Below are 53,681 nucleotides of genomic sequence, written 5' to 3'. Positions count from 1 at the left end.
GCAGGTCGGGGTGCTGTGGGGCGTCTTCCGGTGGTTCGGCACCCTGCTGCCCCATTACTTCGGCGGCAGCGTTGCGGTATCGGTCTTCATGGTGGTCTACATCCTCAACAGCCGGATGGACAACAGCGCCAAGATCACATGGATGGTCACCATCGCCATCCTGCCCGTGGTGGGCGTGCCCCTGTTTTTCTACGTCAAGAGCAACTTTGGCCACAACGCCCTTCAGAAGCGGGCGGCCAGCCTCACCGAGGAGGCCCGGGGCTTGCAGCCCCAGCCCCTCGCCGCAGCAGAGGCGCTGGAAGAGGCCGACCCCGGCGCGGCCTCGCTGGCACGGTATCTCCACGGCAGGGGCGGCGGCTTCCCGGTCTACCAGAACACGGAGGTGACCTACTTCCCCGGCGGCGAAGCCAAGTTCGCAGAGCTGCTGCGCCAGCTGGAAAAGGCAGAGCGATACATCTTTCTCGAGTACTTCATCATCGACGAGGGCCTTATGTGGGGCAGGATCCTCGAGGTGCTGGCCCGGAAAGCCGCCGAGGGCGTGGACGTCCGGGTCATGTACGACGGCACCTGTGAGTTTTCGACCCTGCCCCGGGACTATCCCCGCCGCCTTGAGAAGCTGGGCATCCAGTGCCGGGTGTTTGCGCCCGTCCAGCCCTTCGTCTCCACCCATTACAACTACCGCGACCACCGGAAGATCCTCGTCATCGACGGGAAGGTAGGCTTCACCGGCGGCGTGAACCTCGCCGATGAGTACATCAACCACATCGAGAAGTATGGCTGCTGGAAGGACGCCGCCGTCATGCTGGAGGGGGAGGGCGTCCGGACGCTGACCATCCTCTTCCTTGAGATGTGGAGCATCCGCCGGGAGTCGGAGTTCGATAAATTCCTCTCCGCGCCGCCCTATTCCGTCCCGGCAAAGGGCTTCGCCGCCCCCTACGGCGACTGTCCGCTGGACGGGGAGCGAGTGGGCGAGATGGTCTACATCGACCTGCTCAACCGCGCCAAGCGCTACATCCATATCATGACGCCCTACCTCATCCTCGACGGCGAGCTGGAAACGGCCCTCAAGTTCGCGGCAGAGCGGGGCGTAGACGTCCACCTCATCCTGCCCCATGTGCCGGATAAAAAATTCGCCTACGCGCTGGCAAAGACCCATTATGCCTCCCTGCTGGACTCGGGGGTCAGGATCAGCGAGTGGCTGCCCGGCTTTGTCCATGCGAAGGTCTTTGTAGTGGACGACTGCGAGGCCGTGGTGGGTACCATCAACCTCGACTACCGCAGCCTCTACCATCATTTTGAGGATGCAGTCTGGATGAAGGACACCGCCTGCATCCCCGCCATCGAGAAGGATTTCCAGAAAACGCTGGAATTCTGCCGCGATGTCGAGCCGACCCGGGAGAGCATCTGGGAGGGCAAGACCCTGCTCCATCTGGCGGGTGTGCTGCTCAAAGTCATCGCGCCGCTGCTATAAAGAAACCTCTCAGGCAAAGCCGAAGGCTTTGACTGAGAGGTTTCTCTTATGACAAATAATCCTTATCCAGCGAGAAGCCCCGGCCGCTGACCTCGGTGACATGGCTCACGATGAGGAAGCAGGTGGGGTCGATGCTGTGGGCCAGCTTTTCCAGCCGGGGCAGTTCCCGGTTGGACACGATGCTCAGCAGCACCGCGCTGGGTTCGCGGGTGTAGCCGCCCTCGCCGTGGAGGATGGTCACGCCGCGGTCCAGCTGGGCGAGGATGGCCGCACAAATGGCGTCGGACTGGCTGCTGACGATCTTCACTTCGGTGCGGCTGGCACCCAGCATCAGCATCTTGTCCATGACGATGGTGTGGATGAGCACCATCACGACGCCGTAGAGCACCTGCTGCACCGGGCTGAACACGGCCTGCATCAGCAGCACCGCGATGTCGAAGGTCAGCATGGTGGCCGACACCGGCAGCTTGAACCACTTGTTGAGCACCAGCGGTGGGATGTCAAGGCCGCCGGTGGATGCGCCGGAGCGGATGACAAGGCCCAGCGCCACACCGATGCCGAGGCCCGAAAAAACGGTGCAGAGGAAGATGTCCTCCGTCAGCACCCGGCCTGCCAGCAGCCCTTCAAAGAGGCCGAGAAAGGCCGGGCTGAGGACGCTGCTGGCCAGCGTGTTGAGGGCAAAGGCCCGGCCAAGGACCGCCCAGCCCCAGACCAGCATAGCAAGGTTGATGAAGAGCAGCAGCCCCGAGACGGGCAGCCCCGTCAGCCGCCCGATGGCCAGCGCGATGCCGGTGGCACCGCCGGTGATGAGGCCCGAAGGCTCGAGGAAGAGGGCCACCGCCAGCGAGTAGAGCGCATTGCCTAAGAGGATGGAGGCCCAGTTCCGGGCCAGCTGTTTCCAGTGCGTATTCTGAATCATATCATTTACCTCCCGTATCATCCCTTCTATCATACCGGAAACCGGCAAAAAAATCCACGCCCGGCGGCCTGCCGCGGCGTGGATTTTTGTTCATCCGACAGATGAAAGCCCCATCGGCTCAGTCTTCGTCCAGCAGACGCAGACCGGCGGTGTCGGTGACGGGCAGGGAGAAGACGATGGCACCGGCCTTCTTGTCTGCCCCGTCCATGATGGACTTCATGATCTGGTTCTTTTCGCTGGTGCGGGCGACGATGAGCACCAGCTCCTTCTCGTTCACGAGGTCGATGCCCATGAACTTGGCTGCACCCTCCATGCCGGTGCCCTTGGCGTGGATGACGGTGCCGCCGCCGGCCCCTGCGGCGCGGGCTGCGTCCATGATGGAGCCGGTGTAGCCCTGATTGGCGATGACGAGAAGCAGGTCGTAACGGGTATCTTTCAAGGTGCTTTCCTCCTTCAGCTCAAGGGTCTGGTGCTCGGTAAGGAACAGCAGGGCGCGCTTGCCGCCGATGCTGCTCACCGGGACGATGAATGCGATGCCGGTGCCCGGCACATCGATGCGCATCTGACGGCGCAGGGCTTTCTGGATGCGGGGCCAGCTGTCCGCCGTAATGACGGCAAAAAGGACGGCCTTTTCGCTCTTTTCCAGCCCGAGGGTGGAAAGCGTCTCCTGAATGGCGGTGCCTGCGCCCACGGTGCGCAGGCTGACATTGACGCCAAAGCTCTGATAAAGCTTTAAAAAGGCGTCTGTCGTGGGGCGGTCGGTGATGGTGACCAGCCAGTAGAGCGTATTCACGGCAAGACCTCCTTACAGCTCGATGATGGCGTCGTCCGGCAGGTCAGCCAGCAGGGCGGCAGTGTCCAGCAGGGGCTGGGCGCTGCGGGCCTTGCGGGTCTTGAGCTGGGCCACAAGGCCCATGAGCTGGACGGTGATGAGGGGGGTCATGGCGACCATGGCCACCACGCCGAACGCGTCGGTGACGATGTTGCCGCCCACGGCGATGCAGGCCCCCTGCGCCAGCGGCAGCAGGAAGGTGGCCGTCATGGGGCCGGAGGCCACGCCGCCGGCGTCGAAGGCGATGGCAGTGTAGAGCTTCGGCACCACAAAAGAGATGCTGATGGCGAAGAGGTAGCCCGGGATGAGGAACCAGAGGATGGAGATGCCGGTCAGCACCCGCACCATCGCAAGGCCCACCGAGAGGGAGACGCCTGCCGAGAGGGCCGCGCCCATGGTCCCGGCGGAGATGGCTCCGTCGGTGACTTCCTCCACCTGCTTGTTGAGGACATAGACCGCAGGCTCGGCCCGGACGATGAAGTAGCCGATGAGCATCCCGATGGGGATGAGGAGCCAGCGGCTGCTCTGGCCGCCCAGCACCTGACCGAGGTAGTTGCCGGCGGGCATGAAACCGATGTTCGCGCCGGTGAGGAAGAGCACGAGGCCGATGTAAGTGTAGACGAGGCCCACCCCGATGCGGCCCAGCGTCCGCCGGTCGATGCGGAGCGCCACCAGCTGGAAGATGCCGAACATCACGATGATGGGCAGCAGGGAGAGGGCGATCTCGTGCAGATAGGTGGGCAGTCCCTCGCCGAACAGCTGCCACAGCTCCACCGAGTCGCCCACTTCGGGGATGACGGGCGGGATGTAGCTGCTCTCGCTGGCGTTGAAGACGATGCCGAGAATGAGGACGGCGAGGATGGGGCCGACGGAGCAGAGGGCCACAAGGCCGAAGCTGTCGTCCGCTGCGTGGCGGTCAGAACGGATGGCCGAGACACCGACGCCCAGAGCCATGATGAAGGGAACGGTCATGGGACCCGTGGTGACGCCGCCGGAGTCAAAGGCTACGGCGAGGAACTCCTTCGGCACGAAGGCGGCCAGAAGGAAGATGGCTGCATAGAAGATCACCAGCAGCCGGGGGAGCGGGATGCTCAGCAGCATACGCAGGAAGGCCATGACGAGGAAGAGGCCCACGCCCACGGCCACCGAGAGGATGAGGGTCATGTTGGGGATGGAGGGCACTTGGTTTGCAAGCACCTGCAGGTCCGGCTCCGAGATGGTGATGAGGAAGCCCAGCAGGAAGCCTGCCCCGATGATGAGGAAGATGTTCTGGCTGCGGGTGAGCATGGCGCCGACCCGTTCGCCCATCGGCGTCATGCTCATCTCCGCGCCCAGCGTGAAGAACATGATGCCGACGACGATCATGGCCGCACCCAGCAGAAAGCAGAGCAGGATGCTCGGGGAAACGGGGGCAATGCTGAAACAGAGGATCAGCACGATGGCCGCGATGGGCAGAACGGCCTGAAGCGCCTCCAGCAGCTTTTCCCGGAGCTTGGGGAGGGATGATCTGATAATGGTGTCCACCAGCCTTTCTCACCCGGCAGCAGGGCCGCCGGGCGTTCAAAATGAGAAATGTATCCTTTATAAGTATACAAAAACAGACAAAAGTTCGTCAACGGGAGAACGGCTAAGATTGGCAAAGACATATAAATGTTACAAAAAGAAAAGGCTGCTTGACAGGCAATCTCTCCGTTACGCCTGCGGCGTGCCGAAGCCCGGCCTTGCTGAGCGAAGCGGGACGGAGAGGTTTATGACAAACAGCCTTTTCAATATACAATGTTAGATGCCCTGCTTCGTCAGAACGTCGGAAGTCGGGGTGGAGAACACCGGGATGTCGGCGTAGGGGTCGGGGGCGGTGTCGGCGGGCAGGGACTTCATGTAAGCGTCCATCGACTCGGCCACCTTCTTGGCGATGGCTACGGCTTCGACGACGGTGCGCGCGCCCATGACGGCGTCACCGCCGGCGAACACGCCCTCACGGGTGGTGCTGCCATCTTCGTTGACGGTGAGCAGACCGCGCTGGTTGGTCTCGATGCCGGTGGTGGTCTTGACGAGGGTGCTTTCGGAACCCTGACTGACCGAGACGATCACGCCGGTATGGGGGTAGAAGGTCTCGCTGCCCTCCACCTGCGTGAATCTGCCGTCCTCGCCCTTTACGGTGTCGCGGCAGATGATGCCGTTCTTCCGGATCTCGACGGGGGCCTTGCAGAAGCGGAAGCCCACGCCCTCGAGCTTTGCGTACCGCACCTCATGCTCGGAGGCGCTGATGCACTCCTCGTCGCGGCGGGCGTAGCAGGTGACGTGGCGTGCGCCGTTGCGGATGGCGGTGCGGGCACAGTCCATGGCGGAGTTGCCCACGCCGATGACGGCGATGTCATCGCCCAGCTGGAAGGCCTTGGAGTTGGCGAGGTAGTCGATGCCGAAGGCCACGTTGCCCAGCGTCTCGCCCTTGATGTGCATGGCGTTGGCCTTCCAGAGGCCCGCGCCGATGAAGACGCTCTTGTAGCCGTCCCGGAACAGGTCGTCAATGGTGATGGTCTTGCCGATGGCGGTGTTGGGGCGGACATGGATGCCCTTCAGCTCGAGGTGACGGTACTGGAAATCGTCCAGCACGCTGTCGGGCAGGCGGTAGTTGGGGATGCCGTACCGCATGACGCCGCCGATCTTGTCCCGGGCGTCGAAGATGGTGATGTCATAGCCCCAGCGCGCCAGCAGGACGGCGACGGTCAGGCCCGCAGGCCCCGAGCCGACCACAGCGGCCTTCATCCCGTTCTTGGGGGCGGGGCCGGAGGTCATCTTGTTGGCGTAGGTGGTGGAGATGTAGTCCTCGATGATGGAGAAGTGGACGGGGTCGTGGCTGGGCATCCGGTTGCGGACGCAGTGGCCCTCGCACTGGTTCTCATGGTTGCACACGAGGCTGCACACAGTGGTCAGGGGGTTGTTTTCGAAGAGCATCCTGCCGGCGTCGTCCAGATGATTGTCCTTGAGCAGACGGATGACCTCGGGGATGTTGGTGTGGATGGGGCAGCCCTGCTGGCACAGCGGCTTTTTGCAGCCGAGGCAGCGGTTGGCTTCGTCCAGAACGTGAAGTGCCATGGTTCCTCCTTGTGCCTGTTGTGCAGGCGGCGTGTTGTATCCAAGTTTCTTTACTATAATACACCGAAACCGCCTCGGCATACAAGTGCCGAAATGACAAATTTTGCAGAAAATTTTCTGTCATTACGTCAAAAAGATATTTTTTTGACGAAGTAAGCTGCCCATCGCCTCGGGCGAGACACGGCAGAGCGCGCCGAAATCGGCGGCGGCAAGCTGAGCTTCGGCCATCCGGGCGCAGGCCTCGCCGGACTCCCGCAGGCGGGCCAGCGAGTGGGAGACGGGGAGGGAGCAGCCCTTTAAAAAAGGAAGTGCGTCCTTCCGCCCGCCCAGCAGGTGGAGATAGGGCGGAAGAGAAGGGAAGCTGTCGGCGGCGTAGCCCAGCGCGGCGTCCATAGCGAGGCGGCGCATCCGCGCCCGGGGATAGCGGACGGTGGTGAGGGCGTCCAGAAGGCCGTCGTAGGTGGTGCTGGCCCGGACGGCGGCTTCCAAGCGGTGCTCCAACCCCTCGGAGATGCCGCGCACCTGCCCGAAGGGCGTCTCGCCCCGGCAGGCAGACCGGAGAAGGGCCAGCTCGCACCGCCCGGCGGCGGAAAAGTCGGTGTACTGCCCGGCGGCGTGAGCCTCCCGGTAGAGGGGGAAGACCGCCTCGGGCACATAGGGTGCGATGGCCTCCGCTCCCTCCTCAGCCCAGAGGTGGCGGAGGGCGCTGGCACTGGCGAAGGAGCCGTGGGCGGCGTGGATGGCCTCGCCATGGTCCGCGCCCTGCCGGGGCAGGGGATGGACCTCCATCTGAGGCGCAAGACAGCGGATGGCCCGGCAGTACTCGACGGCGAGGTTGTTGTTGGGCTTGTCGAGGAGGGCGGCCACCCGTCCGTCGGGAGCAAGCTGAGCCGCTGCGGCCTGCCGCGCGGCGGCGAAGCTTTTCGCCCCGCCAGAGAGCTGGGCTTTGAGGGCGGCGCGGTAGGCGTCGCTGTCCAGAAGGGCGGCGGCTTCCATCAGGAGGGCAGCGTCGGGGGTCTCGGCCCCGAAAATCAGCCCATCGCACCCGGCAGCGGACAGCAGGGCTACACCCGCCCGGGCGAAGGCCTCCGCCCCCGCGCAGGCGCAGGGGGCAGGCAGGGCGAACACAAGGTCGGCTCCGCAGGTGAGCGCGGCCCGGGTGCGGACGGCCTCGGGCAGGAGGGGCAGTGCGCCCCGCTGCACAAGAGAGCAACTCATGGCGACGGCGATGTGCTCTGCGCCCAGCAGCTTTGCCTGAGCCAGCTGCCACGCGTGGCCGTTGTGGAAGGGGTCGTATTCGGCGATGATACCGGCAAATTTCATGGCGTGACCTCAAAAGTTTGTGAAATATCTGTCATACTGCATGGAGAAACGGGCCTGAAGAACGGGATTCTGGGCAGGATGTACAAAAAGCCCGGAGACATTGTAGCAGGCTTTGCCGCCATTGCGGCTTGAAAACCGGCTGACCCTATTATATAATAATTCTAGGAATCTGTAAAATTCTGCTCTTTCGGGGGCGGACAAAAACATATCTGGAGGAAACAAGAAGATGAAAATTCTGGTTATCAACTGTGGCTCTTCTTCCCTGAAATATCAGCTCATCGATATGGACGGTGAGAAAGTGCTGTGCAAGGGCCTGTGCGAGCGCATCGGCATGGAGAGCAGCATGATCACCCATGAGGCCAACGGCCACAAGGCTACCACGCCCGCCATCTTCCCCACCCACACCGAGGCTTTTGCTGAGGTCGTGAAGAAGATGACCACCGGCGAGGGCAAGTGCATCGACGATGTCAGCGAGATCAGCGCCATCGGCCACCGCGTCGTCCATGGCGGCGAGAAGTTCAAGGCAAGCTGCCTGATCACCGACGAGGTCGTCAACACCATCCGCGAGCTCAGCCCTCTGGCTCCTCTGCACAACCCCGCAGGCATCCTCGGCATCGAGGCAGCCCGCAAGGTGTTCGGCAACGTCCCGATGGTCGCTGTCTTCGACACCGCTTTCCACAGCACCATGCCCCCGAAGGCTTATATGTACGCCATCCCCTACGAGTACTATGAGAAGTACGGCGTCCGCCGCTACGGCTTCCACGGCACCAGCCACAAGTACGTCGCGCACAAGGCTGCTGAGTATCTGGAGGAGCCGATCGAGCGTCTGAAGCTCATCACCTGCCATCTGGGCAACGGCTCTTCCATCGCCGCTGTCGATCAGGGCAAGGTCGTGGATACCTCCATGGGCATGACCCCGCTGGCCGGCCTGATGATGGGCACCCGCTGCGGCGACCTCGACCCCTCTGTGGTCAACTACCTGAAGTACACCCTGAACATCACCGGCCACGAGCTGGACGAGATCCTGAACAAGAAGTCCGGCCTGCTGGGTATCTCCGGTGTTTCCAGTGACAAGCGCGACGTCGAGGAGGCTGCTCTCCACGGCAACAAGCGCGCTCAGCTGGCTTCTGATATGCTGAACTACCAGATCAAGAAGATCGTCGGCAGCTACATCGCCGCTATGGGCGGTGTGGACGCGATCGTCTTCACCGGTGGTATCGGCGAGCACGACGAGATCGCCCGTGCAAAGGTCTGCCACCACATGGATTGGCTGGGCATCCGCATCGATACCGAAAAGAACGAGCATCCCGTGGGCGATGTCTGCGACATCACCGCATGGGGCGCCAAGGTCCGCACTCTGGTCATCGCCACCGACGAGGAGCTGATGATCGCCCGCGACACCAAGGAAGTCATCGAGAAGTAATTTCCGCCTGTAATATTACAGTGCGCTAAGGCCGCACCGCTCCCGCAAAGGGGTGGTGCGGCCTTTTTGCGGTTTTGCACGAGTAAAATCCGTCTTATTATGCTGAATGCACAAAAAAGGGGACGAGGGTGTGTTTTTTGGTTGACAAATCAAAAAAAGAACGGTACAATAGGAGAGTCCTCAGTCCGAGGACGTTTACTCATTCAAGCCCCTGGTAAGCTTACGATCAGCGCTATGGTCCCTAAAAACCAAAGGTATGGTTACAATCCTTCCGTGGGCAAGAACTAAACAAAGAGGAGATACTACTATGTTCGAAGACAAGACTTTAGTTTGCAAGGACTGCGGCAAGGAGTTTGTTTGGACTGCTGGTGAGCAGGAGTTCTACGCATCCCGTGGCTTTGAGAACCAGCCCCAGCGCTGCAAGCCCTGCCGTGATGCCCGCAAGAACGGCGGCGCACGCAGCAACGGCGGCGAGCGTCAGATGTTCGACGCTACCTGCGCAGCTTGCGGCAAGGCTTGCAAGGTTCCCTTCCAGCCCCGTGAGGACCGCCCGGTCTACTGCTCTGACTGCTTCGCTCGCATGAAGCAGAACTAAGCGCTGATTCTATAATCTGAAGCTTAACGGCCCCCGCACTGTGCGCAGTGTGGGGGCTTTTGCTTTCTCTGGGGAGGAAAAGTGCTATTGCGCGCTTGTTGCGCGGGGTAAAACGCTGTTTCGGTAAGGCTAAGTTCTCTTTTGCGTGCCAAAAGAGAACCAGAAAAGCACCAGCGATTTCGACGCGCTGGATCCACGAGAAAGGGGCTGCTCGCCCCTTTCAGACCCCGAAGGAGTTGTCGAAACGGAAAAAAGCTAGCCGCTGCGCTAAACGCTTTTTTCTCGTTTCTCCGATTTGCTGCTTCGCAGCTGGTGTTACCTCTCTGCTGACGGTAACGTCCAGCAGAAACGTGAAATCTTCGGCGGAGTCGTAAATAGGAGAAGCACAAAAAAATGCGTTTAGCGCAGCGGCTAGCATTTTTGGGCTTCGACTTCCACATTGGAATTGTTAAGGGCGAGAAGCCCTTAACTCGTTGCGGGGAGAGTGGAGTCCAGAGGTAGGGAGGGGGGAGTCGAAACACCCCTCCCTGCCTCTGGCCCGCGCGGAGCGCAAGCCACTTGACCGCAAGAAAAAACTTAATCCGCGCTACCAGCGCGAGAACCATTTCTGGTTCTCTTTTGGCACGCAAAAGAGAACATTAGCCTTAATGAAAAAGTGCTTTACCCGCGCACAGGCGCGTGAAGCGTTTTGGGTTCTCTTTTGTGGGCTAAAAGAGAACACCAGCACCCGAAAAACCACACTTCTTTGCGGAAGAAACAAGAAGCTTTTCAATTTCTACTTGAAAAATAGGATATGATTGGGGTATATTATAGCTGAGCGCTGCAAGGCGCATCGTGAAAGACAGAAAGGGATACTACCATGTTTGATATTTTCAATATGCTCAAGAAGGACGAGAACCACCCTGTGAAGCAGGTGACTCGTGAGACCATCATCGGCGACATTCTGGATATGGACCAGAGCACCGCTCCCTACTTTATGGAGATCGGGATGCACTGCCTCGGCTGCCCCGCCTCCCGCGGCGAGAGCATCGAGGAGGCCTGCGAGGTCCACGGTGTGGACTGCGACGAGCTGCTGGAGAAGCTGAACGCTCATCTGGCCTCCAAGAAGTCCTGAGTGTTGCCGACACTGGATGCGCGTCTGAGCGCTGCCGCTGAGCTGGTGCGCCCCGGTCAGCCGGTGGCCGACATCGGCTGCGACCACGGCAAGCTGACGGCGGTGCTGGCTGCTTCGGGGAAGTACCCCAAGGTCATCGGGGCCGATTTGCGCCCCGGCCCGCTGGCGAAGGCCGCACAGACGCTGGAATATGCCGGATGCAAAGACCGCGCTGAGCTGAGGCTCGGCGACGGTCTTTCTGTGTTGTCCCCGGGCGAGGCAGGCACCATCGTGCTGGCGGGCGTCTCGGCCCAGACGACATGGGAAATCATCGAGAAAGCTCCGTGGGTGTCTGCGCCGGGCGGGCCGCGCCTCGTGATGGTGCCGGCCACCCGCCACAGCGACCTCCGCCGCTGGCTGTGGGAGCACGGTTTTGCCCTCATAGCCGACCGGCCGGTGCAGGCGGCGGGCCGCTGGTATGCCGTCATGGCAGCGGAGTACACCGGCGAGGTGAGGACGCCCACCTTCCAAGAGTGCCTGTTCGGCCTCACCGGCCAGTGGCCGGAGGGTGAGGGCTACGCCGCATGGCAGAAAGCAAAGCTGCCCCGCCTCCGCCTCGGCGTGCCGGACGGCAGCGAGATGGCGAGGGAGATGGACGCATTGGTCGCGTCTCTGCCCTCTCAGGCCGCTTCTTTGAAGGAAAAGGAAACGTATCGGTAAGGCAGGTAAAGCTATGACAACGATCGATTCGATTTATCAGGAGATGCAGCACATCGCGCCGCTGGCGCTGGCGGAGAGCTGGGACAACCCCGGCCTGCTGGTGGACTGCGGCGGCGGAGCGTCCCGGGTCCTGGTGACGCTGGACATCACCCCCGAGGTGGTGGAGGAAGCGGCCCGGAAGGGCTGTCAGCTCATCGTGTCCCACCACCCGGTCATCTTCTCCCCCCTCAAGAAGCTGGGCGGGCAGGACGTGGCCTTTCAGCTGGTGAAAAACGGCATCTCGGCCATCTGTATGCACACGAATCTGGATGCCGCCGAGGGCGGCGTCAATGAGGTGCTGGCCGGGTTCTTCGGGATGCGGGAGATGGAGGCCTTCGCCGAGGGTTGCGGCCGGGTGGGCAGCATCGACTCCATCACGGTGCCTGAGCTGGCGAAAAAGGCGCAGCAGGCGCTTGCCTCCCGCTGCAACCAGCCCCTCGACGGCCCTGCGGTGCAGGTGAAATTCGCCGACACCGGCAAGACCGTGCAGCGGCTGGCCGTCATCAGCGGCGCGGGCGGCAGCCTCTTTGAGGACGCGCTGGCACAGGGGGCGGACTGCCTGCTGACCGGCGAGGCCAATCACCACCACGCCATCGACGCCAAGCGGCTGGGGCTTTCCCTCATCGCGGCGGGCCACTACGCCACCGAATTTCCGGTGACGGCGGCGGTGGCCGAAAAGCTGCGCAGAGCCTTCCCGGCGCTGGAGGTCCTCGTGAGCGAGGACGCCCGCGACCCTTATACTTATTTATAATAAAACGAGGTAATACAAATGGCATTGGATGCCGCGACACTGGCGCTGACGGCGGCGGAACTGAAGACCACGCTGGCCGACGCCAAGATCGCAAAACTGTTTGAGCCGACCCGCGATGAGCTGGTCATCACCCTGCGCACCCGCACCGATACCTACAGCCTGCTGCTGTCGGCCCGGAGCGGCTCGGCAAGAGTCTGCCTGACCGAGGAGAGCTTCGAGAACCCCGAAACGCCGCCCTCCTTCTGTATGCTGATGCGGAAGCATCTCACCGGCGGACGTCTGTTGGACGTCCGGATGGAGCCGGGCGACCGCATCGTCTACTTCGAGTTCCAGTGCACCAACGAGATGGGCGACCTTGTGAGGAACATCCTCTGCGCGGAGCTGATGGGCCGCTACTCCAATCTGGTGCTGGTGCAGAACGGAAAGATCATCGACGCCCTTAAGAGGGTGGATTTTGAGGACAGCGATGTCCGTCAGCTCCTGCCCGGTCTGGCCTATACCACGCCCCCCAAGCCTGCCCGGCCCGATTTTCTGGCGGTCAGTGCGGCGTCCATCGTGGCGGCGGCCTGTGAGCGGGACCTGCCGGTGGCGGACGCCCTGAACAAGACGGTGGCAGGCGTCGGCCCGGTGGTCTGCCGGGAAGCTGCATGGCGTGCCTTCGACGGGGAGCATCTGCTGGCCAACGAGCTGACCGAGGCCCAGAAGCACCAGCTGATGGCAGCCATCGACGAGCTGAAGGAGATCTACGACGAGGGCGGCTGTCCGTGCAGCGTCACCGCCCCGGACGGAAAGCCGGTGGAGTACACCTTCTTCCGCCCTCAGCAGTACGGCGACAAGTATCTCATCAAGGAATGGCCCTCCTTCAACGCCATGCTCGAGGGCTACTACGCCGAGAAGGACCGCGCCGAGCGCCTGCGCACCAAGAGCAAGGAGCTGCACAAGGCCGTCCATAATATGTATGAGCGCGCCGTCCGCAAGCAGGCCGCGCGGCAGGAAGAGCTTGCCGCCAGCGGCAAGAGCGAGAAGCTCCGCCTCTACGGCGAGCTGCTGTCGGCCAACCTTTACCTCGCTGAAAAGGGGATGAAGAGCATCACGGTGCCCAACTGGTACGATGAGGGCCGGGAAGTCACTATCCCGCTGGACCTCCGCTTCAGCCCCAGCCAGAACGCCCAGAACTTCTTCAAGAACTATAAGAAGAAGCAGACGGCTGCCCGGATGCTGGTGGACCTGCTGGCCGAGGGCGAGAAGGAAATCGCCTATCTGGAAACGGTGCTCTACGAGGTGGAGACGGCCTCCGGCGAGGCGGCGCTGAATGAGATTCGCGCCGAGCTGAAGAGTCAGGGCTATCTGAAATACTACAAGCAGCGCGACAAGCGCCAGAAGCCCGCCGACTTCCTCCGGTTCACCTCCAGCGACGGCTTCGAGATCCTTGTGGGCCGCAACAACGCCCAGAACGACAGGCTCACCCTCCACACCGCCCGGGGCAAGGACCTCTGGTTCCACGTCCAGAAGGCCCCGGGCAGCCATGTCGTGGTCATGAGCCGGGGCGAGGACATCCCCGACGCCACCAAGCAGGAGGCCGCAGAGCTGGCCGTGGTCTATTCCAGCGCCTTCAAGGCCGGTGCCGCCGCCAAGGTGGCCGTGGACACCACCGAAGTGAAGAACATCTGGAAAGCCAACGGCGCAAAGCCCGGCATGGTGCTCTACGAGGTCTACACCACCGTGTACGTTACCCCGCGGGAAAAGCTGCTGGATGAGCTGAAGGTCAACGCGAAAAAGTAGATCCGATTTGAGACTCTGGCCGCTGTGCATCTGCACGGCGGCTTTTTTGCAAGAGGCAGTGGATAAAAAACGGAAGGACGATGGTATAAGAGGGCCGGTGAGCGGGCATCCTAAGAGTCAGCGGGGTTTTCCACAGAAAAAGCTGCCATGGCATTGTGCATTCTGCACAGAAAATCAGCTGGAAGAGAAAACAGAGGAAATAAAAAAAATAAAATCTGCGTTTTTTCGAAAAAACACTTGCCAAATGCACGAAGATGTGATAGAATATCTCTCGGCTGCAAAGGGCTTGTGCGATACAAGTCGTGCAGGCCAGCGATATGCGTAGATGCGGGAGGTTGTCATCCGGCGATAGCTGAGATGGGTTATTTCCGCGGAGTATGTCCGATCTTAGAACCGGGCGAAAGAATTACTGACAGCGATGGAATACGTTCCCTCGGCAGGGCGACCTGCGAAACGGGAGGAACCAATGTTCGGATTTGATTTGCTAATATATCTCCGGGAGAACTGCCAAGCGGTTCACCGGTTTTTCTAGTGCCAAATCGAGGAACACCCGGAACTGTGTAGAGCAATTTATCGGCTCGCCTAGGGCAAAACAATTTTTCAGGAGGCGTAAGCAATGGCAGTCAAAGAGAAAATCAGAATCCGTCTGCAGAGCTATGATGCTCAGCTGATCGATGCCGCAGCAGAGAAGATCGTGGAGACCGCAAAGCACACTGGTGCCCGCGTGTCCGGCCCCATCCCCCTGCCCACCGATCGTGAGATCGTCACCGTTCTGCGCGCTACCCACAAGTACAAGGATAGCCGCGAGCAGTTCGAGAGCCGCACTCATAAGCGTCTGATCGACATTCTGAAGCCGTCCAACAAGACGGTCGAGGCTCTGATGAGCCTCCAGCTCCCCGCTGGCGTGGACATCGAGATCAAGCTGTAAAAGACACTCGATCAAATTCGATGCCCTCGTTTCCCGAGGGGTCATGTTGGCAGTGACGTGCGCTGCCAACCAATAACCTTTACAGGAGGAAAAGAAAATGGTTAAAGGCATTATCGGCAAGAAAGTCGGTATGACCCAGCTGTTCGATGAGAATGGCAAGGTCATTCCCGTGACCGTCATCGAGGCTGGTCCCTGCACCGTCGTGCAGAAGAAGACCGTCGAGAGCGATGGTTATCAGGCTGTCCAGCTGGGCTTCGGCGAGGTTTCCGCCAAGAAGGTCAACAAGGCAGCTGCAGGCCACTTCAAGAAGGCAAATGTTGCCCCCAAGAAGACCCTGCGCGAGTTCCGTCTGGAGGATGTCTCCGCAATGAACGTCGGCGATGTGCTGAAGGCTGATGTCTTCGCAGCTGGCGACAAGGTTGACGTCGTGGGCGTCTCCAAGGGCAAGGGCTACCAGGGCGTTATCAAGCGCTACGGCCAGCACCGTCTGCGTGAGAGCCACGGCACCGGCCCGGTGGCACGCCACGCCGGTTCCAACGGCTCCACTTCTACCCCGTCTCGCGTGTTCCCCGGCAAGCGCCTGCCCGGCCACATGGGCTTTGTGCGCGTCACCGTGCAGAACCTGACCGTTGTCAAGGTTGACACCGAGAACAATCTGATCGCTGTCAAGGGTGCGGTTCCCGGCTCCAAGGGCACCATCGTCACTCTGGCCAACAGCGTGAAGGCGTAAGGAGGAAAGCTACAATGGCAAAGTTTAACGTAGTCGATATGAACGGTCAGCATGTTAGCGAGATCGAGCTTTCCGACGCCGTGTTCGGTATCACCCCGAACGAGAAGGCAGTCCACATTGCTGTGGTGAACTTCCTGGCCAACCAGCGTCAGGGCACCCAGAACACCAAGATCCGCATGGAAGTCTCCGGCGGCGGCAAGAAGCCCTGGCGTCAGAAGGGCACCGGCCACGCTCGTCAGGGTTCCATCCGTGCACCGCAGTGGACTCACGGCGGCGTCGCTCTGGGCCCCAAGCCCCGCAGCTACAACTACCACATCAACAACAAGGTCAAGCGTCTGGCTCTGCTGAGCGTCCTGTCCGACAAGGCTGCCAATGGCAACATGGTCGTTGTTGATAAGTTCGCCTGCGACGAGTACAAGACCAAGGCTGTCGTCTCCATGCTGAACGCCGTCGGCGCTGGCAAGAAGAACCTGCTGGTCAATGAGACTGTCGATGCAAAGTTCGTCAAGAGCGCTGGCAACATCGCTGGCGTCAAGACCACCTTCGCTGGCAGCGTGAACACCTACGATGTGCTGAACGCCGACAAGCTGATCATCAGCGTCGACGCAGCGAAGAAGCTCGAGGAGGTGCTTGGCTAATGAAAACCGCACATGATATTATCCTGAAGCCGGTCATTACCGAGAACTCCATGGCCGGTATCGCCGACAAGAAGTACACCTTCAAGGTCGCTACCGATGCTACCAAGGTCGAGATCGCTCAGGCTGTCGAGGTCCTGTTCCCCGGCGTCAAGGTCTCCAAGGTCAACACCATCTCTGTCCGCGGCCGTTTCCGCCGTCAGGGTATGCATGCTGGTTACACTGCCGCCTCCAAGAAGGCGATCGTGACCCTGACCAAGGACTCCAAGGAGATCGAGTTCTTCAACAGCATGGTCTGATCGAACCCACCGAGGGTTCCTCTATGGGGATATGACCCCGATAATAATTCATAAGATAAACAAAGGAGAATAGCACAATGGCTATCAAAAAGTATGGCCCCACTACTCCGGGCCGCCGCGGCATGACCGTCACGGATTACAGCGTCCTGTCCAAGGTCGCTCCCGAGCGCAGCCTGCTGGAGCCTATGAAGAAGCACAGCGGCCGCAACAACACCGGTCGTATCACCGTCCGCCATCAGGGCGGCGGCAACCGCACCAAGTATCGTGTCATCGACTTCAAGCGTCAGAAGACCGATATGCCCGCTACCGTCAAGACTCTGGAGTACGATCCGAACCGCAGCGCATTCATCGCTCTGGTCGAGTACACTGACGGTGTCAAGAGCTACATCATCGCTCCCGACGGCCTGAAGGTCGGCGATGTTGTCGTCAGCGGCAAGGGCGCCGACATCAAGCCCGGCAACTGCCTGCCCTTCGAGAACATCCCCGTCGGTACCATCATCCACAACATCGAGCTGTACCCCGGCCGCGGCGCTCAGCTGGTCCGTTCCGCTGGCAACATGGCTCAGCTGATGGCTAAGGAGAACGGCTACGCTCTGGTCCGTCTGCCCTCTGGTGAGATGCGCAACGTGCCCGTCAACTGCACCGCAGTCGTCGGTCAGGTCTCCAACATCGACCACGAGAACGTCAACCTCGGCAAGGCTGGCCGTAAGCGCCACATGGGCGTCCGTCCCGGCAGCCGTGGTACCGTCATGAACCCCTGCGACCACCCCCACGGCGGTGGCGAGGGCCGTGCACCTGTTGGCCACTCCGGTCCTATGACTCCCTGGGGCAAGCCTGCTCTGGGTCTCAAGACTCGCAAGCATCATAAGCGCTCCGATAAGCTCATCGTGAAGCGTGCAGGTAAGTAAGAGAGGAGTTTAAGACAATGGGTAGAAGCATTAAAAAAGGACCTTTCGTCCAGGCTGCTCTTCTGAAGCACGTTGAAGCAATGAACGCTTCCGGCAAGAAGCAGGTCATCAAGACCTGGAGCCGCGCCTCCACGATCTTCCCCGAATTCGTTGGTCACACCTTTGCCGTCCACGACGGCCGCAAGCATGTGCCTGTGTACGTGACCGAGGACATGGTTGGCCACAAGCTGGGTGAGTTCGTTCCCACCCGCACCTTTAAGGGCCACACCGGTAATTCGAAGTAAGAGAAGGAGGAACACAACATGGAAGCTCGGGCAATTCTTCGTTATGCCCGCATTAGTCCTCGTAAGGTGTCCATCGTTATGGATCTGATCCGTAACAAGCCCCTGGACGAAGCGCTGGCAATCCTGCAGTACACCCCGAAGGCCGCTTGTGAGCCCCTTCTGAAGCTGGTGAAGTCTGCAGCCGCAAATGCGGAAAACAACTTCAATATGGACAAGAACAACCTCTACGTCGCCGAGTGCTATGTCTGCCCCGGCCCGACGCTGAAGCGCATGATGCCTCGTGCACAGGGCCGCGGCTACCGCATCCTGAAGCGCACCAGCCACATGACCGTTGTTCTGAAAGAGAAAGAGTAAGGAGGGAAAACAATGGGCCAGAAAGTAAATCCGCACGGCATTCGTGTCGGCGTTATTAAAGACTGGGACAGCCGCTGGTTTGCCTCCAAGAAGGATTTCAGCGATAACCTCGTCGAGGATCACAAGATCCGCACTGAGCTGAAGGCTCAGCTGAAGGACGCTGGCGTCCCCAAGATCGAGATCGAGCGCACTGTGGATCCTTCCACTTCCGCTCCCCGCGTTACCGTCAACATCTACTGCGCAAAGCCCGGTATGGTGATCGGTAAGGGCGGCGAAGAGCGCGTTGCTCTGCAGAACAAGCTGACCAAGGAGTATGGCAAGACCGTCATCGTCAACGTCATCGAGGTCAAGAGCGCTGCTACCAACGCTCAGCTGGTTGCCGAGGACATCGCTCGTCAGCTGGAGAACCGCGTTACCTTCCGCCGTGCTATGAAGCAGTGCATGCGTAACGCTATGAGCCCCCGCGATCGTGCAACTGTCCCTGCAAAGGGCATCAAGGCAATGTGCTCCGGCCGTCTGGGCGGCGCCGACATCGCCCGCACTGAGAGCTACCACGAGGGCACCATCCCCCTGCAGACCCTGCGTGCCGACATCGACTACGGCTTCGCTGAGGCTGCTACCACCTACGGCCGCATCGGCGTCAAGGTCTGGGTCTACAAGGGCGAGGTCCTCAAGAGCGCTAAGACCGCTCAGAAGAAGGAAGGAGGCAACAAGTAATGTTACTGCCTAAGCGTGTTAAGTACCGCCGCGTCCAGCGCGGCCGCATGACCGGCAAGGCTACCCGCGGCAATGTGGTGTGCCAGGGCCAGTACGGCCTTGTTGCTCTGGAGCCGGCATGGATCTCCTCCACTCAGATCGAGGCTGCTCGTGTCGCCATGACTCGTTACATCAAGCGTGGCGGCAAGGTCTGGATCAAGATCTTCCCCGATAAGCCCGTTACTGAGAAGCCCGCTGAGACCCGCATGGGTTCCGGTAAAGGCTCTCCCGAGTACTGGGTCGCTGTTGTCAAGCCCGGCCGCGTGCTGTTCGAGCTGGCAGATGTCGATGAGGCAACTGCTCGTGAGGCTCTGCGTCTGGCAATGCACAAGCTGCCCATCAAGTGCAAATTTGTTGTCCGTGAGGACTCCGTGAAGGAGGATGGCACCAATGAAGGCTAATGAACTCCGCGAAATGCAGACCGCAGAGCTGACCAGCAAGCTGGCAGACCTGAAGGCTGAGCTGTTTAACCTGCGCTTCCAGCATGCCATCAACCAGCTGGAGAACCCCGGCCGCATCGAAGCAGTCAAGAAGGACATCGCTCGCGTGATGACCATTCTGGCTGAGAAGCAGTAAGGAGGTTAAACGATGGAAGAACGTAATCTGAGAAAGACCCGCGTCGGCGTCGTCGTGTCCGACAAGATGGATAAGACCATCGTGGTTGCCGTTAAGGATAGCGTGCAGCACCCCCTGTACAAGAAGATCCTGAAGCGTACCGCCAAGTTCAAGGCTCGTGACGAGCAGAACGAGTGCGGCATCGGTGACCGTGTTGAGATCATGGAGTGCCGCCCCCTGTCCAAGGATGTGCGCTGGCGCCTGGTCCGTATCGTTGAGAAGGCAAAGTAATCATCTTTGCCCGCTGCTTTGAACAGTTTGAAAGGAGATATCTGAAATGGTTCAGATGCAAACTTATCTCAAAGTTGCCGACAACACCGGTGCCAAGGAGCTGATGTGCTTCCGCGTGCTGGGCGGCACCCGCAAGAGATACGCAAACATTGGTGACGTCGTGGTCTGCTCTGTCAAGAAGGCAGCCCCCGGCGGCTCCGTTAAGAAGGGCGACGTCGTCAAGGCTGTCATCGTGCGCAGCAAGCATGGCGTCCGCCGCGACGACGGCTCCTACATCCGTTTCGATGAGAACGCCGCCGTTATCGTCATGGCCGACAAGAGCCCCAAGGGTACTCGTATCTTTGGACCCGTCGCTCGCGAGCTGCGCGATGCCGGCTACACCAAGATCCTGAGCCTGGCTCCGGAATCGCTGTAAGGAGGTTTTAAAAATGAATAATCTTCATGTTAAAACCGGCGACAACGTAATGATCATCAGCGGCAAGGACAAGGGCCACACTGGTAAGGTCCTGCAGGTCAGCCCCTCTGAGAACAAGGTCATCGTTGAGGGCCAGAACATGGTTACCAAGCACGTCAAGCCCCGTCGTCAGGGCGAGCAGGGCGGCATCGTCAAGGCTGAGGGTGCAATGTACGCATCCAAGGTCATGCCCATCTGCCCCAAGTGCGGCAAGGCTGTGCGCGTGGGCCACGTCGAGAAGGACGGTAAGATGGTCCGCGTCTGCAAGAAGTGCGGCGCTGAGCTGTAAGAAAGGAGTAAGGAACAATGGCTCGTTTGAAAGAACAGTATGTCAATGAAATTGCTCCTGCTCTGAACAAGAAGTTCGGTTACAAGAGCGTTATGCAGATCCCCAAGCTGGACAAGGTCGTCATCAATGTTGCCTGCGGCGAAGCTAAGGACAACGAGAAGATCCTTGAGGCTGTCATGAAGGATCTGGGCCAGATCACTGGCCAGAAGGCAGTCGTCTGCCGTGCCAAGAAGAGCGTCGCTAACTTCAAGCTGCGTCAGGGCACCCCCATCGGCTGCAAGGTCACCCTGCGTGGTGAGCGTATGTACGAGTTCGTCGATCGTTTCTTCAACATCGCACTGCCCCGTGTCCGCGACTTCCGCGGCATCAACGGCAACGGTTTTGACGGTCGCGGCAACTTTGCATGCGGCATCAAGGAGCAGATCATCTTCCCCGAGATCGACTTCGAGAAGGTCGATGCAGTCCGCGGCATGGATGTCTGCTTCGTTACCACCGCTAAGACCGACGAAGAGGGCAAGGAGCTGCTGAAGGCTCTGGGCGCTCCGTTCGCTGAGAATAACTAAGGAGGAGATTACAATGGCTAAACTGTCTATGAAGCTCAAGCAGTCTCGTCCTGCTAAGTTCTCTACCCGTGCATACACCCGCTGCCGCATCTGCGGCCGCCCCCACTCCGTGCTGCGCAAGTACGGCGTGTGCCGTGTGTGCTTCCGTGAGCTGGCCTACAAGGGCGAGATCCCGGGCGTGAAGAAGGCTTCTTGGTAATTCATCCAAGGGCTGGATAACAAGTCGGATTCCGCCCCGGGGCAACGATGTTTCGGGGCGGTATCATTATAAAACAAATGAGAGCTAATCTAAGGAGGTTAGTGGCAAATGCAGATTACTGATCCTATCGCGGACCTGCTGACTCGCATCCGCAACGCTAGCACTGCCAAACACCCTTCTGTGGAGATCCCCGCTTCCAACATGAAGAAGGCTATCTGCCAGATTCTGGTTGACGAGGGCTACATCAAGGGCATGCAGGTGAAGAACGACACTGTTCAGGGCACCATCGTTGTCACCCTGAAGTATCAGGCAAACGGCGAGCCTGTTATCGCCGGCCTGCGCCGTGTGTCCAAGCCCGGCCTGCGCATCTACACCAACTGCGAGGATATGCCGAAGGTCATGAAGGGCCTGGGCACCGCAATCATTTCCACCTCTAAGGGCATCATGACCGATAAGGCTGCTCGTGCTGCGCACGTTGGCGGCGAGGTCCTGGCCTTTGTGTGGTAAGAAAGGGGTAAAAGACAATGTCGAGAATTGGAAGAAAACCCATCGTCATTCCTGCCGGCGTTACGGTCACTGTCGATGAGGCAGCACACACCGTCGCCGTCAAGGGCCCCAAGGGCAGCCTGAATTCCAACTATCATCCCCTCATGACCGTCAAGGTCGAGGGCAATGAGGTTTTGGTTACCCGCCCCAATGACGAACCCGAGGCCCGCAGCCTGCACGGCCTGACCCGCAGCAACATCGCCAACATGGTGAACGGTGTTGTCCACGGCTACGAGAAGAAGCTGGAGATCGTGGGCGTCGGCCTGCGCTGCCAGAAGCAGGGCTCCAACCTTGTGATGAACCTGGGCTTCTCTCATCAGGTGAACATCCCCGATACTGAGGATTGCACCATCGTGTGGCAGGACCCCAACCACTTCACTGTTACCGGTATCGATAAGCAGAAGGTCGGCCAGTATGCTGCCGAGATCCGCGCCAAGAAGCCGCCCGAGCCTTACAAGGGCAAGGGCATCCGCTACGAGGGCGAGGTTGTCAAGCACAAAGAAGGCAAGGCCGGCAAGGGCAAGAAATAAGGTAAGGAGTGAAAGACAATGGTTAAGCAGATCGACAAGAACGAAGCTCGTCTTCGTCGTCATCGCCGCGTTCGTAACAAGATCAGCGGCACCGCAGCACGTCCTCGCCTGGATGTTTTCCGCTCCGCCAAGCACATCTACGCTCAGATCATCGACGATGAGCAGGGCGTTACTCTGGTGTCGGCGTCCACTATGGACAAGGACTTCAACGGTTTCGGCGGCAACGTCGAGGCCGCTGCTGAGATCGGCAAGAAGGTCGCAGCAAAGGCTCTGGAAAAGGGCATCACCGAGGTCGTTTTCGACCGTGGCGGTTACGTTTATCATGGCCGTGTTAAGGCCCTGGCTGATGGCGCCCGTGAGGGCGGCCTGAAGCTGTAATGAGAGGAGGAAACACATTATGGCTATGAGAAACCGTGAAGACGACGGCATGATCACCAAGGTTGTCTCCATCAACCGCGTTTCCAAGACTGTCAAGGGCGGCCGCATCATGAAGTTTGCCGCTCTGGTCGTTGTGGGCGACGGCAAGGGCACCATCGGTTACGGCATCGGCAAGTCCGGCGAAGTGCCTGAGGCAATCCGCAAGGGCGAGGCTGCTGCCAAGAAGAACATGCGCAAGGTTGCCCTGAAGGGCACCACCATCCCCCATGAGATCGTCGGTAAGTACGGCGCAGGTGCAGTCCTGCTGAAGCCGGCTGCCGCTGGTACCGGCATGATCGCTGGCGGCCCCGTGCGTGCCGTCATCGAGGCTGCCGGCATCAAGGACATTCGTGCGAAGTCTATGCGTTCCAACAACCCCATCAATGTTGTGTCTGCTACCTTCGCAGGTCTGTGCGGCCTGGTCAGCGCAGAGTCTGTTGCTGAGAAGCGCGGCAAGACCGTGAAAGAAATTCTGGGTTAAGGAGGTAACAAACCATGGCAGATAAGATGCTCAAGATCGAGCTGAAGAAGAGCCTGATCGGCCGCGGCGCGAAGCAGATCGCTACCGCTGAGGCTCTGGGCCTGAAGAAGCCGGGCGACGTTACCGTTCAGCCTGACAATGCCGCTACGCAGGGCAAGATCGCTAAGATCGGCTTCCTGCTCAGCGTCACCGAAGCCTAATCAGGGGGGATACGCATAATGAAACTTCATGAACTGCACGCGATTCCCGGCGCAAACAAGGCTGTGACCCGCAAGGGCCGCGGCATTGGCTCCGGCAATGGCAAGACTGCCGGTTTTGGCAGCAAGGGCCAGAAGGCCCGTTCCGGCGTGAAGCACGCTGGTTTCGAGGGCGGCCAGATGCCTCTGGCACGCCGTCTGCCGAAGGTCGGCTTTAACAACATCTTTGCCACCCAGTACGCCATCGTCAACGTGGCCGATCTGGAGGCAGCTTTCGAGGCCGGCGAAGTCGTCGACACCGAGGCTCTGAAGGCAAAGGGTCTGGTCAAGAAGACCCTGGACGGCGTTAAGGTCCTGGGCAACGGCGAGCTGACCAAGGCTCTGACCGTCAAGGCCGCAGCCTATTCCGCTTCTGCCAAAGAGAAAATCGAGAAGGCAGGCGGAAAGGCTGAGGTGATGTAAGGTGTTCCAGACATTCCGTAACGCATGGAAGATCCCCGAGCTTAAAAATCGTCTCCTGTTCACGCTGGCGATCCTCGTGGTGTATCGTTTGGGCTGTGCTATCCCGGTGCCCTTCGTGACCGGCTCTGCGCTGACGCAGATGTTCTCGAACGGCAATATGCTCGCATATCTTGATATGATGAGCGGCGGCGCACTGTCCCGGTGCACGCTCTTCGCGTTAGGTGTGACACCCTATATCAACGCATCCATCATCGTGCAGCTGCTCACGGTGGCCATCCCCTCGCTGGAAAACATTGCGAAGGAACCGGACGGCCAGCAGAAGCTGCAGCAGATCACCCGGTACGCCGGCGGCATCATCGCTCTGATCATGAGCCTCGGCTACTACTTTGTGGTCCGTAACATGGGCGCACTGAAGTACACTTCCGGCGCGGCTGGTATCTTTACCGCCGTGGTCATCATCGCCACCTTCACCGCAGGTGCTCAGCTGATCACCTGGTGCGGCGAGCAGATCGATGACAAGGGCATCGGCAACGGCCTGTCCCTTCTGATCTTCTCTTCGATCGTTTCCAACTGGTCCTCTCTCTACACCACGGTGGCGGGTCTCCTGACCCGTGCTGCCGCAGGCGAGAGCCAGTTCTACATCTTCCTGCCCCTGCTGCTCGTTCTGGCACTGGTCGTGATCGTGTTCATCGTCATTATGACGAACGCTGAGCGCCGCATCACCATCCAGTACGCCAAGCGCGTGGTGGGCCGCAAGCAGATGGGCGGGCAGAACAGCTACCTGCCGCTGAAGCTGAACATGAGCGGCGTCATGCCCATCATCTTCGCTTCCGCTCTGGTCTCGATCCCGGGCACGATCGGCAGCTTCCTGCAGGTCGACCAGGCTGCGCATCCGTTCTGGTACGCATTCTTCCGTACCTTCAACTATACGTCGCCGCTTTACGTCGTCATCTACCTGCTGCTGATCCTGGCCTTCAACTACTTCTATGTGGCCATCCAGTACAACCCCGTTGAGATCGCCAACAATCTGCGCCGCAACAACGGCTCGATCCCCGGCTTCCGTCCCGGCAAGCCGACCAGCGATTTCATCACCCGCACGCTGAACAAGATCACCCTCATCGGCGCGATCTTCCTCGCTGTGGTGGCTGTACTGCCGATCGTTCTGGGCAACCTGACCGGTATGAGCATCCAGCTGGGCGGTACCAGCCTGCTGATCGTGGTCGGTGTGGCACTCGATACCACCCGCAGCCTCGACAGCTTCATGACGATGCGCAGCCACAAGGGCTTCCTCGGCTGATCTGTAAAGAATAAGCACTGATGTAAGAAAGCACTGGAAAGGAGAGCATGCTCGGACTTTTCAGTGCTTTTTTGCTTTGGTGAGCCGTTAGCGGCTCCAAACCGCGGCGGACTCGAAGAAAAAACCATCCTTTAAATAAGGAGAGGAGAAATTTCTATGAATCTGATTCTGTTGGGCGCTCCCGGCGCAGGCAAAGGTACGCAGGCTGAGATTATCTGCGCAAAACTGAACATCCCCGCCATCAGCACGGGCAACATCCTCCGCGCCGCCGTCAAGGACGGCACTGAGATGGGCCTGAAGGCCAAGAGCTTTATGGATGCCGGCGCACTGGTCCCCGATGAGGTCATCATCGGCATCCTGAAGGAGCGCCTGTCCGAGGCTGACTGCGCCAACGGCTTCATTCTGGACGGTGTGCCCCGCACCATCGCGCAGGCAGAGGCCATCGAGAAGATGGGCATCCGCATCGACAAGGTGCTGGAGCTGTCCGTTGCCGACAATGTCATCGTTGAGCGGATGGGCGGCCGCCGCGTCTGCGAGAAGTGCGGCGCAAGCTACCACATCGTCAACAAGAAGAGCAAGGTCGAGGGCGTGTGCGATTGCTGCGGCGGCAAGCTCGTCATCCGCAAGGACGATCAGCCCGCCACCGTGCTGGATCGACTGAAGGCATACCACGAGCAGACCGAGCCGCTGGTGGACTTCTACCGTCAGCGCGGCAAGCTGGCTGTCATCCCCTTCAGTGACTCCATCGAGGCGACCACGGCAGAGATCATGAAGGCTTTGGAGGCATAAAAAGTGATTCAGATCAAGAATGCGAAAGAGCTGGACGGTATGCGCAGGGCAAATGCTCTGAGCGCAGCTGCCCTGAAATACGGTGGTGAGCATATCGAGGCAGGCATGACCACTTGGGAGCTGGATAAGCTGATCTATGACTTCATCGTGAAGCATGGCGGCATCCCCAACTTCAAGGGTCTGTACGGCTTCCCCGGAACGGCCTGCATCAGTTTGAACGATACCATCATCCATGGTATCCCTTCGCATGACATCGTCATCCGTCCGGGTGACATCGTGAGCATCGACACCGGCGCAAAGGTGGACGGCTTCAACGGCGATAACGCCTGCACCTATGGGGTGGGCAAGATCGACCTCGAGGCCCAGCGCCTGCTGGACGTCACCAAGGCTGCTCTGTACAAGGGCATCGAACAGGCCGTGGCCGGCAACCGCATCGGTGACATCGGCTATGCCGTCCAGAGCTACTGCGAGGACGCAGGCTTCTCCGTGGTCCGCGAGTTCGTGGGCCACGGCACCGGCCGGGAGCTGCACGAGGACCCCGAGGTGCCGAACTACGGCCATCAGGGCCGCGGCCCCCGCCTCGTGCCCGGCATGACCATCGCCATCGAGCCGATGATCTGCCAGTACGACTACAAGATCAAGCAGCTGAGCGACGGCTGGACGGTCAAGACCAAGGACGGCGGTCTGGCGGCTCACTTCGAGCATTCCATTGCCATCCTGAAGGACCACACCGAGATCATGACCAAGAGCTGGGATGATCCCGATTTTGACCCGAGCACCTTCAGCTTCAAGTAAGCACTGAGGCCGAGACCTCCCTGAAAGGGGAGGTCTTTTTTGGTTTTGCAGGACGTCATTTATGCAATTCTGACAACTTTTGGTGAAAAAGATTCATCTTCACGGTGGAAATGGCAATGCAGGGGGCGGAAAAAGACTGTTTTGAAAAAGCAAGAAATTTTTATCGGAAATACGGAAAAAACCACTTGCAAAATGGATGCAAAAGGTGTATAATCTATAAATGGCCGTGGCAGCCAGATGCTTTCTCGGTGGACAGGGATTTTCTGCCCACTTTGCGGATTTTGTGCCGCAGGAGAAGAAGTATGTGGCTTTCATCGCCGCCTGTCCGTCCCAACACGACAAACTGAGCAGATCCAAATGAGGAGGCAATTAGCTTGTCTAAAGAAGACGTCATCGAGATCGAAGGCATCGTGCGTGAAGCCATGCCCAACGCCATCTTCAAGGTGGAAATGTTGAGCGAGGACAAGAACACCGGGAAGCTTGCTCCCAGTGGTCACATCCTCTTAGCGCACATCTCCGGCAAGCTGCGGACCAATTTCATCCGTATCCTGCCCGGGGACAAGGTAACCGTGGAAATGTCGCCCTACGACCTGTCGAAGGGCCGCATCACCTGGCGCTCCAAATAAGCGTCAGGGTATCAACCAAAAGGAGGTTCAACATCATGAAGGTCAAGCCTTCCGTGAAACCCATCTGCGAAAAGTGCAAGGTCATCCGCCGCAAAGGCCGCGTGATGGTCATCTGCCAGAACCCCAAGCATAAGCAGCGCCAGGGCTAATTCGGGCGCCTGGGGGTCAAGTGCGTAGAGTCCCGGCGCAGACCCCGACACCGACATGGGATGATTTTGGAGGAAAACTACTATGGCACGTATTGCCGGCGTTGACCTGCCCCGCGAGAAGCGCGTTCAGGTGGGTCTCACCTACGTTTACGGTATCGGTCAGACCACTGCCAACAAGATCCTGGCAGCTACTGGTATCAACCCCGATACCCGCGTCAAGGACCTGACTCTGGAAGAAGAGGCCAAGATCCGTGACTACATCGATCAGGCTAACATCATCGTCGAGGGCGACCTGCGTCGTAACGTCGCTCTGGACATCAAGCGCCTGGTTGAGATCCAGTCCTTCCGTGGCACCCGCCATCGTAAGAATCTGCCCTGCCGTGGCCAGCGTACCAAGACCAATGCACGTACCTGCAAGGGCCCGAAGCGCACGGTCGCTAACAAGAAGAAGTAAGGAGGTTCTGAGAAATGGCAAGTGCAAATAACGCCAAGAAGGGCGCAAACGTCCGCATGAAGCGGAAAGAGCGTAAGAACATTGCAGCCGGTCAGGCTCATATCCAGTCTACGTTCAACAATACTGTCGTCACCATCACCGACCTGCAGGGCAATGCAGTGTCTTGGTGCTCCTCTGGCTCCCTGAACTTCCGCGGCAGCCGCAAGAGCACTCCGTTTGCAGCTCAGTCTGCAGCCGAGACTGCTGCCAAGGTCGCTATCGAGCATGGCATGAAGACCGTTGAGGTCTACGTCAAGGGCCCCGGCGCTGGCCGTGAGTCCGCTATCCGTGCGCTTCAGGCCACCGGTCTGGAAGTCACCCTCATCAAGGACGTGACTCCCATCCCCCACAACGGCTGCCGTCCCCCGAAGCGCCGTCGTGTCTGATCGAAGGAGGAAACTGAATTATGGCAAAGAATACGCAGCCTATCGCAAAGCGTTGCAAGGCCCTGGGCATTTCTCCTGCGGTCATGGGCTATGCAAAGAAGAATACTACCCGCAACTCCAATGGCAATATGCGCAAGAAGCAGTCTGAGTACGCTACTCAGCTGAAGGAGAAGCAGAAGGTCAAGTTCATCTACGGCGTGCTGGAGAAGCAGTTCCACAACGCCTACCTGAAGGCTGAGGCTATGCCCGGCAAGACCGGCGAGAACCTGCTCCAGCTCATGGAGCGCCGTCTGGACAACGTCGTGTTCCGTCTGGGCTTTGCTCAGACCCGCCGCGACGCTCGTCAGCTGGTCTCTCACGCTCACTTCACCGTCAACGGCAAGAAGGTCAACATCCCCTCTTACCTGATCAAGGCCGGTGATGTCATCGAGGTCCGTGAGTCCAGCCGCAGCTCTGCTAAGTTCGCTAAGCTGACTGGCCCTGAGGCTCCCGTCGTGGCTCTGCCCTCTTGGCTGGACCGTGAGGCCGGCACCCTGAAGGGCGTCGTCAACAAGCTCCCCGAGCGCAGCGACATCGACTACGAAGTTGCAGAGCACCTCATCGTCGAGCTGTACTCCAAGTAATCCATTAAGAAGGCCTGGCCTTTCATGTGGATGGCCGGTTTTCGCATTCTTTTCTTTGAAAGAATTTAATAATGGGCCGATGGCAACATCGGTTTGACAAGGAGGGCATAGATATGATGGAGATTGAACGTCCCAAAATCGAAACGGCAAGCCTGTCTCCCGACGGCCGCTACGGCAAGTTCGTGGCAGAGCCGCTGGAGCGTGGTTTTGGCATCACACTGGGCAACAGCCTGCGTCGTGTGCTTCTTTCCTCTCTGCCCGGTGTCGCCGTGACCAGCGTCAAGATCGACGGCGTGGTTCACGAGTTCTCCACCATTGAGGGCGTCAAGGAAGACGTTACCGAGATTGTCCTGAACCTGAAGGGTATCGCTGCAAAGCTGTACACCGATGGTCCGAAGACAGTGCGTGTTGAAGCGGTCGGCCCCTGTGAGGTCACTGCAGACAACATCAAACAGGGCGATGATATTGAGATCCTGAACCCTGAGTGGCACATTGCAACCCTCGGCGAGGGCGGCAAGCTCGTCATGGAGCTGACCTTCGATAAGGGTCGCGGCTATGTGCCCGCTGAGCGCAACAAACAGGCCATCATCGAGAAGAATGACATCAACACTCTTCCCGTTGATAGCATTTACACCCCCGTGCTCAAGGTGAATTATAATGTCGAGAGCACCCGTGTGGGCCAGGCGATCGATTATGACAAGCTGACCATCGAGGTTTGGACCGATGGCACGATCAATGCGCAGGAGGCCGTTTCTCTGGCAGCCCGCGTGCTGACCGAGCACCTGAACCTGTTCGTCAACCTGTCCGACGAGGCCGCTGGCGCTGAGATCATGGTGGAGAAGACCAACGACGACAAGGAGAAGGCTCTGGAGATGACCATCGAAGAGCTGGATCTGAGCGTCCGTTCCTTCAACTGCCTCAAGCGCGCCGGTATCAACACGGTGGAGGATCTGGTCAGCAAGAGCGAGGACGAAATGATGAAGGTTCGCAACCTCGGCCGCAAGAGCCTCGAGGAAGTCATGGCAAAGCTGGACTCCCTCGGCTTCAAGCTGAACACAGACGATGAGTAAATAATTAAGTTAAGGAGTGAAACGGGATGCCCGGTACCAGAAAGCTCGGTAGAACCAGCGACAGCCGCAACGCTATGATGCGCGCTATGGTTACCTACCTGTTAGAGAATGGCAAGATTGAGACCACTGTCACTCGCGCTAAGGACGTTCGTTCCATGGCCGAGAAGATGATCACCCTGGGTAAGGCCAGCGACCTGCACACCAAGCGTCAGGTCTACGCCTACATCACCAAGGAAGATGTTGCAAAGAAGCTGTTTGACGAGATCAGCCCCAAGTACGCTGACCGCAACGGCGGCTACACCCGCATCATCAAGATCGGCGCTCGCCGCGGCGACGCTGCTGAGATGGCAGTTCTGGAGCTTGTCTAAGCTTCTCTGACTGAATAGGATCAGTATCAAAAAGCCCTTTCCCGTCCGGGAGAGGGCTTTTTTCTGTTTTCGCCGCTTGGCATCGTCCCCCTTGCGTGATATACTGATACTGTTATGGTATGCAGATTTCCACAGGCAGGAGGGGATATGTTGAAAATCAGAGGATGGCTGCGGGCTGCGGCGCTGACGCTGGCGCTCTGCCTGCTGCTGACCGGGTGCAGCTTCCCCATGCAGGAGACGATACAGGTGGAGGAGCTGCTGCGCGCGCCCCGCCTTGCGGGCGATTACGGTGCGCTGCAAGCGGCCCTGAACGACTGGCTGGGGGAGAGCGCCCAGCTGAAATACCCGATGCAGGGCGACCTGCTTTCCCCCTTCGTCCTACAGGATTTTGACGGTGACGGCCAGCAGGATGCGGCGGTGTTCTATACCACGGCCCTTACCTCCAATGTATGCGTCGCCTTTCTGCGCAAGAACAGCGAGGGCAGCTGGCAGGTGAGCCAGACGGTAGAGGGCCTCGCCGACACGGTGGACAATGTCCGGCTGGCGCAGCTTCAGGCGGGCGGCACGGCCCAGCTGGTGGTGGGTTATACGGCTTCGCAGGAGGATCGTTATCTGGCGGTCTATTCCTATGAGAACGGCGAGGTGTCGGCCATCCTCGAGCAGGCCTATGAGCAGTACCTTGTGGAGGACATCACCGGCGGCGGCAACGAAGACCTGATCCTGATGTCCACGCAGGAGGGCAGCGGCGTCCAGATCGAGCTGCTGACCGTGGACAAGGACGGACGTTTCCAGCAGGTGGCCGTGATGGCGCTGTCGGGGGATAAATTCTCGGGCTGCGCCTCGGTGGCGGCAGGACTCGGTGCGGACGGCAGGCACTATCTGGTGCTGGACGGCTGGACGGGCATCTCGGGCAACAATCTGGCCTCGGTGCTGCTGCGGTTCGATGAGGAGAGCCAGCAGATGGTGCCTGCATCTCAGATCAGCAGCGAGGAGCTGTACAACGCCTCCCTGCGCAACGTACCCAACCTCGTGAGCCGGGATCTGGACGGCGACGGCACGGTGGAGATCCCCACCCAGCCCGACGAGGCAGGCCTGCTGAACATGAGCCAGAGCCGACGGATGGACTTCATCGTCTGGATGGATTACACTGCCGCCGCGCCGGAGAAGAGCTTCGGCCTTCTGGACGAGGAGACGGGCTGTTATATCGCCCTGCCCATCGAGTGGGAGGGCAACCTGATGCTGACCGACAGCGCGGAGGTGGAAGGTGCCGTGGAGCTGCGGACAGTGGACGAGAATAAGCTGGTGCTGACCATCCGGATGGCCTCTTCCAGCGAGAGCGCGGTGGGCTGGGTCCGCCTCGGCGTGGTGGCGTCCCGCCAGATGCAGGCAAAGCTCGGCCCGGATGTGACCATCGAGGACCCGGATTACCGGCTCTCCCGGTCGCTGTATCGGCTGAATTAGCCCTCTCAGGCCGGGCAGTTCTAAGCTGACGGAGTAAAAATGATTTTTCGTAAAATGCCGGGCCTTGCGCACAGGGCAAGCAGGCGAGAAACGGAGGAACGATAAATGGTCAAGGTTCTGGTAGTAGAGGATGAAGCCAGCATCCGGGAGATGATCGCGCTGAACCTGCGTCTGGCCGGGATGGAGGCTGTGGAGGCGGACAGCGCCGAAGCGGCTCTGCCGCTGTTGGAGCAGCGCCCGGGCTGCGATGCGGCCATTCTGGACGTGATGCTGCCGGGCATGAACGGCTTCTCGCTCTGCGAGACCATCCGCCGCACCGACCAGAAGATCGGCATCATCATCCTGAGCGCCAAGGGGCAGGAGCAGGACAAGATCCGCGGCCTGTCCATCGGCGCCGACGACTATATGACCAAGCCCTTCAGCGTCAGCGAGCTGCTGGCCCGGGTGGAGGCCCTCTGCCGCCGCGTAGGCCGTTCGGCCAGCACGGCGGCGGGGGAGCAGGCTCCGGTCTCGCTGGTAAGCGGCAGCTTTGTGCTGGACGAGAACCGCCGCGTCCTGCTCAAGGCGGGCAAGCCCATCGAGCTGACGCAGGTGGAGTTCCAGATCATGGAGCTGTTCTTCCGCAACCCCGGCGTTGCGCTGGTGCGGGAGCGCATCCTGAAAGGGGTCTGGGGCGAGAACTACTTCGGTGATGTCAAGATCGTGGACGTGAACATCCGCCGCCTGCGGATGAAGGTGGAGGATGAACCCAGCCACCCGGCCCATATCCTCACGGTGTGGGGATATGGGTATCGGTGGGAGGAGTAAGGACGGAAAGGGAGAAAAGGCCATGCGAAGCGGCATTACCCGGAGATGGCTGCAGGGCAGTCTGCTCATTACGGTGCTGCTGGTGCTGCTGGTGGAGGTCATGTTCCTCTACAGCACCACCCGCAGCTACTACAACGGCGTCCAGCAGACCATGTACCGCCGCTTTTCGTCCATCACCGGCCAGCTCAAGATGTACACCGGCGAGACGAGCCAGAAGACCGCCGCCAGCCGCAGCGTGGCGCTGCGCCGGATGGTGGAGCAGTTCTCCGACAAGGACAAATACGAGTTCATGCTGCTGGACAGCTACGGCGGCGTGATCGCCTCGTCCAGCGGCACCGACGCGGAGGGCATCGTGACCAGCACCGACTTTGAACAGGCGCAGGAGGCCATGGACGGGCAGGGCGTCGCCATCTACCGCACCCAGAGCGGCGAGATGGTCATGGCGGCCTGCTGCCTCGTGCCCTATGCCGCCGAGGATGTGGCCGCGATGCGCCTCGTCACCAGCCTGACGCTGGTGGGGCAGCAGCTCAAGCGGACGGCGGTGGTGGCCCTCATCATGGGCACGGCGGTGCTGGCCTTTACCATCATGTCGGGCCTCTATTTTGTGCGGAGCATCGTGGTGCCGCTGGGGCAGGTGGAGCGCACTGCCGCCAGCATCGCCCGGGGCGAGCTGGACGTCCGTCTGCCCGTCACCGGCGACGAGCGGGACGAGGTAGACCGTCTGCGGGGCACCATCAACCGGATGGCTGAGGGTCTCGAGGAGACAGAAAAGATGAAGAACGAGTTCATCAGCTCTGTCTCCCACGAGCTGCGCACCCCGCTCACCTCCATCCGGGGCTGGGTGGAGACCCTGCGCACGCTGGACGACCCCTCGGACGAGAACTACCGCAAGGGCCTCGAGATCATCAACAACGAGACGGCCCGCCTCTACAACATGGTGGAAGAGCTGCTGGATTTCAGCCGCTTGCAGAACGGACGCCTCAAGATGACCTGCCGCCCCCTCGACCTCGTGGCGGAGCTGACCGACGCGGTGCTCTTCTGCGAGGCCCGCATCCAGCGGGAGGGGCTTGTGCTGGTGTACAATGAGCCGGAGGAGATGATCCCGGTCTACGCCGACCCCGACCGACTGCGGCAGGTGTTCATCAACATCATGGACAATGCCATCAAATATTCTGCCCCCGGCGGACGGATCACCGTCAAGCTCTGGGCCGGGGAGTACAAGGCCTTCGTGGAGATCCTCGATCAGGGCCGGGGCATCCCGCCGGAAGATCTGGAAAACGTCAAGACCAAGTTCTACAAGGGCAGCAACTCGGTGCGGGGCAGCGGCATCGGTCTGGCACTGGTGGACTCCATCATGACCGCCCTCGACGGCACGATGGACATCAAGAGCACGCTGGGCCGGGGCACTGTGGTGACGCTGGGCCTGCCGCTCTACAAAAAGTAAGATTTTGTCACATTTATGTGGTAAGATAGAGGCTAAAAAACGGACAGGAGAAATCCATTTTATGAATCACGAACCCAAGAAGGAATGCTTTAAGACCAGCGTAGGCGGTCAGGCCCTGATGGAGGGCATCATGATGCGCGGCCCGAAGCAGATCTGCTGCGCCGTGCGCAAGCCGGACGGCACCATTGAGACCAAGATCGAGGATACCCCCAAACACGGCATCTGGGCAAAGATCCCCATCGTGCGGGGGGCCATCTCGATGATCGAGAGCCTCATTACCGGCTACCGATACATGATGTACTCCGCACAGGTGAGCATGGGCGACGAGTACGACGCCGAAGAGGAAGAGTCCGCCTTCGAAAAATGGGTGGGCGAGCATCTGGGCAAAAAGGCCGAAGACATCCTGATGGCCGGTGCGGCCCTTGTGGGCGGTCTGTTCGCCATCCTGCTCTTCACCGTTCTGCCCACGGTGCTGGTGGGCGGTCTCGGCAAGGTGGTCGTCCTGACCCGCTGGCCGAAGGTCATCCTCGAAGCGTTGCTCAAGGTCGCCATCTTTCTGACCTACATGGTGGCCATCTCCAAGATGAAGGAGATCCACCGCGTCTTCGAATACCACGGTGCCGAGCACAAGACCATCGCCTGCTACGAGGCCGGCGACGAGCTGACCGTGGAGAATGTCCGCAAGTATACCCGCTTCCACCCCCGCTGCGGAACCAGCTTCCTCATTCTGGTGGTCATCGTCAGCGTCTTTCTCTACAGTGTCCTGCCGTGGAGCAGCACCAGCCTCCGTGTGGTCTTCAAGCTGCTGCTTCTGCCCGTGGTCATGGGCATCAGCTACGAGCTGCTGAAATGGTGCGGCCGCTCGGATAACCTTGCGACCCGCATCATCCGCCAGCCCGGTCTCTGGGTGCAGCGGCTGACCGTCTTTGAACCCGACGACAGCATGATCGAGGTGGCCATTGCAGCCGTGACGCCCGTTTTGCCCGAAAAGCCGGAGGACGGAACATGGTGAGCGAAGGGATGCTGCCCCGGGCCGCCGTCCGGGAAGTGGAAGAGCGTTTGACGGCGGCAGGCTGTCCCGATGCGGACTTCGACGCCCGGGAGCTGTTCCGGCTGGCCACAGGCCGCGATGCCCGGCTCACAGACCGCCCGCTGGACGCCGACGAAGCGGCCAGACTGGAGGCGCTGACCCTCCGCCGCGCAGCCCGGGAGCCTTTGCAGTACCTCTGCGGCAGCTGGCCCTTCCTCGACTTTGAGCTGGCCGTGGGGCCGGGGGTGCTCTGCCCCCGCGCCGACACCGAGGTGGTGGCCGAAGCTGCTGCCGGGATGCTGGCAGGTGTGGAAACGCCGCGTGTGCTGGACCTTTGCGCCGGAACAGGCTGTCTTGGCCTCGGCGTCAAGCGGCTCTGCCCGGCGGCGGTCGTTACCTGCGTGGAAAAAAGCCCGGAGGCCTATGCCTACCTCGAAAAGAACACCCGTCTGGCCCTGAAGGGGCAGGGCGGCAGCACCGAAAATGTGCTGGATGCTTCGCCCTTTGAGGCCCCGGTCTTTGACTGGGGCTTCCGGACTGCCCGCGCTGCGGAGCCGGTGGAAGGCGACCTCTTCACCTACTGGCAGACCCTGCCCGACGGGCAGCTGGACCTCATCGTCTCCAATCCGCCCTACCTGACGGCGCAGGAGATGCGGGAGCTGCAGCCTGAGGTGGCGAAAGAGCCTGCCATGGCGCTGGAGGCCGGGGACGACGGACTCGTATTTTACAGGGCCATTGCGGAACACTACCAGAAGGCCCTCCGCCCCGGCGGTGCGCTGGCGCTGGAGATCGGCTGGCAGCAGAGGGAGGCTGTGGAGGCCCTGCTGGAAGCAAACGGCTGGGTGGACATCACCTGCCGGAAGGATTTTGGCGGAAACGACCGCTGCGTAATGGCCCGCAGAGCAAAATAAGCGTGAGAAAATAAAAAATATCTACAACTATCTGTTGTCATATCTGAAATCTGTGATATACTATAGAGGAAAGAATCGGTACAGCACAGCCTGCACCCTGCAGGTAAAGCGATAAAGGAGCAGCACGCTATGGCAAAAAATCAGAACAACAATGTCGCCCCCGCCACCCAGAAGACGGAGCCGGGCGCAAAGAAGGATGCGCTGGCAACGGCGCTGGCCCAGATCGAAAAGCAGTTTGGTAAGGGCGCGATCATGAAGCTGGGCGACAACACCGCCATGCAGGTGGACGCCATCTCTACCGGCAGCCTCGGCCTCGACCTCGCGCTGGGCGTGGGCGGTGTGCCCCGCGGTCGTATCATCGAAGTGTTCGGACCGGAATCCAGCGGTAAGACCACACTGGCCCTCCACATCCTCGCCGAGGCCCAGAAGAAGGGCGGCGAGGTGGCCTTCATCGACGTCGAGCACGCCCTTGACCCGGCCTATGCCTCAGCGCTGGGCGTCAACATCGACGAGCTGCTGGTCAGCCAGCCCGACACCGGCGAGCAGGCGATGGAGATCTGCGAGGCGCTGGTGCGTTCCGGTGCCATCGACGCCATCGTTGTGGACTCTGTGGCCGCTATGGTGCCCCGCGCCGAGATCGAGGGCGAGATGGGCGACAGCCATGTCGGCCTGCAGGCACGTCTGATGAGTCAGGCCATGCGCAAGCTCACCAGCGTCATCGGCAAGACCAACACCGTCTGCGTCTTCATCAACCAGCTGCGTGAGAAGGTGGGCATCGTCTACGGCAACCCCGAAGTCACTACCGGCGGCCGCGCACTGAAGTATTATTCCTCTGTCCGCATCGACATCCGCCGCGTCGAGGGCCTGAAGGACTCTTCCGGCCAGTTTATCGGCAACCATACCCGCGCCAAGATCGTCAAGAACAAGGTGGCGCCTCCGTTCCGTGAGGCCGAGTTCGACATCATGTTCGGCGAGGGCATCTCCAAAATGAGCGAGCTGTTGGATGTGGGCGTCAAGCTGGGCATCGTCCAGAAGAGCGGCGCGTGGTTCAACTACGGCGACATCCGTCTGGGTCAGGGCCGCGACAACGCCAAGCAGTTCCTCAAGGACAACCCCGAGATCGCCAACGACATCGAGGGCCAGATCCGCGCCAACGCGGATAAGCTCTACGCCACCCGCCGTCCGGTGGGCAAGGCTGCCGCTGCGGTGGACAAGGAGGAGGGCGGCGAGACCGCTTCCGCCTCCAAGGAGCCGGTCGTCAAGGCACCGGCCCGCAGCAGCGAGAGCGAGCTGGACATCATGGTGGAAGACTAAATGGCTTTTTCGAGAAGGGGCCGTCCGCTGGCCGAGGAGGAAAAATCCACCGACGCCGCCAAGGCCCGCGCCCGTGCGATGGAGCTTCTGGCCGGGCAGGAGCTTTCGTCCGGCCAGCTCTATGAGCGGCTGGGGCGGCGCTTCACCCAGCCCACCGCCGCCGCTGTGGTGGCCGAGATGGTGGAGCGGCAGTATGTGGACGACGAGCGCTATGCCCTGACCCGCGCCCACGGCCTGCTGGCCGCCCGCAAGAGCCGCCGCGCCGCCGCACAGAACCTGCGGCAGAAGGGGCTGGACGCGCAGCAGATCTCTGCTGCGCTGGAAGAGGTCTATGCCCCGGATGAAGCGGGCGAAGACCCGGAGCTGGAAGCTGCCGCCGCCCTCGTGGAGGGGCGGTATCGCGGCAAGCTGGCCGCAGGGCGGAAAGACCTTGTTGTGGCTGCGCTGGCCCGGCGGGGGTTTGCGTATCCGGTCATCAAAGAGGCGATAAAGAGAGCAGAGGGGGACGATTAGTTCTTTTTAAGCAGGCGTGCGCGCCTGTGCGCGGGTCAAATCGCTCTTTCATTAAGGCTAATGTTCTCTTTTGCGTGCCAAAAGAGAACCAGAAAAGCACCAGCGATTTCGACGCGCTGGATCCACGAGAAAGGGGCTGCTCGCCCCTTTCAGACCCCAAAGGAGTTGTCGAAGCACAAAAATGCTAGCCGCTTCGCTAAACGCATTTTTTGTACTTCTCCGGTTTACGGCTCCGCCGATGGTGTTACGCTTTCGCAGGACTTCACGTTCTGCAAGGGCGTAAAGTCTGCTGCGAAGCAGCAAATGGGAGAAACGAGAAAAAAGCGTTAAGCGCAGCGGCTAGCTTTTTTCCGTTTCGACTTCCACATTGGAATTGTTAAGGGCGAGCAGCCCTTAACTCGTTGCGGGGAGAGTGGAGTCCAGAGGTAGGGAGGGGGGAGTCGAAACACCCCTCCCTGCCTCTGGCCCGCGCGGAGCGCAAACCGCTTAACCAAAAGAAAAAACATCCCCCGCGCCACCAGCGCGCAAGCCAGCTAAAAAACAACCCCACATCAAGTCGTTATAACAGACCCTCAAGAGAGAAAGAGAGTATTATCCGAATGAAAATTGCGTGTATTTCCCTTGGATGCCCGAAAAATCAGGTCGATCTGGACGTCATGGTCCACATCCTGTTGTCTGCGGGCCACGAGACGGTGGCCGACCTCGGCGAGGCGGACGTCATCCTCGTCAACACCTGCGGATTCATCGAGAGTGCCAAGACTGAGGCCATTGAAAATATCCTCGAGGCCTGCTCCTACAAGCAGGTGAACCCGAACCTGAAGGTGGTCGTCACCGGCTGTCTGGCCGAGCGCTACCGGAGCCAAATCGAGGAGGAGATCCCCGAGGTGGACGCCGTGGTCGGCTGCGCCTCTAATAAGGCCATCGACTCCATCGTGGCCCGCCTGTTCAGCGGCGAAGAGCATCTGGAGAGCTACGGCCTCAAAAAGGACTTCCCGCTGGGCGGCAAGCGCGTCATCGGCACGCCCGCCCACTATGCGTACTTAAAGATCGCCGAGGGCTGCAACAACCGCTGCCACTACTGCGCCATCCCCGGCATCCGCGGCCCGCTGCGCAGCCGTGAGATGGCCGACTGTGTGGCAGAGGCCCGCTGGCTGGCCGGTGAGGGCGTCAAGGAGCTTATCATCGTGGCACAGGACCCCACCGCCTACGGCGAGGACTGGGGCAAGCCGGGCAGCATCTGTGAGCTGCTGGACAAGCTGAACCGGATCGACGGCATCCAGTGGATCCGCATTATGTACGCCTACCCTGAGCGCATCACCGACGAGTTCATCGCTGCCATGAAGCGGAACGAGAAGGTCCTGCCCTACCTCGACCTGCCCATCCAGCACTGCAACGACACCATCCTCAAGAACATGAACCGCCGCTCTACCCGCGCCGAGCTGCTGGAGGTCATCGGCAAGCTGCGCCGTGAGATCCCGGACATCACCCTCCGCACGACCCTCATCGCGGGCTTCCCCGGCGAGACAGAGGAGCAGTTCGAGGACTTGTGCAGCTTTGTGAAAGAGGTGCAGTTCGACCGTCTGGGCTGCTTTGCCTACTCCGCCGAGGAGAACACCGTCGCCGCCAAGATGGACGGTCAGATCGAGCAGGAGGTCAAGGACAGGCGCGCCGAGCTGGTGATGCAGATCCAGACCGGCATCATGGCCCAGAAGCAGGCCGCAAAGGTGGGCCAGACCGTCCGCGTCCTCTGCGACGGCGTGGATGACGAGAGCGGCCTCTACCTCTGCCGCACCGCCGCCGACGCCCCCGAGGTGGACGGCAATGTCTGCGTGTCCAGCGAAGAGCCGCTCTACCCCGGCGAGTTCTATGACGTGCTGGTGGAGGACAGCGACCTTTACGATTTGTATGGTACTGTCGTAAAATAACAGATTGGAGGATAATTCTGTATGAATCTGCCCAATAAGCTCACCCTGACCCGTATTCTGCTGGTGCCGGTGTTCATGATCTTCGTCTCTCTCGGCCAGTATATCACGCCGAGCTACAACCCCCGCTACTATCTCATTGCAGGCTTTGTCTTTGCCGTAGCCAGCTTCACCGATTTCCTCGACGGCCATCTGGCCCGCAAGTGGAACATGGTCACGGATTTCGGCAAGTTTGCCGACCCGCTGGCCGACAAGCTGCTGACCACAGTGGCCTTCATCTACATGATGCGGGACGGCGTATGCAGCCCCGTGGTGCTCTGCATCATTCTGGCCCGTGAGTTCGCTGTCTCCGGACTCCGCATGGTAGCCGCCGGTGCCAAGGATGGCCGGGTCATCGCCGCCAATATGTGGGGCAAGGTGAAGACCGTGCTGCAGATGCTGACCATCCTCTTCTACTACTTCACGGTCTCCCTGACCGGAAACGTGCTGGGCCAGCAGTGCGCAGGTGTGGCCTCTGTGCTGTGCTGGGGCGTGGCCGCTGTGACCGCGATCTCCGGCATCAAGTATCTGTGGGACAACCGCAGCTTCATCAATACGGCAAAATAAGCGCCTCACCGGGTGTAAAAAAGAAACGAGCGGAAAAACCGCTCGTTTCTTTGATATTGTAGCAAATAATTACAGGTAGGAGAGCGCAAGATGCTGAAAAACATCCTCATCGTCGGGCGAAAGCTGGCTTCGGCAGCCCTGAATTTCCTCATCGTGTACTTCGAGACCATTGCCCTCCCCATGAGTTGGGCGCTGGGAGGCACCATCATGTTCACCATGTACACCGAGCTGTCCAACATTTTCAACGGCGCGGTCTGCCTGCTGGTGGGGTTGTGGCAGCTGGGCTGCGTCTTCACCGGGCGGGAACTGCCCCTCTGGCTCAAGCGGCTCAAATTCATCTCCACCAGCTGCCTTGCCATGACCTTCCTGACGGTGGTCATCATTCTGGCCCCCATGTACGAGGACGGCAATGGCTGGTACATCATGCTCTTCACCGACTCGATGCTCTACCATCACTTCCTCAACCCGGTGCTGGCCATCCTGTCGCTGGTGCTCTTCGAGCGTCTGCCCCGCCTGCCGCTGGGACAGGTCTGGTGGGCGCTGGTCCCGACCGTCCTATACGGTCTGTATGATCTGCACGGGAATATTACAGGGACCATTGACGGCCCCTATCCCTTTATGCGGGTGTATGACCAGACCATCCCGGAGACGCTGACATGGTTCGCCATCATCCTTGGGACAGACCTTCTGTATGCCTTCCTGCTCTGGTGGCTGGGCGGCAACGGAAAGAAGAGCAAAGTGGGCTTGAAATTCCGGACATAAGAAAAGGCCGCTGTACCTTGTCTGTAGGTACAGCGGCCTTTTTGGCCTCTCCAGCCACAAAAGCCTTACAGCAGCGGGATCCCTGCCTTTTCGCAGGCTTCGCGGGTGGCGGCGTCCCAGACGCTGGCCTGGACCTCACCGATGTGGGCGCTGCCCAGCAGCAGCATACACAGACGGCTCTGGCCGATGCCGCCGCCGATGGTGTAGGGCAGCTCGCCGTTCAGCACAGCCTTGTGGAAGGGGAGCGTGCGGCGGTCGTCGCAGCCTGCGGCGGTGAGCTGGCGGTCCATGCTCTCGGGGCTGACGCGGATGCCCATGCTGCTCAGCTCATAGCTGCACTGCAGCGGCTCATTCCAGAACAGCAGGTCGCCGTTCAGATCCCAGTCGTCGTAGTCGGGTGCACGGCCATCGTGGGGCTTGCCGCTCTTGAGGGGGGCGCCGATCTTCATCAGGAAGGTGGTGCCGTTCTCCTTGACGAAGGCGTTCTCCCGCTCCTTCGGGGTCAGGTCGGGGTACTTATCCTCCAGCTCCTGTGAGGTGATGAAGGTGACGTTGGGGGTGTGGAGCGGCAGGTCCTGCAGCTGGGGGAACATGGCGTGCAGGTTCATCTCGGTGGCGCAGACCGCCGACACGATGGAGCGCACGACGTTCTTCAGGTACGTCTCGTTCCGGTCCTCTTCGCGGATGACCTTCTCCCAGTCCCACTGGTCCACATAAATGGAGTGGAGGTTGTCCATGTCCTCGTCGCGGCGGATGGCGTTCATGTCGCAGTAGAGGCCTTTGCCGACCCGGAAGCCGTAGTCCTTCAGGGCTTTGCGCTTCCACTTGGCCAGCGACTGGACCACCTGAACCTCGATGCCGCTGTCCTTGGTGTCGAAGGTGACTTTCCGCTCGACGCCGTTCAGGTCGTCGTTCAGGCCGGTGGAGGCCTCGACAAAGAGCGGTGCCGACACGCGGTAGAGGTTCAGCGTGGCGCACAGGGTGTCGGCGAACAGCCGCTTCACCGTGCCGATGGCGCGCTGGGTGTCGTACAGGTTCAGCGCGGGCGTGTAGTTTGCCGGAATGATGATCTTGCTCATGGCAGTTTACCCCTCTCTGCTGCCCTGCGCCGCCGAAATGCCGCGCCGGGGACAGCTTCCCTTTAATAAAGTAAATTATGGCACAAGTCGGGGGAGATGTAAAGGGGAAAGCGCTGATTTTGCAGCGCGGTCAGGCCTTTTTGCGCAGAATAAACCTCGGTCCTTCCTCGCCCATCGTTCCCGTGGGCACGAAGCCCACCCGGCGGAGGACAGCCTGCGAGGCGGTGTTGCCGGGGTCGGTCTCGGCCTCGACGGCGGTGACGCCGGGCTGGCCGAAGGCCCAGCGGCAGGCGGCGCGGACGGCCTCGGTGGCATAGCCCTGATGCTCGTACTCCGGCAGGAGGCCGTAGCCGATCTCGGGGTGGCCATTTTCGGGCAGGCCCTTGAAGCAGAGGTCGCCCACCCAGTCGCCGGAGTCATTCTGATAGAGGCCCCATGCGGTGTACCAGACCCACTGATCGGGGTGGGCGAGTGAAAGGTCCAGCATATCGGTGTAGGGCTGGACAAGCTCCGGGTCGGTGGTGCGGGCCAGAAGGGCGCGCATCCCGTCCGGACGCAGGGGGATGAGGAAAAGGCGTTCGGTGAGGAGCTGCATGACAAAAAACCTCCGGTCTGTGTTTTTGCCCAGTGTAGCACAGCCGGGAGAGGGAGTCAAACGCTTGACTTACGCCCCGGCGGCTATTATAATAAAACTGTAAAAGGATAAATGCGTTTATCCGGGCAGAGTAGCGCCGCATCGTCTGGGCAGAGAAAACGGGCCGTTGGCTGAAAGCCTGTTTGCAGACCGCTGTGTGAAGTGCGCCCGGGCAGCACGCTGCGGGAAATTTGAGTATCGCAGTGCGGATGGCCGCCGTTACCGGCCCTGAGCGACAAACCGGAGTGGAACCGCGATCTTGAAAAAGAACCGCCTTCGATGCTGTGCCTTTTGGCGCAGCGTTGGAGGCTTTTGCTTTTTCAGGCAAGAGGGCATCGCGGCTCCGGCCTGTCCCACAAGAAGGAGTATTTCAGCTATGCAGATCTTCAACACCCTGACCCGCCAGAAGGAAGAGTTCGTGCCGCAGGTGCCCGGCGAGTACCGCATCTACGTCTGCGGCCCCACCGTCTACAACTATATCCACATCGGCAACGCCCGCCCGCTCATCGTCTTCGATACCCTGCGCCGCTACCTCGAGTACCGCGGCAACAAGGTCATCTACGTCTCCAACATCACCGACATCGACGATAAGCTCATCAAAAAGGGACAGGAAGAGGGCACCTCCATGAAGGAGGTCGCCCAGCGCTTCGAGGCCGAGTACCTCAAGGACGCCGCCGGTCTCAACTGCAAAAAGCCCACCGTCCAGCCCCGCGCCACCGAGCACATCCAGCAGATTTTGGACATCGTGAAGGACCTCATCGAGAGCGGCCACGCCTACGTTGCCAAGAACGGCGACGTCTATTTCCGGGTCAAGAGCGACCCCGAGTACGGCAAGCTGAGCCACCTCAAGCTGGACGACCTCGAGAGCGGCAACCGTGAGCTGCGCAGCCAGATGGAAGACGACCTGAAGGAAGACCCCGCCGACTTTGCGGTCTGGAAGGCTGCAAAGCCCGGCGAGCCTGCGTGGGAAAGCCCTTACGGCATGGGCCGCCCGGGCTGGCACATCGAGTGCAGCGCCATGAGCCGCACCCATCTGGGCAAGACCATCGACCTCCACTGCGGCGGTCAGGACCTCATCTTCCCCCACCACGAGAATGAGATCGCCCAGAGCGAGTGCGCCAACGGCTGCACCTTCGCCCGCTACTGGATGCACAACGGCTTCATCAACGTGGACAATCAGAAGATGTCTAAGAGCCTGCACAACTTCTTCACCGTCCGCGATGTGGCAGACCTCTACGGCTACGAGCCGATCCGCTACTTCATGCTGACCGCCGGCTACCGGATGCCGCTGAACTACACGGTGGACCTCATCGAGAGCTGCAAGAACAGCCTCGAGCGCCTCTATACCTGCCGCGAGAACCTCGACTTCGCCCTCAGCAAGGCCGAGTTCGGCACCGACGAGAGCCTGAAGGAGAAGGCCGAGGAGGCCAAGCGCAAGTTCTGCACCGCGATGGACGACGACCTGAACACCCCCGATGCACTGGCCGCAGTCTTCGACCTCGTGAAGGACATCAACACCCTGTCCGCCGCTTCCAGCAAGGCCGCTCTCGAGGCCGGCGCTGCCGCCTTCGACGAGATCACCGGCGTGCTGGGCCTGATGTACAACCGCAAGAAGGACGAGGTGCCCGCCGAAGTGACGGAGCTGGTGGAGAAGCGTGCCGCCGCCAAGAAGGCGAAGGACTGGGCCTCTGCCGACGCCATCCGCGCCCAGCTGACCGAGATGGGCTGGGCCGTCAAGGATACCGCTCAGGGTCCCCAGCTGAGCAAGCTGTAAGAGAAGAACCAAATGCAGGGCAAGCCTGCGCTTTTGCCAGAAGCTGGTAGCTTTGGGCGGCGCGGGCCTGCCCTGCTTTTTTATGGAAAAGAAAGCGGGGGAGGGATGTTGTAATATTGCTGATTTTATCGAAAAATGTTTACAGGCTCTGCCGGGTAATGGTATGATAAAGGTATCTTTGGAGAAAAATACAGCTGCATGATGGAGAGAACGAAGATGATGAAACGAAACTGGATGCACCGACTGGGAGCATTCGCAGCAGCTGCAGCGCTGGTGCTCAGCCTCGCAGGCTGCGGGGCTTCGCAGAGCGGCGGACCGGCAGATGTCGAGCCGGTGCAGCTGACCGTCTGGACGTACTACAACGGCGACCAGCTGGAAAGCTTCAACAGATTGGTCGAAGAGTTCAATGCGACCGTCGGCAAGGAACAGAACATCACCGTGGAAAACTGCAGTCAGGGCAATGTCAATGACCTTGAGGCACAGGTGATGGCCTCGGCACAGGGCAAGGTGGGCGCAGAGGAGATGCCCAACATCTTCATGGCCTACGCGGACACCGCCTATGCGATGGACCAGATGAGCGAGCTGGTGGACCTTGCGCCCTACTTCACCGACGAGGAGAGGGCGGCCTACATCGGGAGCTACCTGACCGAGGGCGACTTCAACGACGACGGCAGCATCAAAATATTCCCGGTGGCAAAGTCTGTGGAGCTTTTGTTCCTGAACGACACCGACTGGCAGACCTTTGCCGATGCCACCGGCGCAGAGTACGCCGACCTTAAGACCATCGAGGGTCTGGTCGGGACTGCCGAAGCCTACTACAACTGGACGGACGCCCAGACCGAAACGCCCGACGACGGCAAGGCCCTGTTTGGCCGCGACGCGATGGCGAACTATATGCTCATCGGCGCAAAGGAGCTGGGAGACACCCTCTTCGACGTCAAGGGCGGCAGGATGACCGTGGAGCTGACCGAGGCCACCGCCCGCAGGCTGTGGGACAACTACTATGTGCCCTACGTCAAGGGCTGGTTCTCCGCCAGCGGCCGCTTCCGCAGCGACGACATTAAGATCGGCAACATTCTGGCCTACGTCGGCTCCAGCTCCAGCGCCACCTATTTTCCGTCTCGGGTAATGCTGAGCGACACCGAGAGCCACAGCATCGCCCTGAAAGTCCTGCCTGCGCCCCATTTTGCCGACGGCGAGAAATTCGCGGTCCAGCAGGGGGCCGGTATGGCCGTGGCAAAGACCACCGACGCCGAGGAGGCAGCCAGCGTGGTCTTCCTCAAGTGGCTGACCCAGCCGGAGAATAATATTGCCTTTGCGGTAGGCTCCGGCTATCTGCCCGTGACCCACGCCGCCAATGAGATGGACGCCATCCGCAGCAGCGGCCTCATCCTGACCGGAAACATGGAGAACATCCTGACGCAGGCCGTCGATACCGTGAACAGCAGCGAGATGTACACGCCCCGCGCCTTTGAGGGCGGCACCAAGGCCCGCGACACCCTGACCTACAGCATGAGCGACCTTGCGGAGGCTGACCGTGCCACCGTCGTCGCGCGCATCGCCGCAGGCGAGAGCGTGGCCGACGCTGAGGCGGAGTTTATGACCGATGAGTATTTCGAGGCATGGTATCAGAGCCTCTGCGATGCCCTGCGCCAGTACGAGGGCTGAGACGGCACAAAGACGAGTGGACAAGTGAAAGAAGGGAGAGACCATGAAGCTTCTGATGCGAGATGAAGCAAAAGGAAAAGAACACACCATCTTTGCGGCGCTGATGGTCATGCTGGTCATCATGGTCATGCTGATGGCCTCGGCCATTGGGGTCAGCGGCGTCACCCTCCGACTGGATGAGAACGCGGTGGACATCCTCGACAAGCAGGTGGAGAACCGTGCCCGGTATATTGAGACCCAGCTCCAGCAGGCACAGGACCTGACGGAGCTTTCGAGCTTTATCAACGATACGGCTCGGCAGATGCTGGACGAGGGGACGATCTCCCTCGATACGCTGGATTCTACCGGCGGTGAGAGCCTGCCCCTGCTGGAAGCGGCCGCTCCGAGGCTGCTCAAGGCGCTCCGCGCCAAGCAGGTCAGCGGCGTCTTCCTCATCCTGAACACCCACGACTTTACAGACCGCACCTCCGGCGACCGGCTGCCCTGCGTCTATCTGCGGGACCTCGACCCAGAAGCCGCCTCCTCGGCGGACAACTCCGACGTGATGTTTGAGCGCGCTCCGGCAGAGCTGGTGCAGGCCTTCGGCATCACTACGGACAAGGCGTGGACGCCTGCGCAGCAGTATCTGGAGGGGGAAGAGGATGCCTTTTATGTCCGGCCCTTCCAAGCTGCCTATGAGAGCGGGGAGCAGACCGGAGCTGCGGCGGATTATGGCCGCTGGACGACCCTGCCCTATACGCTGCTGGGCGATGACCGGGAGGCCATCGCCTACGCGCAGCCTCTGATTTTGGACGACGGCACGGTGTACGGCGTTCTGGGCATCGAGATGCTGGAAAGCTATATGGACACCAAGCTCCCGTGGGACGAATTGCAGAACGACAACCACGGAAGCTATCTGCTGGCCTCCACGACTTCCGACCTGCGGGGCGAGGAGCTGCAGATCCATGTCACCGCCAACACCGGCGAGCAGACGGCCGCGCTGCAGAAGGAAGGATGGGAGCTGACCCTCCACCGCGCCAAGGGCTACTGGCATTATCCGAGCGGCGGTGCCAATCAGGTCGCCAGCATCCGCCAGATCAGCCTCTACAACCGCAACGCCCCCTTCTCGGGCGAACGGCGGCTGCTTATCGGCGTGGTGGGAAGGAACGACCTCTTCCGCTTCTCCCAGTCGGTGACGAATCTCGTGAGCTTTGCGATCCTGCTGACGCTGGGCTTTGGTCTGGGCTGCGCATTCTTCGTCAGCATCGGTCTGGCCCAGCCGGTCGCTCAGCTCTCGAAGGAGCTGGCGGATGCGCAGGAGCGGCATCAGGCCGTCCCGGAGTTCTCCCGCACCGGCATCCGGGAGCTGGACAGGCTGGCCGACGCCATCGTGACCCTGAGCACCGACAACTACAAAGCAGCCGTAGCCGAGCGCAGCCGCATCGAGCACGAGCGCGATTACGACGCCCTTACCGGGCTGTACAGTCGTCAGGCCTTCTTCCGGGTCTGCGGCGAGCTGTTCGAGAAGCCCAGAATGATGCGCTGTGCGGCCCTGATGATGACGGACCTCGATAACCTCAAGACCATCAATGATACCTACGGCCACGACTGGGGCGACATCTATCTGCGCAAGACGGCCCACAGCCTGCAGCAGGGCGTGCCCGGCGGCACCGTGGTGGCGCGGCTCTCCGGCGATGAGTTCCTGCTGCTGTTCTACGGCTATGAGACGAAGGAGGCCGTGCGGAAGGACATCCGGAAGTTGGAAGAGGGCTTTGCCCGGAGCAGCGCCACCCTGCCGGACGGCAAGAAACTGTGCATCCGGATGTCCGGCGGCGTAGCATGGTATCCCGACGATGCAGCCGACCTCGACACCCTCAAGCGATACGCCGATTTTGCGATGTACGAGGTCAAGCACTCCACCAAGGGCGAAGTCCGGGAGTTCAACATGGAGCACTACCGCGACGGCATCTACGCAATGAAGCAGCGCAGCGACTTCGAGATCCTTGTCCGGGAGCGGCAGGTGGACTACTACTTCCAGCCCATCTTCTCGGCCCGGGACGGCCATGTGGCGGCTTATGAGGCCCTGATGCGGCCCCGGCTGCCCGCCCTGAGCTCTCCCCAGAGGGTGATGGAGCTGGCCAGCGAGATGGGGCGGCTGTATGACATCGAGAAGCTGACCCTGTTCCGCGCCTGCGAGTGCTATGAAGCGCTGGAAGCGGCGGGCAAGGTGGAGCCGGATGCCCTCGTCTTCGTCAACAGCATCGCCAGCGTCAGCCTGAACGATGAGGATTGGGCGCACTTCCGTGCGGCCCACAAAGCCATCCTCTCGAAGCTGGTGGTGGAGATCACCGAGGAGGAGGAGATGGACGAACAGGCGCTGGAGCGGAAGCGGAATGCCACCGGTGCGCCCGCCGTCTTTGCGCTGGACGACTACGGCAGCGGCTACAGCAACGGCAGCAGCCTGTTGACCATCGCGCCCCGCTATGTCAAGGTGGACATCGCCATCATCCGGGGCATTGATGCCGACCCCGACAAGCAGCAGTTCCTCAAGGCCCTCATCGACTATGCCCGCCCCCGCGGCGTGCAGGTGCTGGCCGAGGGCGTGGAGACGATGGATGACCTGCGCAGGGTGTTGGAGATGGGCGTGGACCTTCTGCAGGGCTACTGTCTGGCCCGCCCGGCCGCAGAGCCTCTGGCCATCCACGAAAAGGCGGTCAGAGTCATCGAAGAAGCGGCCCGCCAGCGGGATGCATGATAAAAAAACAAGTCCTCTGTACCACAACAGGCACAGAGGACTTGTTTTTTTTTTGCGGTTTACTGGATAAAGCTGACAAAGAAGGGGCAGAGCACAGCAGTGAGGACGCCGGCCACCGCGATGGACAGGCCGCTCATCGCGCCCTCGACCTCGCCCATCTGAAGGGCCTTGCTGGTGCCCACGGCATGGGCCGAGGTGCCGATGCCGATGCCCTTGGCGATGGGGTCGGTGATGTGGAAGGCTTTGCAGATCACCTCGGCCAGCAGGTTGCCCGCGATGCCGGTGAGGATGACGACGGCACCGGTCAGGGCCGCGATGCCGCCCAGCTCGGCGGCGACATCCATGCTGATAGCCGTCGTGACCGACTTGGGCAGGAGGGTGGCGTACTGTTCCCGGGTGAGGCCCATAGCCAGTGCCAGCGCCAGCACGCTGCCAAGGCTGACCAGCGTGCCCACCGAGATGCCCGCGATGATGGCGGCGGCATTCTCCTTCAGCAGGTCCCACTTTTCATACAGCGGGATGGCGAGGCTGATGGTGGCCGGCAGCAGCAGGTAATTCACCGGCGCGGCACTGGCCTTGTAGTCGGCGTAGGAGATGTTCAGCAGGCTCAGAAAGAGGATGACAAAGATGCTGCCCAGCAGCAGCGGATTGAAGATGGCCTTGCCGGTGGTCTTGTTGATGAGGGTGCCCAGTGCGAAGGCGGCCAGCGTCAGCAGCACGCCCCACGCGGCGGAACCGGAGAGAAATCCGTTCAGCAGTTCAGTCATGTTCGACCTCCTTTTTTGCAGCGCGGCGGCTGGTGAGGGCCTGCGTGGTGCGGCCTGCGCTCACAAGCACGAGCACCGTCACCGGCACGATGGCGATGAGGATGGGCAGCAGCATCGCGCCCATCTCGGCCCAGAGCTCCATGACGCCCGCAGCGGCGGGCACGAATAGCAGCGGGAAGATGCCGGTGAGGAACAGCCCCACCTCCTTGACCTGCTCGAGCTTCACGATGCCGAGGCGGAGCGCCGCCAGTAACAGCAGCAGGCCGTAGACGCTGGCCGGGACGGGGAGGGGCAGCAGGGCGTGACAGATCTCGCCCAGAAAACAGAACGCGAGGATGCGCGTGAATTGAAACAGATAGTTCGTAGGGATGCCTCCTTTGGCTTGAAAGAAACGAGAGATTACATCATGGAATACAAGTCAACAGTATAATCCAAAAGCCACGGCGGTGCAACGGCAATTCTGGCCAAGATTTTGCACCCCCGGCACGGAAAACTGGCGGTTTGGATAGGGCGGCTCTGACTACGAAAAAAATCCCGGGTCGAATGACTCGGGATTTTTGTGGTGGAGCATTGTCCACAGCACTCGAACCTGAATTTATTCCAGATACTGCGGCAGATTCCAAGCACCTCGCAGCACACGGTGAATCTCCACAATCTTGTTTTCATCGGTGACGCGGTAGAATACCAGATACTGGTCAACGACCATCCTGCGATAAGCAGGGTCAAGGCGGTAGACCTCGTACATTTTTGGAGTATCGCCTAATTTGGTGATCTTCTCCCGCAGCTCTTTCAGTACGCGGCGGGCCGTTTTAGGGTAAAAGCCAGACAGATACCGGGCAATCTCGTTCAAATCTTGCACAGCAAGGGGCAGATATTTAATTTTATACGTCATACTGCTTGCCTAGCGTCTCCCATACGCTCTCGTGGTCTGCCCACTGCGTGTCGGGGTCTGCCGCCTGCTGCTTTGCCTTGGCAAGTGCCTCGGCAACATACCGCTGGTGCAAAAACTCTTCGTACTTGGCGTAGTCCTCAATGTTGATGAGAACTGATTCTCCACGGCCATGATTCGTGATGATCACATGGTCGTGGTCTTTGAGCATCTCCGAAATTTCGGCGTAATGGTTGCGCAGATCCCGGGAAGGGCGAACGAATGTCTGCATCATACGAGACACCTCCTATCGGGATAATTGTATCACAAAATGACTACGAGTGCAAGGCGGATGATTCTGACGGTGAGAGCAAGAATCGTCCCGTGGCCACAAATTTTCAGTTGTTGAAAATTCTTGCTCCCTTTGGAACAGCTTCTTGTTGGGGCGTGCGGTGCCCCAAACCCTGCTTCTGAGGTTGCGATAAACTAGGAGTTATCGAACCGCACTTGTGATTTCTTCTAATGTGTCCTGGCGAAGCCACTTTCCAAATACTTGAGAATTCTTTGACGGCAGATAACCCAAATTCGTATATCCCAGCTTCTTCAAAAGGCTCATACTTGGAATGTTCTCTCTTTCAGTAAAACAGATAAAATCCCACTGAGGATAGTGCTTGTGTAAATACTCAATTAAAGAGGACAAGGCTTCATAGGCGTAACCGTTTCGGTGAACTTTATAAGAAAATGTGTACCCTAAAGAAATTGTGCCCTCGTTAGGCATAACGACGATTTCGCCAATCATGACATCCGTTTCTCTTAATGCAACACTAATCATAGTCGGCGATGCGATATTCAGGGCATTGTCTTTATTACGCTCGATCAAAGTAACAATATCCTTATAATCTTTCGTCTGGCCTCGTTGATATTTCGAGCATCGCTCGTTATTTCGATAATCAACCATCTGAATCGCATCTTTAGGACTTACATTTCTTAGTCTGAGCCGATTTGTTTCTAAAAAGGTCATCTTCTCATCCTTTCACATTCCGGCTTATGGGCCGAGTAGCCCTTTCTCAAAACCTCCTGTAAACAAAAAGCGTACCCGAACCCTTTCTCATAGAGAATCGGGTTCGAGTACGAACTGTATGGTGGACGGTACAGGACTCGAACCTGTGACCTCCTGCACGTCAAGCAGATGCTCTACCAGCTGAGCTAACCGTCCATATTCTATTTTGCTGTAGTCAGCTCAATTATGATAGCATAGGATGGAATAAAAATCAAGCCTTTTTTGCAAAAATCTCCAAAAAATCTTTCTGCCGCAGGCAGGGGAAGCGAAAAGGTTATCGTTGCCCCTTTTTTATAGCTGTGCTATAATAAGATGATTACAATAGGAAAGGTATCGCAGAATGAGAGTATTGGGCATCGACCCGGGCTACGCGATCGTGGGCTGGGGCGTGGTGGACTATGCGGGAAACCGCTTTGCACCGGTGGATTTCGGCGCGGTGTGCACGGACGCCGGTGTGCCGTTCGAGCGGCGGCTGGATGAGGTGTATGCAGGCATCCGGGAGGTCATCGAGCAGACACGGCCAGAGGCGCTGGCCATCGAAAAGCTGTTCTACCAGCACAACCAGACCACCGTCATCGGCGTGGCCGAGGCGCGCGGCGTCATCCTGCTGGCGGCGGCGCAGGCGGGGCTTCCCATCTACGAGTACACCCCCATGCAGGTCAAGCAGGCCGTTACCGGCTACGGCAAGGCCGTGAAAAAGCAGGTGCAGGAGATGACCCGCGTTCTGCTGCACCTGCCCGCCATCCCCAAGCCCGACGATACCGCCGACGCGCTGGCGATGGCCATTACCTTCTGCCACACCAACGGCAGCCAGCTCAACCGCTTCGTGCGGAGAGTGCCCGGCCCTATCTGAGCTGCCCTTGACAGCAGGGCACTATAGTTTCCGAAACAATAAAACTTTCTCGTATCCGATAGACCTGCCCGGCACGCCAGTGGCTCTCCCTATGGGAGAGCTGGCAATGCCGGCAGGCATTGACTGAGAGGGCTATTATGATATACAGCTTAACCGGAAAGATCATCAAAAAGACCCTGAACGCTGTGGTCATCTGCTGCGGCGGCGTGGGGTACTACGCCCAGTGCCCGGCCAGCGTGGCCGGTGCGCTGCCCGGCGTGGGCAAGGAGGCCACCATCTACACCGTGATGAGCGTCACGGAGAACGACGTCAGCCTCTACGGCTTTGCCAGCGAGGAGCAGCAGGCCTGCTTTGAGCTGCTCACCTCGGTGTCGGGCGTGGGCGCGAAGGTGGGTCTGGCCATCCTGAGCGTCATGGAGCCGGACCGTGTGGCGCTGGCCATCTCGGCGGGCGACCACAAGGCGTTCAAGGCTGCGTCCGGCGTCGGCCCGAAGCTGGCCCAGCGCATCGTGCTGGAGCTGAAGGATAAGGTGGCCAAGGGCTTTGCAGGCGGCATCGACCTTGAGAACGTAGCAGGCGCGGCTGCGGATACCGCCGCTGCGCAGGGGGCAGGGCAGGCCATCGCCGCGCTGGTGTCGCTGGGCTACAGCCAAAGCGAGGCCGCGCTGGCCGTCTCCAAGATCGACGGCACGCTCCCCGTGGAAGAGATCATCAAGCTGGCGCTGCGCAGCATGGCGGGCAGGAGGTAAACGATGCAGGACGAAACCGCGCTCTACGGCGCAAAAATGATGCAGCCCGGGATGACGGCGGCGGACAGCGAGGAAAACAACCTCCGCCCCCAGCACCTCGAAGACTACATCGGACAGGAAAAGGTCAAGCAGAACCTGAAGATCTATCTCGAAGCGGCCAAGCGCCGGGGCGAGCCGATGGATCACATCCTGCTCTATGGCCCGCCG

Annotated in this window: 66 protein-coding genes and 1 tRNA gene (2 of these 67 running past the window's edge); 54 read left to right on the top strand and 13 right to left on the bottom strand. The window is 60.1% G+C overall.

Annotated features, from left to right (window positions below; all coding sequences use genetic code 11):
• Positions 1–1,471: the 3' portion of a phospholipase D-like domain-containing protein gene (locus tag MTP38_RS11895; RefSeq protein ID WP_227621658.1), read on the top strand. The gene continues 146 nt to the left of window position 1, outside the view; the window shows 1,471 of its 1,617 coding nt (coding positions 147–1,617); its start codon lies off the left edge, out of view; it ends in the stop codon at positions 1,469–1,471.
• Between the two features lie 46 nt (positions 1,472–1,517).
• Here the strand turns inward: MTP38_RS11895 and MTP38_RS11890 are convergent, their stop codons facing one another.
• The 5 genes from MTP38_RS11890 to MTP38_RS11870 all read right to left on the bottom strand — a co-directional run bounded on the left by MTP38_RS11890 (position 1,518) and on the right by MTP38_RS11870 (position 7,641).
• On the bottom strand, positions 1,518–2,390 hold the full coding sequence (locus tag MTP38_RS11890; RefSeq protein WP_249233670.1) for a YitT family protein: 873 nt from the start codon (positions 2,388–2,390) through the stop codon (positions 1,518–1,520).
• A gap of 118 nt (positions 2,391–2,508) precedes the next feature.
• A complete protein-coding gene (locus MTP38_RS11885) occupies positions 2,509–3,183 on the bottom strand; it encodes a P-II family nitrogen regulator (protein ID WP_249233669.1) in 675 nt (224 codons plus the stop codon).
• A 12-nt stretch (positions 3,184–3,195) separates the two neighbouring features.
• On the bottom strand, positions 3,196–4,746 hold the full coding sequence (locus MTP38_RS11880) for a DUF1538 domain-containing protein (protein WP_249233668.1): 1,551 nt from the start codon (positions 4,744–4,746) through the stop codon (positions 3,196–3,198).
• A gap of 255 nt (positions 4,747–5,001) precedes the next feature.
• Positions 5,002–6,318 carry an NAD(P)-dependent oxidoreductase gene (locus MTP38_RS11875; protein ID WP_249233667.1) on the bottom strand — a complete coding sequence of 439 codons (1,317 nt, stop codon included), beginning with the start codon at positions 6,316–6,318 and terminating at the stop codon, positions 5,002–5,004.
• 123 nt (positions 6,319–6,441) lie between these two features.
• Positions 6,442–7,641: a nucleotidyltransferase family protein gene (locus tag MTP38_RS11870; protein ID WP_249233666.1), complete on the bottom strand. Its 1,200-nt coding sequence runs from the start codon at positions 7,639–7,641 to the stop codon at positions 6,442–6,444.
• Positions 7,642–7,867: 226 nt separating this feature from the next.
• Between MTP38_RS11870 and MTP38_RS11865 the strand changes: the two genes are divergently transcribed.
• The 47 genes from MTP38_RS11865 (at position 7,868) to MTP38_RS11635 (ending at position 41,288) form a co-directional block, all read left to right on the top strand.
• Positions 7,868–9,064 (top strand): acetate/propionate family kinase, encoded by a 1,197-nt coding sequence (locus MTP38_RS11865; protein ID WP_249233665.1) that lies wholly within the window; start codon positions 7,868–7,870, stop codon positions 9,062–9,064.
• Between the two features lie 307 nt (positions 9,065–9,371).
• The gene (locus MTP38_RS11860; protein ID WP_227621649.1) at positions 9,372–9,659 is read left to right on the top strand and encodes a zinc-ribbon domain containing protein; all 288 of its coding nucleotides are present in this window, start codon (positions 9,372–9,374) and stop codon (positions 9,657–9,659) included.
• Positions 9,660–10,518: 859 nt separating this feature from the next.
• Positions 10,519–10,773, top strand: coding sequence for a DUF1858 domain-containing protein (locus MTP38_RS11855; RefSeq protein WP_227621522.1), 255 nt, complete (start codon positions 10,519–10,521; stop codon positions 10,771–10,773).
• Positions 10,774–11,472 (top strand): class I SAM-dependent methyltransferase, encoded by a 699-nt coding sequence (locus MTP38_RS11850; RefSeq protein ID WP_249233664.1) that lies wholly within the window; start codon positions 10,774–10,776, stop codon positions 11,470–11,472.
• A gap of 13 nt (positions 11,473–11,485) precedes the next feature.
• A complete protein-coding gene (locus tag MTP38_RS11845) occupies positions 11,486–12,262 on the top strand; it encodes a Nif3-like dinuclear metal center hexameric protein (protein ID WP_249233663.1) in 777 nt (258 codons plus the stop codon).
• Between the two features lie 18 nt (positions 12,263–12,280).
• Positions 12,281–14,044, top strand: coding sequence for an Rqc2 family fibronectin-binding protein (locus tag MTP38_RS11840; protein ID WP_249233662.1), 1,764 nt, complete (start codon positions 12,281–12,283; stop codon positions 14,042–14,044).
• A 616-nt stretch (positions 14,045–14,660) separates the two neighbouring features.
• Entirely contained in the window at positions 14,661–14,972 is a 312-nt protein-coding gene (gene rpsJ, locus MTP38_RS11835; protein WP_005934923.1) for a 30S ribosomal protein S10, read from the top strand.
• A 97-nt stretch (positions 14,973–15,069) separates the two neighbouring features.
• The gene (gene rplC / locus MTP38_RS11830; RefSeq protein WP_055190682.1) at positions 15,070–15,702 is read left to right on the top strand and encodes a 50S ribosomal protein L3; all 633 of its coding nucleotides are present in this window, start codon (positions 15,070–15,072) and stop codon (positions 15,700–15,702) included.
• 14 nt (positions 15,703–15,716) lie between these two features.
• Positions 15,717–16,340, top strand: coding sequence for a 50S ribosomal protein L4 (gene rplD, locus MTP38_RS11825; RefSeq protein WP_227621518.1), 624 nt, complete (start codon positions 15,717–15,719; stop codon positions 16,338–16,340).
• A complete protein-coding gene (gene rplW / locus MTP38_RS11820; protein ID WP_015564637.1) occupies positions 16,340–16,636 on the top strand; it encodes a 50S ribosomal protein L23 in 297 nt (98 codons plus the stop codon). The genes rplD and rplW overlap by 1 nt, the downstream gene beginning before the upstream one ends.
• A 77-nt stretch (positions 16,637–16,713) precedes the next feature.
• Positions 16,714–17,544 (top strand): 50S ribosomal protein L2, encoded by an 831-nt coding sequence (gene rplB, locus MTP38_RS11815; RefSeq protein ID WP_227621517.1) that lies wholly within the window; start codon positions 16,714–16,716, stop codon positions 17,542–17,544.
• Positions 17,545–17,561: 17 nt separating this feature from the next.
• Positions 17,562–17,828, top strand: coding sequence for a 30S ribosomal protein S19 (gene rpsS, locus MTP38_RS11810; protein WP_005934915.1), 267 nt, complete (start codon positions 17,562–17,564; stop codon positions 17,826–17,828).
• A gap of 18 nt (positions 17,829–17,846) precedes the next feature.
• Positions 17,847–18,182, top strand: a complete 336-nt coding sequence (rplV, locus tag MTP38_RS11805; RefSeq protein ID WP_005921882.1) for a 50S ribosomal protein L22 — start codon at positions 17,847–17,849, stop codon at positions 18,180–18,182.
• A gap of 12 nt (positions 18,183–18,194) precedes the next feature.
• Positions 18,195–18,899, top strand: coding sequence for a 30S ribosomal protein S3 (gene rpsC / locus MTP38_RS11800; protein ID WP_005938023.1), 705 nt, complete (start codon positions 18,195–18,197; stop codon positions 18,897–18,899).
• Complete coding sequence (gene rplP, locus MTP38_RS11795) at positions 18,899–19,339, top strand: 50S ribosomal protein L16 (RefSeq protein WP_005938020.1); 441 nt, start codon at positions 18,899–18,901, stop codon at positions 19,337–19,339. Before rpsC ends, rplP begins: the two co-directional genes overlap by 1 nt.
• Entirely contained in the window at positions 19,329–19,514 is a 186-nt protein-coding gene (gene rpmC, locus MTP38_RS11790; protein WP_158402011.1) for a 50S ribosomal protein L29, read from the top strand. Before rplP ends, rpmC begins: the two co-directional genes overlap by 11 nt.
• Positions 19,515–19,526: 12 nt before the next feature.
• Positions 19,527–19,784 carry a 30S ribosomal protein S17 gene (gene rpsQ / locus MTP38_RS11785; protein ID WP_005938017.1) on the top strand — a complete coding sequence of 86 codons (258 nt, stop codon included), beginning with the start codon at positions 19,527–19,529 and terminating at the stop codon, positions 19,782–19,784.
• 46 nt (positions 19,785–19,830) lie between these two features.
• Positions 19,831–20,199: a 50S ribosomal protein L14 gene (rplN, locus tag MTP38_RS11780; protein WP_005938014.1), complete on the top strand. Its 369-nt coding sequence runs from the start codon at positions 19,831–19,833 to the stop codon at positions 20,197–20,199.
• 13 nt (positions 20,200–20,212) lie between these two features.
• Complete coding sequence (gene rplX, locus MTP38_RS11775) at positions 20,213–20,527, top strand: 50S ribosomal protein L24 (RefSeq protein WP_005934911.1); 315 nt, start codon at positions 20,213–20,215, stop codon at positions 20,525–20,527.
• 17 nt (positions 20,528–20,544) lie between these two features.
• On the top strand, positions 20,545–21,090 hold the full coding sequence (gene rplE / locus MTP38_RS11770) for a 50S ribosomal protein L5 (protein WP_015564641.1): 546 nt from the start codon (positions 20,545–20,547) through the stop codon (positions 21,088–21,090).
• Between the two features lie 13 nt (positions 21,091–21,103).
• Positions 21,104–21,289, top strand: a complete 186-nt coding sequence (locus tag MTP38_RS11765) for a type Z 30S ribosomal protein S14 (protein WP_005921866.1) — start codon at positions 21,104–21,106, stop codon at positions 21,287–21,289.
• 108 nt (positions 21,290–21,397) lie between these two features.
• The gene (rpsH, locus tag MTP38_RS11760; protein ID WP_005934908.1) at positions 21,398–21,796 is read left to right on the top strand and encodes a 30S ribosomal protein S8; all 399 of its coding nucleotides are present in this window, start codon (positions 21,398–21,400) and stop codon (positions 21,794–21,796) included.
• Positions 21,797–21,813: 17 nt separating this feature from the next.
• Entirely contained in the window at positions 21,814–22,365 is a 552-nt protein-coding gene (rplF, locus tag MTP38_RS11755; protein WP_227621516.1) for a 50S ribosomal protein L6, read from the top strand.
• A gap of 18 nt (positions 22,366–22,383) precedes the next feature.
• Positions 22,384–22,743: a 50S ribosomal protein L18 gene (gene rplR / locus MTP38_RS11750; protein ID WP_005934906.1), complete on the top strand. Its 360-nt coding sequence runs from the start codon at positions 22,384–22,386 to the stop codon at positions 22,741–22,743.
• 19 nt (positions 22,744–22,762) lie between these two features.
• On the top strand, positions 22,763–23,263 hold the full coding sequence (rpsE, locus tag MTP38_RS11745) for a 30S ribosomal protein S5 (RefSeq protein ID WP_227621515.1): 501 nt from the start codon (positions 22,763–22,765) through the stop codon (positions 23,261–23,263).
• Between the two features lie 14 nt (positions 23,264–23,277).
• The gene (gene rpmD / locus MTP38_RS11740; protein WP_005921851.1) at positions 23,278–23,463 is read left to right on the top strand and encodes a 50S ribosomal protein L30; all 186 of its coding nucleotides are present in this window, start codon (positions 23,278–23,280) and stop codon (positions 23,461–23,463) included.
• Between the two features lie 18 nt (positions 23,464–23,481).
• Positions 23,482–23,922, top strand: a complete 441-nt coding sequence (gene rplO, locus MTP38_RS11735; RefSeq protein WP_015564645.1) for a 50S ribosomal protein L15 — start codon at positions 23,482–23,484, stop codon at positions 23,920–23,922.
• 1 nt (position 23,923) lies between these two features.
• The gene (gene secY, locus MTP38_RS11730; protein ID WP_227621514.1) at positions 23,924–25,219 is read left to right on the top strand and encodes a preprotein translocase subunit SecY; all 1,296 of its coding nucleotides are present in this window, start codon (positions 23,924–23,926) and stop codon (positions 25,217–25,219) included.
• A 156-nt stretch (positions 25,220–25,375) separates the two neighbouring features.
• Entirely contained in the window at positions 25,376–26,008 is a 633-nt protein-coding gene (locus MTP38_RS11725; protein ID WP_227621513.1) for an adenylate kinase, read from the top strand.
• A 3-nt stretch (positions 26,009–26,011) separates the two neighbouring features.
• Complete coding sequence (map, locus tag MTP38_RS11720; RefSeq protein WP_249233661.1) at positions 26,012–26,803, top strand: type I methionyl aminopeptidase; 792 nt, start codon at positions 26,012–26,014, stop codon at positions 26,801–26,803.
• Between the two features lie 374 nt (positions 26,804–27,177).
• Positions 27,178–27,429, top strand: a complete 252-nt coding sequence (gene infA, locus MTP38_RS11715; RefSeq protein WP_227621510.1) for a translation initiation factor IF-1 — start codon at positions 27,178–27,180, stop codon at positions 27,427–27,429.
• Positions 27,430–27,464: 35 nt separating this feature from the next.
• Entirely contained in the window at positions 27,465–27,578 is a 114-nt protein-coding gene (rpmJ, locus tag MTP38_RS11710; protein WP_005921832.1) for a 50S ribosomal protein L36, read from the top strand.
• Positions 27,579–27,660: 82 nt separating this feature from the next.
• Positions 27,661–28,032: a 30S ribosomal protein S13 gene (gene rpsM, locus MTP38_RS11705; protein ID WP_015564647.1), complete on the top strand. Its 372-nt coding sequence runs from the start codon at positions 27,661–27,663 to the stop codon at positions 28,030–28,032.
• A 14-nt stretch (positions 28,033–28,046) separates the two neighbouring features.
• Positions 28,047–28,457 carry a 30S ribosomal protein S11 gene (rpsK, locus tag MTP38_RS11700; protein ID WP_005934894.1) on the top strand — a complete coding sequence of 137 codons (411 nt, stop codon included), beginning with the start codon at positions 28,047–28,049 and terminating at the stop codon, positions 28,455–28,457.
• Positions 28,458–28,477: 20 nt separating this feature from the next.
• On the top strand, positions 28,478–29,080 hold the full coding sequence (rpsD, locus tag MTP38_RS11695) for a 30S ribosomal protein S4 (RefSeq protein WP_015564648.1): 603 nt from the start codon (positions 28,478–28,480) through the stop codon (positions 29,078–29,080).
• A 113-nt stretch (positions 29,081–29,193) separates the two neighbouring features.
• Complete coding sequence (locus MTP38_RS11690; RefSeq protein ID WP_015564649.1) at positions 29,194–30,150, top strand: DNA-directed RNA polymerase subunit alpha; 957 nt, start codon at positions 29,194–29,196, stop codon at positions 30,148–30,150.
• A 26-nt stretch (positions 30,151–30,176) separates the two neighbouring features.
• A complete protein-coding gene (rplQ, locus tag MTP38_RS11685; RefSeq protein ID WP_005934891.1) occupies positions 30,177–30,518 on the top strand; it encodes a 50S ribosomal protein L17 in 342 nt (113 codons plus the stop codon).
• A 147-nt stretch (positions 30,519–30,665) separates the two neighbouring features.
• Positions 30,666–31,979 (top strand): hypothetical protein, encoded by a 1,314-nt coding sequence (locus MTP38_RS11680; protein ID WP_249233660.1) that lies wholly within the window; start codon positions 30,666–30,668, stop codon positions 31,977–31,979.
• Between the two features lie 105 nt (positions 31,980–32,084).
• Complete coding sequence (locus tag MTP38_RS11675) at positions 32,085–32,786, top strand: response regulator transcription factor (RefSeq protein WP_227621508.1); 702 nt, start codon at positions 32,085–32,087, stop codon at positions 32,784–32,786.
• A 22-nt stretch (positions 32,787–32,808) separates the two neighbouring features.
• Positions 32,809–34,230, top strand: a complete 1,422-nt coding sequence (locus MTP38_RS11670) for a sensor histidine kinase (RefSeq protein ID WP_227621507.1) — start codon at positions 32,809–32,811, stop codon at positions 34,228–34,230.
• A gap of 61 nt (positions 34,231–34,291) precedes the next feature.
• Positions 34,292–35,242 (top strand): DUF1385 domain-containing protein, encoded by a 951-nt coding sequence (locus MTP38_RS11665; protein ID WP_249233659.1) that lies wholly within the window; start codon positions 34,292–34,294, stop codon positions 35,240–35,242.
• Positions 35,236–36,171 carry a N5-glutamine methyltransferase family protein gene (locus MTP38_RS11660; RefSeq protein WP_249233658.1) on the top strand — a complete coding sequence of 312 codons (936 nt, stop codon included), beginning with the start codon at positions 35,236–35,238 and terminating at the stop codon, positions 36,169–36,171. Before MTP38_RS11665 ends, MTP38_RS11660 begins: the two co-directional genes overlap by 7 nt.
• A 129-nt stretch (positions 36,172–36,300) precedes the next feature.
• Complete coding sequence (gene recA, locus MTP38_RS11655) at positions 36,301–37,485, top strand: recombinase RecA (protein WP_249233657.1); 1,185 nt, start codon at positions 36,301–36,303, stop codon at positions 37,483–37,485.
• On the top strand, positions 37,486–37,998 hold the full coding sequence (locus tag MTP38_RS11650) for a regulatory protein RecX (RefSeq protein ID WP_249233656.1): 513 nt from the start codon (positions 37,486–37,488) through the stop codon (positions 37,996–37,998).
• Between the two features lie 599 nt (positions 37,999–38,597).
• Complete coding sequence (gene rimO / locus MTP38_RS11645; RefSeq protein WP_249233655.1) at positions 38,598–39,923, top strand: 30S ribosomal protein S12 methylthiotransferase RimO; 1,326 nt, start codon at positions 38,598–38,600, stop codon at positions 39,921–39,923.
• Positions 39,924–39,944: 21 nt separating this feature from the next.
• Complete coding sequence (gene pgsA / locus MTP38_RS11640) at positions 39,945–40,526, top strand: CDP-diacylglycerol--glycerol-3-phosphate 3-phosphatidyltransferase (protein ID WP_249233654.1); 582 nt, start codon at positions 39,945–39,947, stop codon at positions 40,524–40,526.
• A 90-nt stretch (positions 40,527–40,616) separates the two neighbouring features.
• Complete coding sequence (locus MTP38_RS11635; protein WP_249233653.1) at positions 40,617–41,288, top strand: hypothetical protein; 672 nt, start codon at positions 40,617–40,619, stop codon at positions 41,286–41,288.
• A 65-nt stretch (positions 41,289–41,353) separates the two neighbouring features.
• Here MTP38_RS11635 and asnA read toward each other — a convergent pair whose 3' ends face one another.
• On the bottom strand, positions 41,354–42,367 hold the full coding sequence (gene asnA / locus MTP38_RS11630) for an aspartate--ammonia ligase (RefSeq protein ID WP_227621406.1): 1,014 nt from the start codon (positions 42,365–42,367) through the stop codon (positions 41,354–41,356).
• 130 nt (positions 42,368–42,497) lie between these two features.
• Entirely contained in the window at positions 42,498–42,962 is a 465-nt protein-coding gene (locus MTP38_RS11625; protein ID WP_249233652.1) for a GNAT family N-acetyltransferase, read from the bottom strand.
• Between the two features lie 415 nt (positions 42,963–43,377).
• Here MTP38_RS11625 and cysS point away from each other — a divergent pair, with 415 nt between their 5' ends.
• The 3 genes from cysS (at position 43,378) to MTP38_RS11610 (ending at position 49,177) form a co-directional block, all read left to right on the top strand.
• A complete protein-coding gene (cysS, locus tag MTP38_RS11620; RefSeq protein ID WP_249233651.1) occupies positions 43,378–44,775 on the top strand; it encodes a cysteine--tRNA ligase in 1,398 nt (465 codons plus the stop codon).
• A gap of 216 nt (positions 44,776–44,991) precedes the next feature.
• Complete coding sequence (locus tag MTP38_RS11615) at positions 44,992–46,443, top strand: ABC transporter substrate-binding protein (RefSeq protein ID WP_249233650.1); 1,452 nt, start codon at positions 44,992–44,994, stop codon at positions 46,441–46,443.
• Positions 46,444–46,486: 43 nt separating this feature from the next.
• Complete coding sequence (locus MTP38_RS11610; protein ID WP_249233649.1) at positions 46,487–49,177, top strand: bifunctional diguanylate cyclase/phosphodiesterase; 2,691 nt, start codon at positions 46,487–46,489, stop codon at positions 49,175–49,177.
• 59 nt (positions 49,178–49,236) lie between these two features.
• Here the strand turns inward: MTP38_RS11610 and MTP38_RS11605 are convergent, their stop codons facing one another.
• The 6 genes from MTP38_RS11605 to MTP38_RS11580 form a co-directional block, all read right to left on the bottom strand.
• Positions 49,237–49,944, bottom strand: coding sequence for an LrgB family protein (locus MTP38_RS11605; protein ID WP_249233648.1), 708 nt, complete (start codon positions 49,942–49,944; stop codon positions 49,237–49,239).
• Positions 49,937–50,239: a CidA/LrgA family protein gene (locus MTP38_RS11600; RefSeq protein ID WP_249234691.1), complete on the bottom strand. Its 303-nt coding sequence runs from the start codon at positions 50,237–50,239 to the stop codon at positions 49,937–49,939. The genes MTP38_RS11605 and MTP38_RS11600 overlap by 8 nt, the downstream gene beginning before the upstream one ends.
• A gap of 300 nt (positions 50,240–50,539) precedes the next feature.
• The gene (locus tag MTP38_RS11595; protein WP_249233647.1) at positions 50,540–50,836 is read right to left on the bottom strand and encodes a type II toxin-antitoxin system RelE/ParE family toxin; all 297 of its coding nucleotides are present in this window, start codon (positions 50,834–50,836) and stop codon (positions 50,540–50,542) included.
• Positions 50,826–51,107 carry a type II toxin-antitoxin system prevent-host-death family antitoxin gene (locus MTP38_RS11590; protein ID WP_005935267.1) on the bottom strand — a complete coding sequence of 94 codons (282 nt, stop codon included), beginning with the start codon at positions 51,105–51,107 and terminating at the stop codon, positions 50,826–50,828. Before MTP38_RS11590 ends, MTP38_RS11595 begins: the two co-directional genes overlap by 11 nt.
• 198 nt (positions 51,108–51,305) lie before the next feature.
• Positions 51,306–51,833 carry a GNAT family N-acetyltransferase gene (locus MTP38_RS11585; RefSeq protein WP_207686130.1) on the bottom strand — a complete coding sequence of 176 codons (528 nt, stop codon included), beginning with the start codon at positions 51,831–51,833 and terminating at the stop codon, positions 51,306–51,308.
• Between the two features lie 119 nt (positions 51,834–51,952).
• Positions 51,953–52,028 (bottom strand) — tRNA-Val (locus MTP38_RS11580).
• A gap of 184 nt (positions 52,029–52,212) precedes the next feature.
• Between MTP38_RS11580 and ruvC the strand changes: the two genes are divergently transcribed.
• The 3 genes from ruvC to ruvB all read left to right on the top strand — a co-directional run.
• On the top strand, positions 52,213–52,725 hold the full coding sequence (gene ruvC / locus MTP38_RS11575) for a crossover junction endodeoxyribonuclease RuvC (protein ID WP_249233646.1): 513 nt from the start codon (positions 52,213–52,215) through the stop codon (positions 52,723–52,725).
• A gap of 137 nt (positions 52,726–52,862) precedes the next feature.
• Complete coding sequence (ruvA, locus tag MTP38_RS11570; protein WP_227621415.1) at positions 52,863–53,474, top strand: Holliday junction branch migration protein RuvA; 612 nt, start codon at positions 52,863–52,865, stop codon at positions 53,472–53,474.
• 3 nt (positions 53,475–53,477) lie between these two features.
• Positions 53,478–53,681, top strand: partial view of a Holliday junction branch migration DNA helicase RuvB gene (gene ruvB / locus MTP38_RS11565; RefSeq protein WP_249233645.1) — the start only. The gene runs 852 nt beyond the window's last position; the window shows 204 of its 1,056 coding nt (coding positions 1–204); it begins with the start codon at positions 53,478–53,480; the stop codon falls past the right edge of the window.

It is taken from the genome of Faecalibacterium sp. I3-3-89, assembly GCF_023347275.1.
Lineage (GTDB): Bacteria > Bacillota > Clostridia > Oscillospirales > Ruminococcaceae > Faecalibacterium > Faecalibacterium butyricigenerans.
Note: the sequence above shows the minus strand (reverse complement) of the source record. Positions and strands in the feature narration are given on the sequence as shown.

What these genes read in the sequence shown, in the direction of transcription:
- rpsM (WP_015564647.1), top strand. Translation starts at nt 27,661, where the DNA reads ATGGCACGTATTGCCGGCGTTGACCTGCCCCGCGAGAAGCGCGTTCAG.
- MTP38_RS11650 (WP_249233656.1), top strand. Translation starts at nt 37,486, where the DNA reads ATGGCTTTTTCGAGAAGGGGCCGTCCGCTGGCCGAGGAGGAAAAATCC.
- MTP38_RS11680 (WP_249233660.1), top strand. Translation starts at nt 30,666, where the DNA reads ATGTTGAAAATCAGAGGATGGCTGCGGGCTGCGGCGCTGACGCTGGCG.
- asnA (WP_227621406.1), bottom strand. Translation starts at nt 42,367, where the DNA reads ATGAGCAAGATCATCATTCCGGCAAACTACACGCCCGCGCTGAACCTG.
- MTP38_RS11890 (WP_249233670.1), bottom strand. Translation starts at nt 2,390, where the DNA reads ATGATTCAGAATACGCACTGGAAACAGCTGGCCCGGAACTGGGCCTCC.
- rplN (WP_005938014.1), top strand. Translation starts at nt 19,831, where the DNA reads ATGGTTCAGATGCAAACTTATCTCAAAGTTGCCGACAACACCGGTGCC.
- rpsS (WP_005934915.1), top strand. Translation starts at nt 17,562, where the DNA reads ATGGGTAGAAGCATTAAAAAAGGACCTTTCGTCCAGGCTGCTCTTCTG.
- rpsC (WP_005938023.1), top strand. Translation starts at nt 18,195, where the DNA reads ATGGGCCAGAAAGTAAATCCGCACGGCATTCGTGTCGGCGTTATTAAA.
- rplQ (WP_005934891.1), top strand. Translation starts at nt 30,177, where the DNA reads ATGCCCGGTACCAGAAAGCTCGGTAGAACCAGCGACAGCCGCAACGCT.
- MTP38_RS11865 (WP_249233665.1), top strand. Translation starts at nt 7,868, where the DNA reads ATGAAAATTCTGGTTATCAACTGTGGCTCTTCTTCCCTGAAATATCAG.
- rplV (WP_005921882.1), top strand. Translation starts at nt 17,847, where the DNA reads ATGGAAGCTCGGGCAATTCTTCGTTATGCCCGCATTAGTCCTCGTAAG.
- MTP38_RS11625 (WP_249233652.1), bottom strand. Translation starts at nt 42,962, where the DNA reads ATGCAGCTCCTCACCGAACGCCTTTTCCTCATCCCCCTGCGTCCGGAC.
- rpsQ (WP_005938017.1), top strand. Translation starts at nt 19,527, where the DNA reads ATGGAAGAACGTAATCTGAGAAAGACCCGCGTCGGCGTCGTCGTGTCC.
- rplW (WP_015564637.1), top strand. Translation starts at nt 16,340, where the DNA reads ATGAAAACCGCACATGATATTATCCTGAAGCCGGTCATTACCGAGAAC.
- rplD (WP_227621518.1), top strand. Translation starts at nt 15,717, where the DNA reads ATGGCAAAGTTTAACGTAGTCGATATGAACGGTCAGCATGTTAGCGAG.
- rplB (WP_227621517.1), top strand. Translation starts at nt 16,714, where the DNA reads ATGGCTATCAAAAAGTATGGCCCCACTACTCCGGGCCGCCGCGGCATG.
- MTP38_RS11765 (WP_005921866.1), top strand. Translation starts at nt 21,104, where the DNA reads ATGGCTAAACTGTCTATGAAGCTCAAGCAGTCTCGTCCTGCTAAGTTC.
- rpsH (WP_005934908.1), top strand. Translation starts at nt 21,398, where the DNA reads ATGCAGATTACTGATCCTATCGCGGACCTGCTGACTCGCATCCGCAAC.
- rplR (WP_005934906.1), top strand. Translation starts at nt 22,384, where the DNA reads ATGGTTAAGCAGATCGACAAGAACGAAGCTCGTCTTCGTCGTCATCGC.
- MTP38_RS11860 (WP_227621649.1), top strand. Translation starts at nt 9,372, where the DNA reads ATGTTCGAAGACAAGACTTTAGTTTGCAAGGACTGCGGCAAGGAGTTT.
- MTP38_RS11615 (WP_249233650.1), top strand. Translation starts at nt 44,992, where the DNA reads ATGATGAAACGAAACTGGATGCACCGACTGGGAGCATTCGCAGCAGCT.
- rplX (WP_005934911.1), top strand. Translation starts at nt 20,213, where the DNA reads ATGAATAATCTTCATGTTAAAACCGGCGACAACGTAATGATCATCAGC.
- pgsA (WP_249233654.1), top strand. Translation starts at nt 39,945, where the DNA reads ATGAATCTGCCCAATAAGCTCACCCTGACCCGTATTCTGCTGGTGCCG.
- MTP38_RS11870 (WP_249233666.1), bottom strand. Translation starts at nt 7,641, where the DNA reads ATGAAATTTGCCGGTATCATCGCCGAATACGACCCCTTCCACAACGGC.
- rplF (WP_227621516.1), top strand. Translation starts at nt 21,814, where the DNA reads ATGTCGAGAATTGGAAGAAAACCCATCGTCATTCCTGCCGGCGTTACG.
- MTP38_RS11875 (WP_249233667.1), bottom strand. Translation starts at nt 6,318, where the DNA reads ATGGCACTTCACGTTCTGGACGAAGCCAACCGCTGCCTCGGCTGCAAA.
- recA (WP_249233657.1), top strand. Translation starts at nt 36,301, where the DNA reads ATGGCAAAAAATCAGAACAACAATGTCGCCCCCGCCACCCAGAAGACG.
- rpmD (WP_005921851.1), top strand. Translation starts at nt 23,278, where the DNA reads ATGGCAGATAAGATGCTCAAGATCGAGCTGAAGAAGAGCCTGATCGGC.
- MTP38_RS11610 (WP_249233649.1), top strand. Translation starts at nt 46,487, where the DNA reads ATGAAGCTTCTGATGCGAGATGAAGCAAAAGGAAAAGAACACACCATC.
- rpmC (WP_158402011.1), top strand. Translation starts at nt 19,329, where the DNA reads ATGAAGGCTAATGAACTCCGCGAAATGCAGACCGCAGAGCTGACCAGC.
- MTP38_RS11660 (WP_249233658.1), top strand. Translation starts at nt 35,236, where the DNA reads ATGGTGAGCGAAGGGATGCTGCCCCGGGCCGCCGTCCGGGAAGTGGAA.
- rplC (WP_055190682.1), top strand. Translation starts at nt 15,070, where the DNA reads ATGGTTAAAGGCATTATCGGCAAGAAAGTCGGTATGACCCAGCTGTTC.
- MTP38_RS11590 (WP_005935267.1), bottom strand. Translation starts at nt 51,107, where the DNA reads ATGATGCAGACATTCGTTCGCCCTTCCCGGGATCTGCGCAACCATTAC.
- rplE (WP_015564641.1), top strand. Translation starts at nt 20,545, where the DNA reads ATGGCTCGTTTGAAAGAACAGTATGTCAATGAAATTGCTCCTGCTCTG.
- MTP38_RS11855 (WP_227621522.1), top strand. Translation starts at nt 10,519, where the DNA reads ATGTTTGATATTTTCAATATGCTCAAGAAGGACGAGAACCACCCTGTG.
- rplP (WP_005938020.1), top strand. Translation starts at nt 18,899, where the DNA reads ATGTTACTGCCTAAGCGTGTTAAGTACCGCCGCGTCCAGCGCGGCCGC.
- MTP38_RS11690 (WP_015564649.1), top strand. Translation starts at nt 29,194, where the DNA reads ATGATGGAGATTGAACGTCCCAAAATCGAAACGGCAAGCCTGTCTCCC.
- cysS (WP_249233651.1), top strand. Translation starts at nt 43,378, where the DNA reads ATGCAGATCTTCAACACCCTGACCCGCCAGAAGGAAGAGTTCGTGCCG.
- rpsJ (WP_005934923.1), top strand. Translation starts at nt 14,661, where the DNA reads ATGGCAGTCAAAGAGAAAATCAGAATCCGTCTGCAGAGCTATGATGCT.
- MTP38_RS11665 (WP_249233659.1), top strand. Translation starts at nt 34,292, where the DNA reads ATGAATCACGAACCCAAGAAGGAATGCTTTAAGACCAGCGTAGGCGGT.
- MTP38_RS11585 (WP_207686130.1), bottom strand. Translation starts at nt 51,833, where the DNA reads ATGACCTTTTTAGAAACAAATCGGCTCAGACTAAGAAATGTAAGTCCT.
- rpsE (WP_227621515.1), top strand. Translation starts at nt 22,763, where the DNA reads ATGGCTATGAGAAACCGTGAAGACGACGGCATGATCACCAAGGTTGTC.
- MTP38_RS11675 (WP_227621508.1), top strand. Translation starts at nt 32,085, where the DNA reads ATGGTCAAGGTTCTGGTAGTAGAGGATGAAGCCAGCATCCGGGAGATG.
- ruvC (WP_249233646.1), top strand. Translation starts at nt 52,213, where the DNA reads ATGAGAGTATTGGGCATCGACCCGGGCTACGCGATCGTGGGCTGGGGC.
- rimO (WP_249233655.1), top strand. Translation starts at nt 38,598, where the DNA reads ATGAAAATTGCGTGTATTTCCCTTGGATGCCCGAAAAATCAGGTCGAT.
- MTP38_RS11725 (WP_227621513.1), top strand. Translation starts at nt 25,376, where the DNA reads ATGAATCTGATTCTGTTGGGCGCTCCCGGCGCAGGCAAAGGTACGCAG.
- MTP38_RS11595 (WP_249233647.1), bottom strand. Translation starts at nt 50,836, where the DNA reads ATGACGTATAAAATTAAATATCTGCCCCTTGCTGTGCAAGATTTGAAC.
- rpmJ (WP_005921832.1), top strand. Translation starts at nt 27,465, where the DNA reads ATGAAGGTCAAGCCTTCCGTGAAACCCATCTGCGAAAAGTGCAAGGTC.
- MTP38_RS11845 (WP_249233663.1), top strand. Translation starts at nt 11,486, where the DNA reads ATGACAACGATCGATTCGATTTATCAGGAGATGCAGCACATCGCGCCG.
- rpsK (WP_005934894.1), top strand. Translation starts at nt 28,047, where the DNA reads ATGGCAAGTGCAAATAACGCCAAGAAGGGCGCAAACGTCCGCATGAAG.
- ruvA (WP_227621415.1), top strand. Translation starts at nt 52,863, where the DNA reads ATGATATACAGCTTAACCGGAAAGATCATCAAAAAGACCCTGAACGCT.
- MTP38_RS11670 (WP_227621507.1), top strand. Translation starts at nt 32,809, where the DNA reads ATGCGAAGCGGCATTACCCGGAGATGGCTGCAGGGCAGTCTGCTCATT.
- rpsD (WP_015564648.1), top strand. Translation starts at nt 28,478, where the DNA reads ATGGCAAAGAATACGCAGCCTATCGCAAAGCGTTGCAAGGCCCTGGGC.
- MTP38_RS11635 (WP_249233653.1), top strand. Translation starts at nt 40,617, where the DNA reads ATGCTGAAAAACATCCTCATCGTCGGGCGAAAGCTGGCTTCGGCAGCC.
- rplO (WP_015564645.1), top strand. Translation starts at nt 23,482, where the DNA reads ATGAAACTTCATGAACTGCACGCGATTCCCGGCGCAAACAAGGCTGTG.
- MTP38_RS11605 (WP_249233648.1), bottom strand. Translation starts at nt 49,944, where the DNA reads ATGACTGAACTGCTGAACGGATTTCTCTCCGGTTCCGCCGCGTGGGGC.
- MTP38_RS11840 (WP_249233662.1), top strand. Translation starts at nt 12,281, where the DNA reads ATGGCATTGGATGCCGCGACACTGGCGCTGACGGCGGCGGAACTGAAG.